At 70.3% G+C, this 56584-nt stretch carries 56 protein-coding genes and 1 pseudogene (1 of these 57 cut by a window edge); 31 read left to right on the top strand and 26 right to left on the bottom strand.

What is annotated here, in order from left to right; translation table 11 throughout:
* The 6 genes from dusB to R4I43_RS22585 form a co-directional block, all read left to right on the top strand.
* Positions 1 to 537: the 3' end of a tRNA dihydrouridine synthase DusB gene (gene dusB, locus R4I43_RS22610; protein WP_324267683.1), read on the top strand. The gene continues 618 nt to the left of window position 1, outside the view; the window shows 537 of its 1155 coding nt (coding positions 619-1155); its start codon lies beyond the left edge, outside the window; the stop codon is at positions 535 to 537.
* Positions 538 to 540: 3 nt separating this feature from the next.
* A complete protein-coding gene (locus R4I43_RS22605) occupies positions 541 to 948 on the top strand; it encodes a hypothetical protein (protein WP_324267682.1) in 408 nt (135 codons plus the stop codon).
* A gap of 285 nt (positions 949 to 1233) precedes the next feature.
* Positions 1234 to 2088 carry a GGDEF domain-containing protein gene (locus R4I43_RS22600; RefSeq protein ID WP_324267681.1) on the top strand — a complete coding sequence of 285 codons (855 nt, stop codon included), beginning with the start codon at positions 1234 to 1236 and terminating at the stop codon, positions 2086 to 2088.
* 223 nt (positions 2089 to 2311) lie between these two features.
* Complete coding sequence (locus tag R4I43_RS22595) at positions 2312 to 4624, top strand: LCP family protein (RefSeq protein ID WP_324267680.1); 2313 nt, start codon at positions 2312 to 2314, stop codon at positions 4622 to 4624.
* A gap of 103 nt (positions 4625 to 4727) precedes the next feature.
* Entirely contained in the window at positions 4728 to 5375 is a 648-nt protein-coding gene (gene phoU / locus R4I43_RS22590; protein ID WP_324267679.1) for a phosphate signaling complex protein PhoU, read from the top strand.
* A gap of 133 nt (positions 5376 to 5508) precedes the next feature.
* The gene (locus R4I43_RS22585; protein ID WP_324267678.1) at positions 5509 to 6366 is read left to right on the top strand and encodes a helix-turn-helix domain-containing protein; all 858 of its coding nucleotides are present in this window, start codon (positions 5509 to 5511) and stop codon (positions 6364 to 6366) included.
* A gap of 284 nt (positions 6367 to 6650) precedes the next feature.
* Here R4I43_RS22585 and pstB read toward each other — a convergent pair whose 3' ends face one another.
* The 6 genes from pstB to R4I43_RS22555 all read right to left on the bottom strand — a co-directional run bounded on the left by pstB (position 6651) and on the right by R4I43_RS22555 (position 12604).
* Complete coding sequence (gene pstB / locus R4I43_RS22580; protein WP_324267677.1) at positions 6651 to 7427, bottom strand: phosphate ABC transporter ATP-binding protein PstB; 777 nt, start codon at positions 7425 to 7427, stop codon at positions 6651 to 6653.
* Positions 7428 to 7438: 11 nt separating this feature from the next.
* Positions 7439 to 8353 carry a phosphate ABC transporter permease PstA gene (pstA, locus tag R4I43_RS22575; RefSeq protein WP_324267676.1) on the bottom strand — a complete coding sequence of 305 codons (915 nt, stop codon included), beginning with the start codon at positions 8351 to 8353 and terminating at the stop codon, positions 7439 to 7441.
* Positions 8350 to 9264 (bottom strand): phosphate ABC transporter permease subunit PstC, encoded by a 915-nt coding sequence (gene pstC / locus R4I43_RS22570; RefSeq protein ID WP_324267675.1) that lies wholly within the window; start codon positions 9262 to 9264, stop codon positions 8350 to 8352. The genes pstA and pstC overlap by 4 nt, the downstream gene beginning before the upstream one ends.
* Before the next feature lie 213 nt (positions 9265 to 9477).
* Positions 9478 to 10593 (bottom strand): phosphate ABC transporter substrate-binding protein PstS, encoded by a 1116-nt coding sequence (gene pstS / locus R4I43_RS22565; RefSeq protein ID WP_324267674.1) that lies wholly within the window; start codon positions 10591 to 10593, stop codon positions 9478 to 9480.
* Between the two features lie 221 nt (positions 10594 to 10814).
* A complete protein-coding gene (gene mshD / locus R4I43_RS22560; RefSeq protein ID WP_407691299.1) occupies positions 10815 to 11771 on the bottom strand; it encodes a mycothiol synthase in 957 nt (318 codons plus the stop codon).
* 83 nt (positions 11772 to 11854) lie between these two features.
* A complete protein-coding gene (locus R4I43_RS22555) occupies positions 11855 to 12604 on the bottom strand; it encodes a winged helix-turn-helix transcriptional regulator (protein WP_324267673.1) in 750 nt (249 codons plus the stop codon).
* A gap of 182 nt (positions 12605 to 12786) precedes the next feature.
* Between R4I43_RS22555 and R4I43_RS22550 the strand changes: the two genes are divergently transcribed.
* The 7 genes from R4I43_RS22550 to R4I43_RS22525 all read left to right on the top strand — a co-directional run bounded on the left by R4I43_RS22550 (position 12787) and on the right by R4I43_RS22525 (position 16732).
* Entirely contained in the window at positions 12787 to 13542 is a 756-nt protein-coding gene (locus R4I43_RS22550) for an alpha/beta hydrolase (RefSeq protein WP_324267672.1), read from the top strand.
* A gap of 35 nt (positions 13543 to 13577) precedes the next feature.
* Complete coding sequence (locus R4I43_RS22545; protein ID WP_324267671.1) at positions 13578 to 14381, top strand: LmeA family phospholipid-binding protein; 804 nt, start codon at positions 13578 to 13580, stop codon at positions 14379 to 14381.
* Positions 14378 to 14818 carry a TlpA family protein disulfide reductase gene (locus tag R4I43_RS22540; protein WP_324267670.1) on the top strand — a complete coding sequence of 147 codons (441 nt, stop codon included), beginning with the start codon at positions 14378 to 14380 and terminating at the stop codon, positions 14816 to 14818. The genes R4I43_RS22545 and R4I43_RS22540 overlap by 4 nt, the downstream gene beginning before the upstream one ends.
* Before the next feature lie 66 nt (positions 14819 to 14884).
* Positions 14885 to 14950, top strand: a complete 66-nt coding sequence (locus R4I43_RS34400; RefSeq protein WP_363786369.1) for a putative leader peptide — start codon at positions 14885 to 14887, stop codon at positions 14948 to 14950.
* Between the two features lie 130 nt (positions 14951 to 15080).
* Positions 15081 to 15524 (top strand): DUF4395 domain-containing protein, encoded by a 444-nt coding sequence (locus R4I43_RS22535; protein WP_324267669.1) that lies wholly within the window; start codon positions 15081 to 15083, stop codon positions 15522 to 15524.
* A 35-nt stretch (positions 15525 to 15559) separates the two neighbouring features.
* Positions 15560 to 16399, top strand: coding sequence for a sulfurtransferase (locus R4I43_RS22530; protein ID WP_324267668.1), 840 nt, complete (start codon positions 15560 to 15562; stop codon positions 16397 to 16399).
* Positions 16400 to 16432: 33 nt separating this feature from the next.
* Positions 16433 to 16732, top strand: coding sequence for a DUF1416 domain-containing protein (locus R4I43_RS22525; RefSeq protein ID WP_324267667.1), 300 nt, complete (start codon positions 16433 to 16435; stop codon positions 16730 to 16732).
* A gap of 51 nt (positions 16733 to 16783) precedes the next feature.
* Here R4I43_RS22525 and R4I43_RS22520 read toward each other — a convergent pair whose 3' ends face one another.
* Positions 16784 to 17527, bottom strand: coding sequence for a class I SAM-dependent methyltransferase (locus R4I43_RS22520; protein ID WP_324267666.1), 744 nt, complete (start codon positions 17525 to 17527; stop codon positions 16784 to 16786).
* Between the two features lie 257 nt (positions 17528 to 17784).
* Between R4I43_RS22520 and R4I43_RS22515 the strand changes: the two genes are divergently transcribed.
* A complete protein-coding gene (locus R4I43_RS22515) occupies positions 17785 to 18426 on the top strand; it encodes an FABP family protein (RefSeq protein WP_324267665.1) in 642 nt (213 codons plus the stop codon).
* Between the two features lie 51 nt (positions 18427 to 18477).
* Here the strand turns inward: R4I43_RS22515 and R4I43_RS22510 are convergent, their stop codons facing one another.
* Positions 18478 to 19332 carry an aminodeoxychorismate lyase gene (locus R4I43_RS22510; RefSeq protein WP_324267664.1) on the bottom strand — a complete coding sequence of 285 codons (855 nt, stop codon included), beginning with the start codon at positions 19330 to 19332 and terminating at the stop codon, positions 18478 to 18480.
* Positions 19333 to 19428: 96 nt separating this feature from the next.
* On the opposite strand from R4I43_RS22510, the gene R4I43_RS22505 reads away from it, so the two are divergent.
* From R4I43_RS22505 to R4I43_RS22485, 5 genes are all read left to right on the top strand, one after another.
* Positions 19429 to 19857, top strand: a complete 429-nt coding sequence (locus R4I43_RS22505; protein WP_456115135.1) for a Fur family transcriptional regulator — start codon at positions 19429 to 19431, stop codon at positions 19855 to 19857.
* 38 nt (positions 19858 to 19895) lie between these two features.
* Positions 19896 to 21038, top strand: coding sequence for a CAF17-like 4Fe-4S cluster assembly/insertion protein YgfZ (ygfZ, locus tag R4I43_RS22500; protein ID WP_324267663.1), 1143 nt, complete (start codon positions 19896 to 19898; stop codon positions 21036 to 21038).
* A 211-nt stretch (positions 21039 to 21249) separates the two neighbouring features.
* Complete coding sequence (locus R4I43_RS22495) at positions 21250 to 21810, top strand: RsiG family protein (RefSeq protein WP_324267662.1); 561 nt, start codon at positions 21250 to 21252, stop codon at positions 21808 to 21810.
* On the top strand, positions 21807 to 22724 hold the full coding sequence (locus R4I43_RS22490; protein WP_324267661.1) for an asparaginase: 918 nt from the start codon (positions 21807 to 21809) through the stop codon (positions 22722 to 22724). The genes R4I43_RS22495 and R4I43_RS22490 overlap by 4 nt, the downstream gene beginning before the upstream one ends.
* A gap of 174 nt (positions 22725 to 22898) precedes the next feature.
* Positions 22899 to 23705: a methyltransferase domain-containing protein gene (locus R4I43_RS22485; protein WP_324267660.1), complete on the top strand. Its 807-nt coding sequence runs from the start codon at positions 22899 to 22901 to the stop codon at positions 23703 to 23705.
* A gap of 183 nt (positions 23706 to 23888) precedes the next feature.
* Here R4I43_RS22485 and R4I43_RS22480 read toward each other — a convergent pair whose 3' ends face one another.
* On the bottom strand, positions 23889 to 24767 hold the full coding sequence (locus R4I43_RS22480) for a hypothetical protein (RefSeq protein ID WP_324267659.1): 879 nt from the start codon (positions 24765 to 24767) through the stop codon (positions 23889 to 23891).
* 246 nt (positions 24768 to 25013) lie between these two features.
* On the opposite strand from R4I43_RS22480, the gene R4I43_RS22475 reads away from it, so the two are divergent.
* Positions 25014 to 25202 carry a DUF3073 domain-containing protein gene (locus R4I43_RS22475; protein ID WP_125093263.1) on the top strand — a complete coding sequence of 63 codons (189 nt, stop codon included), beginning with the start codon at positions 25014 to 25016 and terminating at the stop codon, positions 25200 to 25202.
* Positions 25203 to 25799: 597 nt separating this feature from the next.
* On the opposite strand, the gene purM is transcribed toward R4I43_RS22475, so the two are convergent.
* From purM to R4I43_RS22445, 6 genes are all read right to left on the bottom strand, one after another.
* Positions 25800 to 26912: a phosphoribosylformylglycinamidine cyclo-ligase gene (gene purM / locus R4I43_RS22470; protein ID WP_324267658.1), complete on the bottom strand. Its 1113-nt coding sequence runs from the start codon at positions 26910 to 26912 to the stop codon at positions 25800 to 25802.
* Between the two features lie 82 nt (positions 26913 to 26994).
* The gene (gene purF, locus R4I43_RS22465) at positions 26995 to 28599 is read right to left on the bottom strand and encodes an amidophosphoribosyltransferase (protein ID WP_407691294.1); all 1605 of its coding nucleotides are present in this window, start codon (positions 28597 to 28599) and stop codon (positions 26995 to 26997) included.
* 122 nt (positions 28600 to 28721) lie between these two features.
* Positions 28722 to 29111 carry a sterol carrier family protein gene (locus R4I43_RS22460; RefSeq protein ID WP_324267657.1) on the bottom strand — a complete coding sequence of 130 codons (390 nt, stop codon included), beginning with the start codon at positions 29109 to 29111 and terminating at the stop codon, positions 28722 to 28724.
* Positions 29112 to 29256: 145 nt separating this feature from the next.
* Complete coding sequence (locus R4I43_RS22455; RefSeq protein ID WP_324267656.1) at positions 29257 to 30057, bottom strand: DNA-binding response regulator; 801 nt, start codon at positions 30055 to 30057, stop codon at positions 29257 to 29259.
* A 270-nt stretch (positions 30058 to 30327) separates the two neighbouring features.
* On the bottom strand, positions 30328 to 31500 hold the full coding sequence (locus R4I43_RS22450) for a S8 family peptidase (protein WP_324267655.1): 1173 nt from the start codon (positions 31498 to 31500) through the stop codon (positions 30328 to 30330).
* A gap of 289 nt (positions 31501 to 31789) precedes the next feature.
* Positions 31790 to 32206 (bottom strand): PRC-barrel domain-containing protein, encoded by a 417-nt coding sequence (locus tag R4I43_RS22445; protein ID WP_324267654.1) that lies wholly within the window; start codon positions 32204 to 32206, stop codon positions 31790 to 31792.
* Positions 32207 to 32390: 184 nt separating this feature from the next.
* On the opposite strand from R4I43_RS22445, the gene R4I43_RS22440 reads away from it, so the two are divergent.
* Entirely contained in the window at positions 32391 to 32963 is a 573-nt protein-coding gene (locus R4I43_RS22440; protein WP_324267653.1) for a type VII secretion system-associated protein, read from the top strand.
* Between the two features lie 93 nt (positions 32964 to 33056).
* Positions 33057 to 34994 (top strand): glycoside hydrolase family 15 protein, encoded by a 1938-nt coding sequence (locus tag R4I43_RS22435; protein ID WP_324267652.1) that lies wholly within the window; start codon positions 33057 to 33059, stop codon positions 34992 to 34994.
* On the opposite strand, the gene R4I43_RS22430 is transcribed toward R4I43_RS22435, so the two are convergent.
* Positions 34963 to 37128, bottom strand: a complete 2166-nt coding sequence (locus R4I43_RS22430) for a putative bifunctional diguanylate cyclase/phosphodiesterase (protein WP_324267651.1) — start codon at positions 37126 to 37128, stop codon at positions 34963 to 34965. The genes R4I43_RS22435 and R4I43_RS22430 overlap by 32 nt on opposite strands.
* 415 nt (positions 37129 to 37543) lie before the next feature.
* On the opposite strand from R4I43_RS22430, the pseudogene R4I43_RS22425 reads away from it, so the two are divergent.
* Together R4I43_RS22425 and R4I43_RS22420 are read left to right on the top strand one after the other, a co-directional pair.
* Positions 37544 to 38331, top strand: a pseudogene (locus R4I43_RS22425) (lysozyme).
* A gap of 161 nt (positions 38332 to 38492) precedes the next feature.
* The gene (locus R4I43_RS22420) at positions 38493 to 39482 is read left to right on the top strand and encodes a pentapeptide repeat-containing protein (RefSeq protein WP_324267650.1); all 990 of its coding nucleotides are present in this window, start codon (positions 38493 to 38495) and stop codon (positions 39480 to 39482) included.
* Between the two features lie 10 nt (positions 39483 to 39492).
* On the opposite strand, the gene purL is transcribed toward R4I43_RS22420, so the two are convergent.
* Genes purL through purS form a run of 3 tightly spaced genes read right to left on the bottom strand, consistent with a single transcriptional unit; the run spans position 39493 to position 42682 of the window.
* Positions 39493 to 41772, bottom strand: a complete 2280-nt coding sequence (purL, locus tag R4I43_RS22415) for a phosphoribosylformylglycinamidine synthase subunit PurL (RefSeq protein ID WP_324267649.1) — start codon at positions 41770 to 41772, stop codon at positions 39493 to 39495.
* A complete protein-coding gene (gene purQ / locus R4I43_RS22410) occupies positions 41769 to 42446 on the bottom strand; it encodes a phosphoribosylformylglycinamidine synthase subunit PurQ (RefSeq protein ID WP_324267648.1) in 678 nt (225 codons plus the stop codon). The genes purL and purQ overlap by 4 nt, the downstream gene beginning before the upstream one ends.
* Positions 42443 to 42682 (bottom strand): phosphoribosylformylglycinamidine synthase subunit PurS, encoded by a 240-nt coding sequence (gene purS, locus R4I43_RS22405; RefSeq protein WP_125093276.1) that lies wholly within the window; start codon positions 42680 to 42682, stop codon positions 42443 to 42445. The genes purQ and purS overlap by 4 nt, the downstream gene beginning before the upstream one ends.
* Positions 42683 to 42916: 234 nt before the next feature.
* On the opposite strand from purS, the gene R4I43_RS22400 reads away from it, so the two are divergent.
* Complete coding sequence (locus tag R4I43_RS22400) at positions 42917 to 43327, top strand: hypothetical protein (protein ID WP_324267647.1); 411 nt, start codon at positions 42917 to 42919, stop codon at positions 43325 to 43327.
* A gap of 105 nt (positions 43328 to 43432) precedes the next feature.
* Positions 43433 to 44068, top strand: coding sequence for an MBL fold metallo-hydrolase (locus R4I43_RS22395; protein ID WP_324267646.1), 636 nt, complete (start codon positions 43433 to 43435; stop codon positions 44066 to 44068).
* A gap of 66 nt (positions 44069 to 44134) precedes the next feature.
* Here R4I43_RS22395 and R4I43_RS22390 read toward each other — a convergent pair whose 3' ends face one another.
* Both R4I43_RS22390 and R4I43_RS22385 read right to left on the bottom strand, forming a co-directional pair.
* The gene (locus tag R4I43_RS22390) at positions 44135 to 44878 is read right to left on the bottom strand and encodes a DUF2334 domain-containing protein (RefSeq protein WP_324267645.1); all 744 of its coding nucleotides are present in this window, start codon (positions 44876 to 44878) and stop codon (positions 44135 to 44137) included.
* A gap of 187 nt (positions 44879 to 45065) precedes the next feature.
* Positions 45066 to 45956 carry a phosphoribosylaminoimidazolesuccinocarboxamide synthase gene (locus R4I43_RS22385; protein ID WP_324267644.1) on the bottom strand — a complete coding sequence of 297 codons (891 nt, stop codon included), beginning with the start codon at positions 45954 to 45956 and terminating at the stop codon, positions 45066 to 45068.
* A gap of 71 nt (positions 45957 to 46027) precedes the next feature.
* Between R4I43_RS22385 and R4I43_RS22380 the strand changes: the two genes are divergently transcribed.
* Positions 46028 to 46675, top strand: a complete 648-nt coding sequence (locus R4I43_RS22380; RefSeq protein WP_324267643.1) for a TenA family protein — start codon at positions 46028 to 46030, stop codon at positions 46673 to 46675.
* Between the two features lie 205 nt (positions 46676 to 46880).
* Here R4I43_RS22380 and purB read toward each other — a convergent pair whose 3' ends face one another.
* The gene (gene purB / locus R4I43_RS22375; RefSeq protein WP_324267642.1) at positions 46881 to 48314 is read right to left on the bottom strand and encodes an adenylosuccinate lyase; all 1434 of its coding nucleotides are present in this window, start codon (positions 48312 to 48314) and stop codon (positions 46881 to 46883) included.
* 24 nt (positions 48315 to 48338) lie between these two features.
* Positions 48339 to 49565 (bottom strand): threonine synthase, encoded by a 1227-nt coding sequence (locus tag R4I43_RS22370; RefSeq protein ID WP_324267641.1) that lies wholly within the window; start codon positions 49563 to 49565, stop codon positions 48339 to 48341.
* Between the two features lie 100 nt (positions 49566 to 49665).
* On the opposite strand from R4I43_RS22370, the gene R4I43_RS22365 reads away from it, so the two are divergent.
* The 3 genes from R4I43_RS22365 (at position 49666) to R4I43_RS22355 (ending at position 53349) form a co-directional block, all read left to right on the top strand.
* On the top strand, positions 49666 to 51216 hold the full coding sequence (locus R4I43_RS22365; protein WP_324267640.1) for an ABC transporter ATP-binding protein: 1551 nt from the start codon (positions 49666 to 49668) through the stop codon (positions 51214 to 51216).
* Entirely contained in the window at positions 51213 to 52955 is a 1743-nt protein-coding gene (locus R4I43_RS22360) for an ABC transporter ATP-binding protein (protein ID WP_324267639.1), read from the top strand. Before R4I43_RS22365 ends, R4I43_RS22360 begins: the two co-directional genes overlap by 4 nt.
* 127 nt (positions 52956 to 53082) lie before the next feature.
* The gene (locus R4I43_RS22355; RefSeq protein ID WP_324267638.1) at positions 53083 to 53349 is read left to right on the top strand and encodes a hypothetical protein; all 267 of its coding nucleotides are present in this window, start codon (positions 53083 to 53085) and stop codon (positions 53347 to 53349) included.
* Positions 53350 to 53406: 57 nt separating this feature from the next.
* Here R4I43_RS22355 and R4I43_RS22350 read toward each other — a convergent pair whose 3' ends face one another.
* From R4I43_RS22350 to R4I43_RS22340, 3 genes are all read right to left on the bottom strand, one after another.
* On the bottom strand, positions 53407 to 53991 hold the full coding sequence (locus R4I43_RS22350; RefSeq protein WP_324267637.1) for a TetR/AcrR family transcriptional regulator: 585 nt from the start codon (positions 53989 to 53991) through the stop codon (positions 53407 to 53409).
* Positions 53992 to 54080: 89 nt separating this feature from the next.
* Entirely contained in the window at positions 54081 to 54704 is a 624-nt protein-coding gene (locus R4I43_RS22345) for a hypothetical protein (protein WP_324267636.1), read from the bottom strand.
* Between the two features lie 51 nt (positions 54705 to 54755).
* Positions 54756 to 55271, bottom strand: coding sequence for a SigE family RNA polymerase sigma factor (locus R4I43_RS22340; RefSeq protein ID WP_324267635.1), 516 nt, complete (start codon positions 55269 to 55271; stop codon positions 54756 to 54758).
* 167 nt (positions 55272 to 55438) lie between these two features.
* Here R4I43_RS22340 and R4I43_RS22335 point away from each other — a divergent pair, with 167 nt between their 5' ends.
* Entirely contained in the window at positions 55439 to 56461 is a 1023-nt protein-coding gene (locus R4I43_RS22335; RefSeq protein WP_324267634.1) for a threonine aldolase family protein, read from the top strand.
* The last annotated feature ends 123 nt before the right edge of the window (positions 56462 to 56584 follow it).

Raw genomic sequence — 56584 nt, 5'->3', positions numbered from 1 at the left:
CTCAAGGAGCACGTCACCTCGATCCCGGTGCTGGGCAACGGCGACATCTTCAGCGCCGACGACGCGCTGCGGATGGTGGACGAAACCGGTTGCGACGGCGTGGTCGTCGGCCGCGGCTGCCTCGGGCGCCCGTGGTTGTTCCGCGACCTGCAGGCCGCCTTCACCGGGCAGCCCGTTCCGGAAGGCCCGAACCTGGGCGAGGTCTCGCGAGTGCTGCGGCGGCACGCCGAGCTGCTCGCCGACCACATGGGCGAGGAGAAGGGCCTTCGGGACCTGCGCAAGCACATGTCGCAGTACCTGCGCGGATTCCCGGTGGGATCGGACCTGCGGCAGGGCTTCGGGCTCGTCTCCAGCCTCGCGCAGCTCGACGACCTGCTGGCCCAGCTCGACCCGGACGTGCCGTTCCCCAGCGATGCCGAGGGGCCGCGCGGGCGGCAGGGTTCGGCGGGCAAGGTCGTACTGCCGGAAGGCTGGCTGGACGACCCCGACGACGCGACCGTGCCCAGCGGCGCGGAGATCGACTCCAGCGGCGGCTGACCCGTGCGAGTGGTCTGGCCGCTGCTCGCCGCCGCTTGCCTGGCCGCGTCCGGATGCGCTGAGGCACCGCGGCAACCGGACTTCCGCGGCTACTTCGCCGACAACAACGCCGCAGCGGCGGCGGGACCGCAGGCGCAGCAGGAGTTCTTCCGCCGCACGCAGCACCCCGATTTCGTCGACAGCACGTGCGAGCTCGGCGATCTCACCGTCCGCCTGGACCCCGCCTGGAGCACGCTGCGCCCCGATCCCGGATTCGCCGCCGACGGCGTGGTTCCGCGCGGTGAGATCTGGGCGATCGGCGTCGAGGTCACCACCCGCGCGAACGGCAGCGCCACCGGTCATCAGATCGGGTCACAACACCTCGTGGTCCTCGACGGGCGGACGTTCGGCTTCGCACCCTGTCCCCGATAACCGAAAACCGCCCCCACAACCCGATGCGGCCGCGCGACCGATGCCACTTCGATCCTGTTGCGGGCCGGTGATATGAAACTGACACTGGTTTGCTCGTCCGTGCGGGTGGGTCCGGACCGTTTCACTTCCACACCCGCCCCTCCGACCGGTACACACCTAGGAGCCGAAGGCTCGGTCTCGCTTCGCCAACACATCACCCGATCGCGCGAACCGAGGCACGGGGCGAGTCCAACCGGCATGATCGTTCCGTCAGATCGAGGACAGCGCGGACGGGAGGTGGTCGACATGATCCGCAACGGATTCGCCGGGCAGGACCCGCACTCCGGCCGCGGGGACGTGCCGCAACCGCCCACGCCCCGCAGCCGTGAGGAACTGGCCAACGGCACGGGCATGGCAGAACTGCACGAGTCCATCGCACGCCTGCTGGCCTCCCGGGGCCAGTGGCGGCAGGCCTACCACCACCTGAGGTCCGCGCTGGACATGATGTCGTCGGACAAGCCCGCGGTGCCCGAGCAGCTGCGCAGCGAGGTCGAACTGCTGCGCAGGGAGCACGCCAAGGCCCGCGAGGAGAGCCTCCGGGACAGCCTCACCGCCAGCTACAACCGTCGCTACCTCGACGAACGGCTCGCGGACCTGGTCGCCGAGAACGGCATGACCGGCGAGGGACTGGCCGTGGCGCTGATCGACCTGGACTGGTTCAAGCTGGTCAACGACAGCTACGGGCACCTGTTCGGGGACCGGGTGCTGCAGCGCGTCGTCGACCTGCTGCAGGAAGCGCTGCCGGACGGGGCGTTCTGCGCCCGCTACGGCGGCGAGGAGTTCGTGCTGGTGCTGCCGCACATCCTGCCCAACTCGGCGGTGCAGGTGTGCGAGGCGGCCCGGCAGCGGGTGGAGCACTTCCGGTGGGAGGGCATGGCTCCCGGGCTCGGTGTGACGATCAGCATCGGCGTCGCGCACGAGCAGGGCGTCGGCGGGCACGTTTCCGGCGAGCAGCAGTTGATCTCGTCCGACGCGCTGCTGTACGCGGCCAAGCGCGCCGGCCGGAACGCCGTCGCCTACCGGAGGGGCGCCGAAGTCCGGTTGGCCGGGGCGGCTGCGGGCCGCGTCACCGAAACGGGGCGAAAAGCCGCCGGTTACTGATGGCGATCACGCGAGAGCACAGGGTGCATTCGGCTTTTGAACATACCGGTCATCTGGCTTAGCACGGCTAGTCGCAACAGACGAGCCGGGCGGTAGGATCGTGCACCGATTGTGAAGAAATTGTCGGCGCTATCGTCAGTTCGGGCGATCCGCCGTACTATCTCCGAGGCGCCACGCGATACATGTCGGGGAGTATCGAGCGCGTCAGCACGATTCCAGAACGATGACTGAGGCAGGTTGGGAGGGAACACGCGTGCCGCAAGACCCCCGGCATGGCGACTTCGGGCACCGGCGTACCCGCCCCGACGAGGACGCCGATGCCACCGGTTCGGCAACTGGTTCCGGACGTCGCCGACGTGCGCTGTCCGAGGACGGCACGGGTGGCACCCGCGTGATCGACCTGCTGTCCAAGCACGGCAAGAGCCCGGGCACCTCCGGCCACCGCCGCGCCGCTGAACCGCAGGCACCGTCGACGCCTCAGGCCCCGCAGACCGGCCCCCGCCGGGCCGCTCCGCAGGCACCGCCGGAACCCCCGCAGGGGTGGACGTCCCCCGAACCGTCCGGCCGCCGCCCCCGGCAGGCGCCGCCGAGCCGCCCGATGCCCACGCCGCCGGCTCCGCCGAACAACCCGGCGCCCCCGGCCGGCTGGACGCCGCCGAGCACCGGCCCCCGCCCGGTGCAGCAGCCGCCCGCCGGCCCGGTGTCCCCGCCGTCCGGCCGCAACCCGCGGCCCGCCCCGCCTCCGCCCGCCGCTCCGGGTGCCGCCGCCGCGTTCGCCGGTGGCGCCGCCGCGCGTCCCGCCCGGCGCAACCCCGAGCCGCCCGGCGAGGAGGCCACCCGGATCAGCCAGGCGCTGAGCACCGATGCTCCGCAGCGGGTGTCCCCGCCGTCCGGCCGCACCCCACGCCCGAACCCCACTCGCCCGCCTGCCGACCTCGACGCCACCACGCAGCACCCGCGCGTCCCCGCCGCGGCTGCCCAGGCGCCGGCCGCTCCGCAGGAGCAGGCGCGCCCCGGCAAGCCGAAACCGCCGCCGGTCGAGCGGGCCGAGGAGACGGCGATCGTGGCGCCCGCCGACGGCTACTCCGAGCTCGACGAGTTCGACGATGAAGCCGCGATCGGCGGCGAGGACCTCGACGACGCCGAAGAGCGCAAGAACGACATCGAGCAGATCGACCTCACCCTCGCCCGGTTCTCCGCAGTGCACGACGAGATCGCCGCCGAGGAGGCCAAGCGCCGCAAGCGCTACGCGTGGCTGCCCGGCAACAAGAAGGAACCCGAGCTCGGCAGCGACATGCCGTTCGACTTCCACGAGGACCGCGGCGGCGGGTCCCGCGTCGAGTGGAAGAAGAAGCAGCGCAAGCGCCGCACGCACCTGATCGTGATGGCCGTGGCGGTGGCCGCGTCGCTGACCGTGTTCCTGTCGCTGGGCTTCGCCTGGGGCGCCACCACGCTGTTCGGCCCGCCCGCGGTGCTGGCGCTGGACCCGAACTCCAGCGACATCAAGGACGTCGCCGGTCAGGCCGGCGACCAGAACTTCCTGATGATCGGATCCGACACCCGCGCGGGCGCCAGCGCCGCCGACGGCGTCGGCTCCGAGACCGACGAGCCCGGCGCGCGCTCGGACACCACGATGATCGCCCACATCCCGGCCGACCGGAGCCGCGTGATCCTGGTGTCGTTCCCGCGCGACCTGCAGGTGGACATGCCCGCCTGCCAGCGCTGGGACTCCAAGACCGGCAAGTACGGCAACGAGGTCGTGCCCGCCAAGAAGGGCGCGCGGCTCAACGAGGCCTACGCGGTCGGCGGCCCGCTGTGCACCACCAAGGTCATCCAGCAGGTCTCCGGCCTGCGGATGGACAGCTTCCTGGGCATCGACTTCAACGGCTTCAAGTCGATGGTCGACGCGGTGCACGGCGTCGAGATCTGCACCGAGATGCCGGTGGTGGACTCCACGCTGGGCACGGTCATCCCCGAGGCCGGGCGGCACAACCTCACCGGCGACCAGGCCCTGACCTACGTCCGCGCCCGGCACGTCAAGGGCGACCCGACCTCGGACTACGGCCGGATGCAGCGCCAGCAGATGTTCCTGTCGTCGCTGCTGCGCAAGACCATGTCCAGCCAGGTGCTGCTGGACCCGCGCAAGCTCAGCGACTTCGTCAAGGCCGTCAGCGCCAACACCTTCGGCGACAACATCGGCGCCGACCGGCTGATCGACCTCGGCCAGCAGCTGCAGGGCCTGGACCCGAGCAAGGTCACCTTCGTGACGGTCCCGACCACCGGCTACGCCAACGAGCAGGGCATGGAGGTCCTCCGAGAAGACGCCTCGAAGGCCCTGTTCCAGTCGATGATCGACGGCGCCCCGGTGACCACCGACGCAGCTCCGCAGCAGGCCGCCCAGTCCGCGCCGACCGGCGGAGCGGGCGGTTCCGGCGGGGCCGCTGGGGTGGGCCGGACGCTGCACCAGCAGCCCGCTGACCCGTCGCTGCCGGGTGACCTGTCGACCGTGAACGCCGGAACCAACACCTGCGGCTGACCTGCGGTTCCACTCGGATCCGGGCTCGTCCATCACGTCGAGTTCACCGCCGGTTCATCACAGGTCATTCTGTCCGATTCCGCGGGGAAGTACGCTGGGTGACATGCGCGAGGTCTACCAGGAACAACTAGGCATGCTCACCGACGTTCTCGCCTCCATGTCCGCGATGGTCGGGACGGCGATGGAGCGCGCCACCAAGTCGCTCCTGGAGGCCGATCTGAGCCTGGCCGAGCAGGTCATCGACGAGGACGCGCTGGTCGACGAGGCCCGCTCGCGCGCCGAGGAGTACGCCTTCGGGCTGCTGGCCCTGCAGGCCCCGGTCGCCGGTGACCTGCGCAGCGTCATCGCCACCATCCACGCCGCCGAGGACATGGAGCGGATGGGCGACCTGGCCCTGCACGTCGCCAAGGCCGCACGCCGCCGCCACCCGAACGCGGTGCTGCCGGGCGACGTCTCCGCCTACTTCGCCGAGATGGGCCGCATCGCGGTGAAGCTGGCCAACCAGGTCAGCACCGTGATCCGCACCCAGGACGTCGAGGCCGCGCGGCTGCTGGACGAGGTCGACGACGAGATGGATGACCTGCACCGGCACCTGTTCACCGTGCTGATGAGCCCCGACTGGGAGCACGGCGTGGCCACGGCCGTCGACGTGACGCTGCTGGGCCGCTTCTACGAGCGCTTCGCCGACCACGCGGTCGCGGTCGCCCGCCGGGTCGAGTTCATCGTGACCGGAAAGATGCCGTCCCGTTGATCGGTTTCCGCTGGTCACCTGTGATCTCGTGCGGAAAGTACTAATAGTCGGTCTCAGTACTCGATGTTGTGATCATCGTGTGCCATCCTCTTTCGGGTGAGAAGCGACCGAACTCGTACCGATGAGGTGCTCGGTGGGTAAGAGTCCGACCGTGCACCGACGTCGACTGGGCAGTGAACTGCGGCGCCTCCGCGAGATCGCCGGCCGCACGCACCGGGAGGTCGCCGCCCACCTGGACTGCTCGCAGGGCAAGATCAGCCAGATCGAGCTGGGCCGCGTACCGGTGCGCACCTCCGACGTGCGCCTGATGGCCGAGTTCTACGGCGCCACCGGTGATCAGCTCGAAGCGCTCGTCGACCTGGCCCAGGACTCCAAGCAGCGCGGCTGGTGGCAGCAGTACCCGAGCACCGCGCAGCGACCGGGCCTGCAGACCTACCTCGGCCTGGAGACCTCCGCGAAGGCCGTCAGCTGCTTCGGCAGCGACCCGCTGCCCGAGCTGCTGCAGACCACCGCCTACACGCGCGCGCTGCTGACCTCGGACTCGCAGGTGTTCACCGACGACGAGATCGCCGAACGCCTCAAGGTCGTCTCCACGCGGCAGCAGCGGCTGCTGGGCGAGCAGCCGCTGGAGCTGTGGGCGGTGCTCGACGAGTCCGCGCTGCGGCGCCGCGTCGGCGGACCGGGCGTGATGCGGCAGCAGCTGGAGCACCTGGTGCTGCTGGGCTACCGGCGCAACGTCACCATCCAGGTCCTGCCGTTCCACGTCGGCGGCCACCCGCTGATGGGCGACCGCGCCGCGGTGTTCTCCTTCGCCAACGAGGCCGACCCGCAGGTCGTCCACCTCGGCGACTCCGCCAACTCCCGCTTCCTGGACAAAGCAGCCGACACGGCCGACTACCTCAAGGCCTTCGAGCAGGTCTGCACCAGCGCCCTCACCCCCAAGGACTCCAGCGCCTTCATCTCCTCGGTAGCCGACGAACTACCGACGTGACGGGACCACGAAAAGCGGGGCTTCCCGAGGGAAGCCCCGCTCTTTTTGAAGCCAGCAGACGTCAGGCAAGCGACGAAGTCGCTTTCTCCTTGCCCCACCTGAGCAACTGGCACCGCCGCGGGTTCTCAGACGTCTTCTGGGGAGGACAGCCGTAGCGCCGTGTATTGGCATACATCAGTCTCGGAACTCGGATCCCGGAGCCAGAAGGCGTCTGAGGTTCCGCTTCTGGCACCGCCAAGCACAGAGACCACAGAGTAGTTTTCAGTTGGAGCAGAAGAACAAGATCAGCCGAAGCGGCCGGAGATGTAGTCCTCCGTGGCCTTCTGGGTGGGGTTGGAGAAGATCTTGCCGGTCTCGTCGATCTCCACGAGCTGACCGGGCTCGCCGACCGCGCGCAGGTTGAAGAACGCGGTCTGGTCGCTGACGCGGGCGGCCTGCTGCATGTTGTGGGTGACGATGACGATCGTGTAGTCCTGCTTGAGGTGCGAGATCAGGTCTTCGATCGCCAGGGTCGAGATCGGGTCGAGCGCGGAGCACGGCTCGTCCATCAGCAGCACGTCGGGGCGCACCGCGATGGCGCGGGCGATGCACAGCCGCTGCTGCTGACCGCCGGAGAGGCCGCCGCCCGGCTTGTTCAGCCGGTCCTTGACCTCTTCCCACAGGTTCGCGCCGCGCAGCGCCTTCTCGGCGATCTCGTCGAGTTGCGCCTTGTTCTTCTCGCCCGCCAGCTTCAGCCCGGCCACCACGTTGTCCCGGATGGACATGGTGGGGAACGGGTTGGCCCGCTGGAAGACCATGCCGATGGTCTTGCGGACCTGCACCGGGTCGACATTGTCGGCGTAGATGTCCTCGCCGTCGAGCATCACCTTGCCCTCGACGCGGGCACCGGGGATGACCTCGTGCATCCGGTTCAGCGATCGCAGCACGGTGGACTTGCCGCAACCGGAGGGACCGATGAAAGCGGTGACGCTGCGGGCGGGCACCTGCAGGGTCACGTCCTGCACGGCGTGGAACTTGCCGTAGTGCAGGTTCAGGTCTTTGATGTCGAGACGCTTGGCCATTTCGAAAGTCCCTACTTGGTCTTGATCGCGAAGATCTTGGACAGACCGGTCGCGGCAAGGTTGATCAGCATGATGACGATCACGAGGGTCAGCGCCGCCCCCCACATCCGGTAGTCGCCGGCCATGGTTCCGGTGCTGCGCTCCATGAAGATGGTCAGCGGCAGCGACGCCATCTCCCCGCGGAAGAGGTCGAAGTTGATCGCCGAGGAGTACCCGACCAGGATCAGCAGTGGTGCTGTTTCACCGAGCACGCGCGCCAGGCCGAGCATGACGCCGGTGACGATGCCGGACAGCGCGGTCGGCAGCACGATCCGCACGATCGTCTTCCACTTCGGCAGGCCCAGCGCGTAGGCCGCCTCGCGCAGCTCATTCGGCACGATCAGCAGCATCGTCTCGGTGACCCGGACCACGACCGGCAGCATCAGCAGCAGCAGCGCCAGCGCCACCGCGAAACCGCTGCGGGTCATGCCGAAGGTGGTGATCCACAGCGCGTAGATGAACAGGCCGGCCACGATCGAGGGCAGACCGCTGAGGATGTCCACCATGAAGGTGGCGGCCTTGGCCAGCTTCGACTGCTGGCCGTACTCGACCAGGAACACGGCGACCATCACGCCCAGCGGGACCGCGAAGATCAGGCAGACCAGGCCTTCGAAGACGGTGCCGACCAGGGCGTGGTAGATGCCGCCGCCGAAGTCGGTGGGCAGCAGGCCCTTGAACGAGTGCGACCACCAGTCGGCGCTGAGGATGGGCTGGAGGCCGCGTTCCAGCAGCGTCCACAGGACCCACAGCAGCGGGATGACCGCGATCACGAAGGCCGCCGCGAACAGGACGGTGGCCAGGTTGTCCTTGAACTTCCGGCCGAAGCCGATGCTCTGGAAGGCCGGCGCGGTTGCGAGCTGCTCCACGTCGGCAGCGTCGGTCCTCATGACTTCCCCTTAGCGCCGGCCGCACTCTCGATCCAGCGCGCGATCGCGTTGACTGCGAAGGTGATGATGAACAGCACCAGACCGGCCGAGATGTAGGCCCCGACCTGCAGGTTGTTGTTGAACTCCGCGGACCCGAGGGCGATCTTGGAGGCGAAGGTCGCCCCGCTGTCGAAGATGCTGTACCCGGGGGGCGCGGAGGTGCCGCTCAGGATGATGGTCAGCGCCATCGTCTCGCCCAGCGCGCGGCCGAGACCGAGCATCGAACCGCCCACGAAGCCGTTGCGGCCGAAGGGCCACACCGTGGTCTTGATGACCTCCCAGCGGGTCGCGCCGAGCGCCAGCGCACCCTCGATCTGCGCGTCCGGGGTGCGCGCGAAAACTTCGCGGGTCACACCGGTGATCGTCGGGATGATCATCACCGCGAGCACGATGCCCGCGGTGAACACGTTCGCGCCGGAGTCGACCTGCGCGATGTTGCCCTGGCCGAAGATCGGGATCCAGCCGAGCGTTCCGTTCAGCCAGTTCGACACCGGCTTGAGGAACGGGCCCAGCACCAGGAAGCCCCAGAGGCCGTAGACGACCGAGGGCACCGCTGCCAGCAGGTCGACGATGTAGGCGAACGGGCGGGCCAGGCTCCGCGGCGCGTACCGGGTGAGGAACAGCGCGATGCCACCGGACAGCGGCATCGCGATCGCCAGGGCCACCAGGGAGCTCGCCACGGTGATCCAGGCGAGGTCGATGATCCCGAAGCTCATGTTGCTCGGGTCCTTGGTGTCCCATTCCCGGCTGAGCAGGAAGTTCACCTGGTTCACCTGCAGCGCCGGAACCGCGCGGATCAGCAGGAAGATCGCGATCGCCGCGATCACCGCCACCACGAACGCCCCGGACGCGGTGGCGAGCGAGGAGAACACCTTGTCCCCGAGGCGGGAGGTTTTGCCCGCTGTTTTCTCTGGAGCGGAAATGGGAGCCTCCGGTCCGGAATGCGCCGAAGCGCCCCGCTGGGCACCGGTGGTGTCCGCGGGGCGCGTGTCAGCTCTCGTCGAGTCGGTCACTGCTGTTTGCAGCCTCTCATCTTCTCCGTTTGACCAGGGGCCCGCCCGGGGTTCGAGCGGGCCCGGTCACGCTCACGAGATTGCGTTGACGGCTTCCAGGACCTTGCCCTTGAAGGCCTCGGGCAGCGGGACGTAGCCCGCCTTCTCGAGCTCCTGCGGGTTGGCGTTGGCCGCCACCGTCAGGAACGCCTTGACCGCCTTGGCGGTCTCCGGGTCGTAACCCTTCGAGCAGACGATCTCGTAGGTGTTCAGCACGATCGGGTAGACGCCCGCGGACTTGTTGCCGTAGATCGACTCGAGGTCGACCTTCAGGTCGTGGCCTTCGCCCTCGAGCTTGGCGCCCTCGATGGCCTTGCCGACGTTGGCGGTGTTGAGCTCGACCGGGCCGGCGCCGCTGTCGATCTTGGCGATGCCCAGGCCCAGGTTCTTCGGGAAGGACCACTCGACGTAGGTGAAGCCGCCCTCGGTCGCCTTGACCGACTGCGCGACCTGGTCGGAGCCGTCGCGGCCCTGGCCGACGCCCTGGCCGCCCTGGAAGGTCTTGCCCTCACCGGAGAACGCGCCGCCGGTGGCGGTCTTGAGGTACTTCTGGAAGTTCTCGGTGGTGCCCGACTCGTCCGAGCGGAAGAACGGCACGATGTCGATCGCCGGCAGCTGCGCGTTGGGGTTCAGCGCCTTGATCGCCGGGTCGTCCCACTTCTTGATCTCACCCTTGTAGATCTTGCTGATCACGTCGGGGTTGAGGGTCAGGTCGGAGACGCCCGGGAGGTTGTAGGAGATCGCGATGGGGCCGAACACCATCGGCAGGTTCCAGGCCGGGTTGCCCTGGCAGCGCTCGGCGGCCTTGGCGACCTCGCCCTTCTCCTCCTTCAGCGCGGAGTCCGAACCACCGAAGTCGATCTGGCCGGCGGTGAAGGCGGCGACGCCCTTGCCGGAACCGGACTTGGTGTAGTTCACGGTCTGACCAGCGCACTTGAGGCCGTAGTCGCGGGCGAAGACGTCGACCGCGTTCTTCTGCGCCGAGGAGCCCTCGCCGGAGACGGGCTTGGTGCCGCAGTTGACCTGCAGACTGTCGAGGGCCGGGTTTCCGCCGCCCTGCGGGACGTTCTGGTCCGAACCGCAGCCGGCGAGCACGAGCGCGCCCGCGGCGACGACGGCCAACGCAGCGGAGTGCCGCTTGATTCTCACTTCGTTCCTCCACCCAAGGGACAAGCTTGCGGGGCGCGGCTGAGCGCGCACGCTCGTGCTTTTCGCCGCTTGGGCCCGACGCTAAGGAGCGAGAGTGGACGCCCCTCGCCATCCAAGTGAACGCGAAGTGAACAAGGCACGCTAAGTAAGCGGGGCCACATTCCAACGGGCGAACGGGACGTCCACGTTCCAGTCTCTCCGTGACTCAGCGCATTCTCGGATCAGCGTCCGAATTGCACGTCGCTGTCCAACTTGGCGAAGCCCAGACGCTGGTAGACCTTCACCGCGGGAACGTTGTCAGCCTCGACGTAGAGTACGACCCGACTACGCCCAGTGTCTCGCAGGTGGCGCAATCCGGCCACGGTCAGTGACTTGCCCAGGCCACCGCCCTGCGCCTGCGGATCGACCCCGACGACGTAGACCTCACCGGTCCCGTCGGGGTGCACCTTCGTCCAGTGGAACCCGAGCAGCTCACCGGCCGCGTCGACGGCGAGGAAGAAGCCCGCCGGGTCGAACCAGTCCTCGCGCTCCTTGGTGCGCACGTCCTGCTCGGTCATGTCGCCCTGCTCCGGGTGCCAGACGAACGCGCGGTGGTTGACCCGCACCACGTCGGCCTCGTCCTCGCCCGGCCGGAAGGTGCGAATCGCCACGCCCTCCGGCAGCTGCACCTCGGGCAGCTCGGGCAGCTCGGGCTCGGCGAGCTCACGACCCATCCGCCACAGCTCGCGCGGCCGGTGGAAGCCGTAGCGCTCGGCCAGCCGCACCGCGCCCGGGTGCTCGCCGTGCGACCAGATCCGCAGCCGCCCGGTGTCGGCGTCGGGTTCGGTGCCGAGCTCGGCGCGCTCCAGCAGCGCCTCGACGAGCCGGGCACCCGCGCCCTTCCCCCGGCGCTCCGGGTGGACGGCGAGCTCGGCGACCAGCTGGCCCGCTCCCGCCTCGTGCTCGGTGTCCAGGTGCGCGTACCCGATCAGCGCGCCACCGGAGTCGCGCAGGATGAAGTGCTCGGAGCGCACGTCGGCCTGCACCGGCTCGATCTGGTGGACCACGTCGCGGTGGGCCTTGAGCCGCAGGAGCACGTGCTCGCCGACCGGCGCGACGCCGTCGGCCTTCTCAGTCTCCTCGAGCAGGCCCATCACCTCGGCCGTCTCGCCGTCGTCCAGTCCGTTCCGCCAAGTCAGCTGCACGCCCACGACCCTACCCACCCGAGCACGACGAAGCCCCCGTTCCGAGGACCGGGGGCTTCGAGTAGTTGGTCTCGGCGTTACGCGTTGACGCTCCGCAGGTCCGCCGGCTCGGCAACGGCCTCCTCGGCGACCTCGTTGGCCAGCGGCGAGGACGAGCCGCCGCGGTTCGGGCGGACGAACTTGTAGCCGACGTTGCGCACGGTCCCGATCATCGAGTCGTGCTCCGGGCCGAGCTTGGCGCGCAGCCGCCGGACGTGGACGTCCACGGTGCGGGTGCCGCCGAAGAAGTCGTAGCCCCAGACCTCCTGCAGCAGCTGGGCGCGGGTGAACACCCGGCCGGCGTGGTTGGCCAAGAACTTCAGCAGCTCGAACTCCTTGTAGGTCAGCTCGAGCGCGCGGCCGCGCAGCCGCGCCGTGTAGGTGGCCTCCTCGATCACCAGGTCACCGACGCTCAGCGAGCCGTCGCCGCTGGCGGAGGCGCTGCTGCGGCGGGAGACCAGCAGCCGCAGCCGGGCGTCGATCTCGGCCGGGCCGGTGCTCGGCAGCAGGATGTCGTCGACTCCCCACTCGGCGCTGACCGTCACCAGGCCGCCCTCGTTGATCAGGGCGATCACCGGGACGTCGCCGGCGGCGAGCAGGCGGCACAGGTCGCGGGCCCCGGCCAGATCGGTGCGGGCGTCGACGATGACGACGTCGTGGGCACCGCCCGAGAGGATGGCTCCGGGGTCTGCGGGGAGGATTCGGACCCGATGCGGCAGCAGCGCCAGCGAGGGCAGGACAGCGTCGCAGTCGGATTCACCGGTCAACAGGAGCAGTTCGGAGCTCATCTGGGGCCTCCATCTCCAGGCGGAACAGCCGACGGCCATCGGTGGTCATCACCCGCGGTGGTCGGATGACTCGGCGTCGTTGCCTGTGGATGGCAAGGAGAATAACCGACATGCGGTGGAAAAACCCAGGTCCAACCGAGGGCATCACATTTGTGAACGGCAGCCGACCCCGTGTTTCAGGCGTGTTTCGCGATCGCCCCGTCACGTTGCGCGCGGAAGACGGGACCCGGCTGCGCGGCGTGCTGCACCCCGGTCCCGGACTGCCCGCGCCGCTGGGTTTCGTCGTCGGCCACGGCTTCACCAACCACGTCCGGAAGCCCAGCGTGCGCGCGGTCCTGGAGCGGCTGGCGACGCACGGGCCGGTGCTGGCGACGGACTTCCGCGGCCACGGCCGCTCCGGCGGCCGGACCACCGTGGGGCCGAACGAGGCGATGGACGTCGACGTCGCCGTCGCGCACCTGCGGTCGGTGGGGTGCGAACGCGTCGCCACGATCGGGTTTTCGCTGGGCGGATCCGTCGTCCTCCGCCAGGCCGCGCTGGGCACCCCGCCGGACGCGGTGATCTCGGTGAGCAGCCCGGCCCGCTGGTTCGTCCGCGAGACACCTGCGATGCGCAGGGTGCACTGGCTGCTCGAACAACCCCACGGCCGGTTGAGCGCGCGGCTGCTCGGCGTGCGGCTGGCGGGCCCGTGGCCTCGGGTTCCGGTGTCGCCGATCGAGCTCGCCACCCGCGTGGAGATCCCGCGGCTGATCGTGCACGGTGCGGAGGATCACTACTTCCCACCGGCCGACGCGCGCGCCCTGGCGGACGCGGCGGACGCGGAGTTCTGGCTGGTCGAGGGCATGCGGCACGCGGAGAGCTCGACCACTCCGGAGCTGGTGGACCGGATCGCGGCATGGGCGGTGGATATGGTGGAGCCACCCGATCGTGACCGGTAGGGCCCCCGGCGCCCCGACAGAACGGACAGCGCGGAGTGAAGAAGCTCGCGATCTCCCTCGTCATCGTCATCGGTCTCCTGGTCGCCGCCGACTTCGGCTCGGCCGCGGTCGCCGAGTACCAGGTGTCGAAGAAGGTGGCCCAGCAGCTCAAGCTGCCGGAGCAACCCGAAGTCTCGATCAACGGCTTCCCGTTCCTCACCCAGGTCGTGGCCGGCAACTACCGCGACGTGCAGCTGGTGGCCAACGCGGTGCCGGTCGGCCCGTTCAACGAGGTGGGCATCGAGGCCGACCTGCACGGCGCGAAGGTCGCGACCTCCCAGGTCATCGCCGGTACCGCCGACCAGTTCACGGTCGATCAGCTGGTGGGCCGGGTGAAGCTGAAGGCCTCCGACGTGGCGCGGCTGATCGGCATCCAGGACCTGACCATCGAACCGGCCGCCCCGGACGCGCTGGCCGACGACGACGGCAACGTCAGCGAGGCCGACAAGCGGCTGGCCGAGGGCGGCGAGGACCAGCGGGCGCTGGTGCAGCTCGACGGCACCGTCAACATCGCCGGCTCGGACAACAAGGTCCGGGTGATCGCGGTGCTGTCGCTGGTCAACGGCAAGATGGAGATCGAGCCGCGCAAGCTGGAGCTCAACAACAGCGCGCTGGGCCCGATCGACCTGCCGCCGATCTTCGAGCAGTCGGTGCTCAAGCAGTTCAACACCACCCTCGACCCGGGCATGCTGCCGTTCGAGGTGCAGCCCACGGCGGTGCGCGCGGAACGCGGCGCGCTGGTCATCGAGGGCACCGCGGAGAACGTGACGATCAGCGGAAGCGGGGTGACCACGGGATGAGCCCAGGACTGATCGCGCTGCTGATCGTCGTTCCGCTGGCGCTGGTGATCGGGCTGGTGTGGCAGGCCCGGCAGGGCAAGGTGCGCAGCGGCGGGGGTGGGGAGATCGTGACCGACAACTTCCCGGACGGGCTCAAGCAGCGGCTCGCCGACGCCCCGGAACCGGACGCGGAGGTGACGCTGCTGCAGCTGTCGACCACCTTCTGCCAGCCGTGCCGGCACGCGCGCATCCTGCTCGCGGACTTCGCGGGCAAGAACGACCAGGTCCGGCACGTCGAGGTCGACCTCACCGACCACCCCGAGTGGTCCACGCCGCTGCGCGTCCACAGCACCCCGACGACGCTGGTCCTGGACCGCGCCGGCCGCGAGCTGTTCCGCGTCGGCGGCGTCCCCCGCCCCCAGGCCCTCGCCGAGGCGATCGAACCGCACCTGTCGTGACCGCCACGCATCCCACTGTATGAACGTTCTTCCCGGCGATCGGTCTATCCGGGTAACCTCCGACTCGTGCATGTACTGCTGACCCGAAGGCGCGCGGTTGATCTCTGCCGCGTGGGTAGCAGCCTGTGTTGATGGCACTGACCGGGCGGTAGTACGCGTTCCAAGCACGGCCTCGTCATGCCCTCATGACCCTCGCCGGCGCGCGCCCACCGCCTGACGGACTCGGCAGACCCAGTCCACATCGTCAGGAGGCCTCCGAAAGATGTCAGTCACGACGCTCGACCCACGCGGGGTCAGGTTCACCGCAGCGATGACCAGCGTCATCCTCGCGTTGGGCCTGATCACCACGAGCTGGCGTGTCATGGCGGCCCAGATGGTTCTGTTCGGTCTGTGCGCGTTCATCGGAATGCAGCTCAACCCGTGGGGCGCGCTGTACCGGACCACGGTGCAGCCCAAGCTCGCACCGGTCGCCCCGGAAGAGCGCGAGGACCCCGCACCCGTTCGCTTCTCGCAAGGAGTGGGCTTCGTCTTCACCCTCGTGGCCACCATCGGCTACGCGGCAGACCTGACCACTCTCGGCATCGTGGCCAACGCCTTCGCCCTGGCGGCGGCACTGCTCAACGCGGTGTTCGGCTACTGCCTCGGATGCCAGGTGTACCTGGTGCTCCGCCGGTTCGCGCCGGCCGGGGCGTCCACAACAGACTGAAGTCAAAGTTCGAAGATCAACGAAGGAGTCGCTCGATGAGCCGCGCAGAGGTCCTGGTCTCCACCGAGTGGGCCGAAGAGAACCTGAACACCGACGGGGTCGTGTTCGCTGAGGTGGACGAGGACACCACCGCCTACGACGGCGGCCACATCCCCGGGGCCATCAAGCTGGACTGGAAGAACGACCTGCAGGACCACGTCCGCCGGGACTTCGTCAACCGCGAGGGCTTCGAGAAGCTGCTGTCGGCCAAGGGCATCAGCAACGACGACACCGTGGTGCTCTACGGCGGCAACAACAACTGGTTCGCCGCCTACGCCTACTGGTACTTCAAGCTCTACGGCCACGACGACGTCAAGCTGCTCGACGGCGGCCGCAAGAAGTGGGAGCTCGACGGCCGCGAGCTGACCAAGGACGAGCCGAACAAGGCCACCACCACCTACAAGGCCCAGGAGCCGGACACCTCGATCCGCGCCTTCCGGGACGAGGTCGTGGACGCCATCGGCAACAAGAACCTGGTCGACGTCCGCTCGCCCGACGAGTTCTCCGGCAAGCTGCTGGCCCCGGCGCACCTGCCGCAGGAGGCCGCGCAGCGCGGTGGCCACATCCCCAGCGCGATCAACGTGCCGTGGAGCAAGGCCGCGAACGAGGACGGCACCTTCCGCTCCGACGAGGAGCTCAAGGAGATCTACGGCGAGGCCGGGCTGGACACCAACAAGGACACCATCGCCTACTGCCGCATCGGCGAGCGCTCGTCGCACACCTGGTTCGTGCTGCGCGAGCTGCTGGGCCACCAGAACGTCAAGAACTACGACGGTTCCTGGACCGAGTACGGCTCGCTGGTCGGCGTGCCGATCGAGAACCCGTCCGAGGCCTGATCACCCGGTAACACCGAGCAAGGAGTTTGTGTCATGAGTGGATGCGGAGCGCCGCAGCAGTCGGCAACCGCGGTCGACGAGGCCACTGACCAGGTCGTCGTGGCCGGCAAGGTGCGAGCCGGGGAGTCGCCCGTCGGCGGGGCTTTCGTCCGCCTGCTGGACTCCTCCGGTGAGTTCACCGCCGAGGTCGTCACCTCCGAGGAGGGCGACTTCCGGTTCTACGCCGCCCCGGGCGACTGGACCGTCCGCGCGCTGCACCGCAGCGGCAAGGGCGAGTCGAAGGTCTCCCCGAACGGCGCGGGCGTGCACGCGGTGGACATCGCGGTCGCCTGACCTGATCGACCCGAAGGGCCGGCACCTCCCGAGGTGCCGGCCCTTCGTCGTTCACGCCTTGCGGGAGCGGAGGAGGGCGAAGGCCCGTTCGTCCCGGTCCGGGGTGCGGGGGTCGGAGTCCTGCCGGCAGCCGACGGTGGTGAAGTCGACGACCTCCCACCCGGTCCGGTCGAAGAGGCGGCGGAGGCCGGTCTCGCTGAAGATCCAGAAGTTGGTGGCGTCGTTGTTGGCCTCCGCCGGGTCCAGCAGGTAGGCGACCGGCTGGTCGGCGATGCGGGTGCCGTCCGGGGTGACCTGGGCGATGCGGGTCGAGACGAAGCACAGCTCGGCGCGCTCGGCCAGCCGCTCCAGCACCAGGAACGGGTTCTTCAGGTGGTAGAGCAGGCCGAGGAAGAAAACCGCGCCGTAGTGCTCGGCGGGCAGCCGGAACTGGGCGTCGAGGTCGATCTCGTGCACCTGCGCCCGCGACGGCAGCTCCTGGACCAGGCGCCGGGCGCCGCGCATGCCGTTGAAGTTGGTGGGCGCGTTGTCGATCAGATCGACCTCGCAGCCCAGCTCGTCCTCCAGGAAGAACCCGAAATCGCCGTCGGCGGCGCCGATGTCGGCGATGCGGGTGCCCGCGATGCGGTCGAAGACCTGCCGCTGCGGACCGCTGAGCAGGGCGTCCAGGTGGAAGATGTTGGCCATCGTGTCGTACGGGTACCAACCGAAGTCCGCTGGAGCGATCTTGTCCTTGCGGGCCAGCAGCTCCTCGCGGTAGGCCAGCGCGCGCTCGCGCAGCGTCTCGAAGTCCATGTGATCCTCGTCCCGGCTCTGACGTTCCTGGTGTTCAGCGGCCTGTCGTTGCCGCGCACCACGCCGATCATGCCGCACGCCACACTCCGCCGGGTCGTCGCCGTGGTTATCCTTCTCGCGTGGAACTCCTCGACTTTCTGCACTACGGCCTCGTCACGCTCGTCGGACTCGCTGCGGTCGCGACCGTCTGGTTCGCCTTCTACGTGGTGTACCGCCTGTTCAACGACTGACCAGCGCCTCGTTGTAGCCTCGAAGCGATGACTGCAACGCCGAACGAACCGCAGCCGGGCAGCGGCGACGCCGCAGTTGCCGCGGCGGCGGAACGAGCCAAGATCACCCGGGAACTCAACGTCCCGGAGTTCGACGACCTCCCCGGCGAGGGCGACACCGCGAACCTGCGGATGGGCCCCTCGCTGGATGACGCCTGCCTGTCGCTGCTGCCGCTGGTCGGCGTGTGGCGCGGCGAGGGCGAGGCCTCGCACCCGTCGCTGGAGGAGACCTACCGGTTCATCCAGCAGGTGACGATCTCCCACGACGGGCGCCCGTTCCTGATGTACGAGAGCCGCGCGTGGCGGCTCGACGGCGAGGGCGGCAACGTCGTCGCGCCCGCGTTCCGCGAGTACGGCTTCCTGCGCCCGCAGCCGGACGACACCATCGAGCTGCTGCTGATGCACTCGACCGGCGTCACCGAGCTGTTCATCGGAACCCCGCGCAACACCACGACCTGGGAGTTCGGCACGGACGCCGTGCTGCGAACCCCGAGCGGCGAGGACGTCACCGCGGCCAGCCGCCTCTACGGCGTGGTCGACGGCGCCCTCGCCTACGTCGAGGAGCGCGCAACCTCGCAGCACGAGCTGCAGCCCCGCCTCTCAGCAAAGCTCGACCGAGTCGTCGGCTGACGGACGTCAGGCAAGCACCGGGGGTGCTTTCTCCTCACCCCACCTGGGCAACTAAGAGCGGTAGTTCGACTCGTAGAGGTCGGCGATTTCGGTGTGCAGTGCGTCGTCGGCCTTGACCGAGGTGCCGTCGATGGAGCGGACCTGGGTCAGGCGGCGGATGCTCGAGGCGAGCCAGACGCCGTCGGATTCGAAGAGGGCCGAGGTGGGGAAGTTGACCACCTCGGTTTCCCAGCCGGCCCGCTCGGCCGCGCGGAACAGCGCGCCCTGGGTGGTGCCCCGCAGGACTCCCGAGGTGGGCGGCGTGGTCAGCAGCTTGCGGCCCTGGGCCAGCACCACCGTCGACGTGGGGCCTTCCAGCACGACGCCGTCGCTGGCGGTGAAGATCACCTCGTCGGCGCCGCGCGACTCGGCTTCCCGGATCGCGGCCATGTTCACCGCGTAGGACAGGGTCTTGGCCGACAGCAGCAGCCACGGGGCGCGTTCCATCAGGTCCGAGGGGTAGCCGCGGTCAAGGGTCACGACGTGGACGCCGCTGTCCCGCTTGCGCTTGGTGTCGGGGCCGACGTCCATGCCCATCGCGAAGCCGTGCGGCGTGCCGTCGCCGCCGTCGATGCCTCGGGTGCAGACGAACTTCAGGCCCATCTCCGGCTCGGAGTCCCACGGCCACGTGTCGATGACGGCCTGACCAGCGCGTTCCCAGGCAGTGCGCTCCGGCAGCGGCATCTGCATCAGCCGGGCCGAGCGCTCCATCCGGTCCAGGTGCGGACCGAGCTCGCGCGGCTCGCGGTTGACGACCAGGATCGTCTCGAAGCAGCCGTCTCCCCGCATCACCCCGAGGTCGTCCGCCCGGAACAGCGGGGCTTCGGGGTCGACGAGGGTCCCGTCCAGAAGTGCCAGTACGCGCATGCCGCGAGCGTAGAGCGTCCAGTTCCGGCAGCGCCCCCGGAGGTTACGATCGAGGTGGGATTTTCCATCCGAGCGCGCCGAGCACGGGAGCGGGCATTGAGCGACCAGGGATCGCTGCGCAGCACCTTGCACCAGCGGGGCATGCGCATGACGCCGCAGCGCCAGCTGGTGCTCGACGCCGTGCGCGAGCTGGGGCACGCCACCCCCGAGCAGGCCTGCAAGAAGGTGCAGGAGACCGCGCCGACGATCAACATCACCACCGTCTACCGGGCGCTCGACCTGCTCGAACAGCTCGGTCTGGTGCGGCACACGCACCTCGGCCACGGTGCGCCGACCTACTCCGCCGAGGAGCACGAGCACGTCCACCTCGCGTGCCACCGCTGCGGGCGGATCGACGAGGTGGCCACCGAGACGATGGACGAGCTGGCGGACAAGCTTCGCCGCGAGCACGGATTCGCACTCGACGCCACGCACCTGGCGCTGTCCGGCACCTGCCGGGAATGCCAGGCCGCCGACATCGGCTGAACCCGGTGTCGCACGAGCACGAAGTTCAAGGAGCGCTGATGAGTTCACCCCTGCTGGATCTGCCGGGCGCGGTGCCCGCGCCGGAGGAGTCGGTGGACGTCGGTGTGCCCTGGCACTTCGGGGACCCGTTCGCCGAGCAGCGCTCGGCCGCCCGCTCGGCGGTGCTGGTGGACCGCTCGCACCGCGAGGTCATCGCCGTTCCCGGCGAGGAGCGGCTGAGCTGGCTGCACCTGGTGCTCTCGCAGCACCTCACGGAACTGCCGGACGGGCAGGGCACCGAGGCGCTGGTGCTCGACACCCACGGCCGGGTGGACAGCCACATGATGGTCGCCCACCACGACGGCGTGGTGTACCTGGACACCGATGCGGGCGCGGAGGCCACCAGCGCGCTGCCGACGATCGGCGTCGACGGCAGGCAGACGCTGCTGCAGTACCTGGACGCGATGCGGTTCTGGTCGAAGGTGGAACCGCGCGACGCCGCCTCGGAGCTCGCGGTGCTGACCGCGATGGGCCCGGACGCCGGCGGCATCCTCGCCGGCTTCACCGAGGTCCCCTCCGGGGCCTACGAGGTGCGCGCCCTGCCGGGCGGCGGTTTCGTGCGCAACGTGCCGTTCCGCGCGCTGCAGACCTACGACCTGCTGGTTCCGCGCGAGTCGCTGGTGGAGTGGTGGCTCAAGCTCACCGACGCCGGCATCCGCCCGTCGGGGACGATGGCGTTCGAGGCGCTGCGCGTGGAGGCGCTGCGCCCGCGCGTCGGGCTGGACACCGACGACCGCTCGATCCCGCACGAGCTGGGCTGGATCCACCTCGCCGCGCACGTGGCCAAGGGCTGCTACCGGGGCCAGGAGACGGTCGCGAAGGTCCACAACGTGGGCAAGCCGCCGCGCCGGATGGTGCTGCTGCACCTGGACGGTTCGGTGGAGGTCTCGCCGGAGACCGGCGACCCGGTGTTCCACGGCGACCGCAAGGTCGGCCGGGTGGGCAGCGTCGTGCAGCACCACGAACTCGGACCGGTGGCGTTGGCGCTGGTCAAGCGCTCGGCACCGGTCGACGCCGAGCTGATGGCCGGGGACCCGGCGGAGGAGCGCGCGGTGGCCGCGGCGGTCGATCCGGACTCGGTGCCGCCGGACACCGGTGAGCCACCCGGACGGCTGGCCGCCGACCGGCTGCGTGGTCGCTGACAGGTTAGTTTCGGTAACGGTCCTCAAGTTCTCCGCGTCGAGTGACGTCGGCATTTGACAGGGCGGGTATGCCTTGAGGCGTGCCGATCGCCCGATCAGGGTCGTTTCGAACATCGAGGAACGCTGATTGAACGGTCGGCGTCACACTGTTGTCGTAACGACATCACCCGAAATGTTGGCGAGCTCGACCGAATTGCCGGAGGATGGCCACGTGATCGAAGTCCGCCCGGGTGGACGGCGCCGTATCGACAGGGTCCTGTCCCCGGACTACACGAGTGGCATCGAACAACACGCGCTGGGTGCTGTGCGCGCGTTGCGGGACGAGGCCGCCCAGGAAGAGACCGACCTGTCCTACCTGCGCCGGGTGCTGCACGCCCGCATCGACATCGTGCGCGCGGAGCAGCGCCGCCGGCGCGAGGACGGTTCGCGGTCGGTGGTCGAGCAGCTGGTCAACATCCTGTCCGACAACGCGGTGGGGCCGGCGACCGGATCCGGCCGGTACCAGACCACCGAGCCCTCGCGCGCCGAGGCCCACCGCAGGCACGTCGAAGCGCTGGTGTCGGACGTGGACCTGTCCGACGTCATGTCGCTGTCCGATGAGAAACTGGACCAGGCGCTGAGCGCCTACACCGCCGAGGAGGACTCGGTCTCGCAGCGCCGTCGCGAGGTTCAGCAGGTCGTGGATCGACTCAACGCAGAGATCGCCCGCCGCTACCGGGAGGGCGCTGCGTCGGTGGATGACCTTCTGGCTGAGGAGCGAGACCGGCGTTGATCCAACCTGTTCCACTCGTCGAGATCGTCCGAAGTGGACTTCGGGAAGGCCTGCACCACGGTTCGGTGGTGGTGATCGACCCGGACGGTGCACCCCTGCTCTCGCTGGGTGATGCGACCGCTCCGATGTACCCGCGCTCCTCGCTCAAACCCGCTCAGGCGGCCGGGATGCTGCGCTGCGGGCTCGAACTGCCCTCCGCCGACCTGGCTCTCGCGGCCTCCTCGCACAGCGGCGAGGAGGGTCACCTGCGGCGCGTCGGCGAGCTGCTGGAGCGCTTCTCGCTGACCGAGGACGACCTGGGCTGCCCGCCGGACCTGCCGCTGGGCGAGGCCGCGCGCCTGGGCGCGTCGGTGCCGCGGCGGATCACCATGAACTGCTCCGGCAAGCACGCCGCGATGCTGGCGACCTGCGTGATCAACGGCTGGCCCACGGCCGACTACCTGAACCCGAAGCACCCGTTGCAGGTCGCGATCGCCGAGACCGCGGTGGAGCTGGCCGGTGAGCCGCTGGCGAACACGGCGGTCGACGGCTGCGGCGCTCCGCTGTTCGCGATCTCGCTGAGCGGGCTGGCCCGGGTGTTCCAGGGCCTGGTCAGCACCCCGGTCGGGGACGCGATGCGCGAGCACCCGTGGCTGGTGGCGGGCACCGACCGGGAGGACACCCGGCTGATGGCCGCCGTTCCGGGCCTGATCAGCAAGATCGGCGCCGAGGGCGTCTTCGCGTTCGCGCTGCCGGACGGGCGCGCCGCAGCGATCAAGATCGCCGACGGCGCGAGCCGCGCGCGCCTGCCCATCGCTGCCGGAATCCTGGCGCAGCTCGGCATCACGGGCCTGGAGGACCTGGCCGAGGAACCCGTCCTCGGCGGCGGCCACCCGGTCGGCTCGATCCGCCTCATCCCCGGCGCCCTCGCCTGACTCCTCCCGAACACCCGATTCCGATGGAAATCGGGAACCCGGTTTCAGTGGAACTCGAGTTCCTGATTTCCATTGAAATCGCGTTCCGTCATTCGTGAAGTCTTCTCACCAGGCACTCTTGGTCGTTATGATCATATGTCGGAACAAATTTCCCAACATCTGGGATGGTGAGGGATGAGCGCACAGGACACCTACACGCACGGGCACCACGAGAGCGTGCTGCGGTCGCACCGGTGGCGGACCGCGGAGAACTCCGCCGGCTACCTGCTCGACGACCTCCGCCCCGGTGCCCAGGTGCTGGACGTGGGATGCGGGCCGGGGACGATCACCCTGGACTTCGCCGAGCGGGTCGCGCCAGGTCGGGTGCTGGGCATCGACAACGTCGAGGACCCGCTGGCGCTCGCCCGCTCCGCCACGGCCGAGCGCGGGCTGGACAACGTCGAGTTCGAGACCGCCGACGTCTACCGGCTGCCCTTCGCCGACGACTCATTCGACGTCGTGCACGCCCACCAGGTCCTGCAGCACCTCACCGATCCGGTCGCAGCGCTCCGCGAGATGCGCCGCGTGTGCCGTCCCGGCGGCGTGGTCGCCGCCCGCGACGCCGACTACGGCGGCATGCGCTGGTCACCGGACCACCCGGGCATGGACCGCTGGCTGGAGCTCTACCGCGCCGTCGCCGAGCGCAACGACGGCCACCCCGACGGCGGCAAGCGCCTCAAGAGCTGGGCCCTGCAGGCCGGTTTCACCGACATCGAGTGCACGGCCTCGGCCTGGTGCTTCGCCACGCCGTCGGAACGCGCCTGGTGGGGAGATCTCTGGGCGGACCGCATCCGCCAGTCCACCTTCGCCACCCAAGCCATCGCCCACGGCCTGACCACCGCGGACGAACTCGAAACCCTCGCCGCGGCCTGGCACACCTGGCGCGACGCGGACCAAGGCTGGTTCGCAGTCCTCAACGGCGAAATCCGCTGCCACCCCTGACCCAACCCCGGCCGGGTGCCCGATTACGCCGGTATTCGGTGAACGGATTACGCCGGTAATCCGGGTCCCGAAGGTGACCCCCCGGGCTCCGCACCCCATTACCGGCGTAATCAGGTTCCGGATTACTGCGGTAATCGAGGGTTCGGCACGGGTCGGGTGCGGAACTGGCGGCTTGGGGTCCGGTCAGTTGTGGTGTTCGCGGGCTGCGAATTCCGCCCAGAAGTCGCGGAGCTGCTCGTAGCGGGTGGCGACCTCTTCGGCGTCGTCGGCTTCCATCGCGTCGACGACGGCGTGGACGTCCTCGGCCGAGGTGTCGGCGTCGAGGTCGGCCTGGGTCATGAGCTGGACGAGCCCGCCGTAGTCGAGCTCGACGGCGCTGTGCGGGTGGAAGCGCTCCAGCCAGCGCCCGGTCTCCTTGAGGATCCGGGTCGGGCCGTCCTCGCCGATCGACTGCTTGGCCACCGAGTGCGCGCGGGCCACCCGGCGCCGGGCGTCGGCCATCGCGACCCGCCAGCAGACGCGGCGGCGCTCGGGCTCGGTGAACACGCAGCGCTCGGTGGGATCCACCACGACGAACCAGGGCAGCGGCACCGTCCACGTCGACGACAGGACGTGCACCGCACCACCGGAGAGCTCGCTGACCACCGCGCCCGCGCGCGTGCGGGCCTTCTCCACCGACTCCGGCAGGGCCGCCGTGCGCAGCGGGATCTCCGCGTCGCCCAGGAAGCCCACCAGCGCCGCAGCGGCGCGTCCGCGCACGTCCAGCGGGCACACCAGCGGCCCGGGACCCACGGTCGCGGCAGGAGCGGTGGGCACGTCCTTCGGATCCAGCACGAGAACACCGCCCACGCCCTGGACCTCGCCGTCGGCGTTCTCGCCGGGCAGCAGCCTGGGCGGTGCGGACAGCTGACTGCGCAGCCACAGGTGCTGCTCCCACAGCCCCGCGTCGAACGGGTCCACGGACCCCCGGTGCACCGCGTCCTCGACTTCCTCGCGCAGCGGTGACTCGAACGACGACAGGGGCTCGTAAACCCTCAGGTAGGCGACGAACGGCTCTGGCACAGCGAGCATCGTGTCATGTCGCGGACGAGCCGCTTCGCGCGACTCACGGCGTCCTCGGAGCCGCACCGGAGGCGTGATCGAATCGGGCGAGGGACACATCACCCAAGACACGGCCGCCAACTCACGGCACCACGTCGCGTTCAACCGCCTCGACACGGTACGGTAGTTACAGGAAAAGTTGTCGAGATCATGCGGGGCCGGCTTTCCCCTGTCCGCCCCGCACACCCTGTGCGAGGGGGTCGAGCCATGGGGCGCGGCCGGGCTAAGGCCAAGCAGACGAAGGTGGCCCGCGAGCTTAAGTACAGTTCCCCGTCCATGGACATAGAGGCGCTGCAGCGCGAGCTGTCGACCTCTGAGTCCGGCGAGTGGTCCAGCGAAGACCGCGATGACTCGTACGACGACGGGTACGACGACTACGACTACGGTCGACGTTGACGCATTCCTCCAGCGAGAACAGCGGTTGAACGCTGTTCGCTCGAAGGCGGAGTGCGTCGCTTAGCTCGAAGGACCCAAGAGGAGCACGACGTGAGTGGCGGGGGGGCGGGGGGGCGGCCCGCGGCGCGCCGGGGGGGGGGCCCCCGGCGCCCCCCCCCCCCCCCGCCACTCACGTCTGCAGAACACCCGGAAAACGGGGCTGAACACGGAAAAAGCGTCAGGGGCGGCGCGGGATCAACTCCCGCACCGCCCCTGGTGCTGCGCGCTTGACGGCCCTCCAACGGGTGATCGTCGCGACGCTCGGGAATCCTCAGCGGCACCGGTTCGTTGTTACGGGTGCCGGCGTCGTGCGCGTGCCCCCGGGCTCCAACTATCGCCTGCTGGGAATACCGTTCGGCTGGAGCCTTGCAGTGCCACCCGCCGAGAGGCGGCCCGCACGACCCGGCTTCTCTTTTTCCGGTCCCGTGGTCGCTTTGCGCAGCAGTGCGGGTGGCGGAATCCGAGCGGCGGTGCTTGCTCGGGGCAAGGAGAAAAGCGACTTCGTCTCTTGCCTGACGTGAAGAAGGGCACGGCACCACGGGTGCCGTGCCCTTCTCGTCAGAAGCGGGGGTGGTTGCCGCGCAGGACGACCCGGTCGTCCTCTTCGGCACCTTCGACGGTCGGTTGCTTGGCTACCTCGCCGAGGACCCAGGCGGGGACGTGGCGGGCGGTGAGCACGGCCAGGGCGCGGTCGACGTCCTCCGCGGTGACCACGGCGACCATGCCGATGCCCATGTTGAAGGTCCGCTCCATCTCCTCGGCCTCGACCCGGCCGCGCTGGGCGATCATCCGGAACACCGGAGCCGGCGTCCAGGTGCCGCGGTCCAGCGTCGCGGTCAGGCCGGACGGGATGACCCGCGCCAGGTTCTGTGCGAGACCACCACCGGTGACGTGCGCGAACGTCCGCACCTCCGCCTCGGCGGCCAGCGCCAGGCAGTCCTTGGTGTAGATCCGGGTCGGTTCCAGCATCTCCTCGCCGAGGGTGCGGCCGAACTCCTCCACGTGGCCGTCCAGCGGCATCCGCGCCAGGTCCAGCAGCACGTGCCGGGCCAGCGAGTAGCCGTTGGAGTGCAGACCGGACGAGCCCATCGCGATGACCACGTCGCCGGGGCGGACTTTGTCCGGCCCCAGCATCCCGTCGGCCTCCACGACGCCCACGCCGGTGGCGGAGATGTCGTACTCGCCGGGCGCCATCATGCCCGGGTGCTCGGCGGTCTCCCCGCCCAGCAGCGCGCAGCCCGCCTGCACGCAGCCCTCGGAGATGCCCTTGACCAGCTCCGCGATCCGGTCCGGGACGACCTGGCCGACCGCGATGTAGTCCTGCAGGAACAGCGGCTCGGCGCCGGCCACCACCAGGTCGTCGACGACCATGCCGACCAGGTCGATGCCGACCGTGTCGTGCTTGTCCATCGCCTGCGCGACGGCCAGCTTGGTGCCCACCCCGTCGGTGGAGGAGGCCAGCACGGGCTCCTTCCAGCGGTCGAGCTTGAGCTGGAACAGGCCCGCGAACCCACCGAGGGAACCGAGCACCTCCGGCCGGGTCGCGCGCTCCGCCCAGGGGCGGATCTTCTCCACCGCCTCGTCACCGGCCTCGATGCTCACTCCCGCCGCGGCGTAGGTGGCCTTCGGGGTTTCGGGTTGGGCAGACCCTGCGATCAGGTCTTCGGACACGACTGGCTCCACATCTAGTGCGATTTGCGATTCGCCGGACGCGCAATCCTGGCACGGCCAACGCTACGCGGCTACGGCGAGGTCAGGGCCGTTGCAGGGCGTCTTCCGCCCCGTAACCACTGGGCAGCACGGGCTCGGCCGGACCGGCCACCCCGCGCTCGTTGCCGAGGCCTTCGAGCAGGTACTTGCCGATCCGCGCGTCGTCCGGCAGCGGGATCGGGTACTCGCCGTCGAAGCACGCCGCGCACAACCGGTTGCGCGGCTGCTCGGTGGCGGCGATCAGGCCGTCGAGCGAGACGTAGCCGAGGCTGTCGGCACCGATCGAGCGGCGCACGCCGTCGTCGTCGAGGCCGTTGGCGACCAGCTCGGCGCGGGAGGCGAAGTCGATGCCGTAGAAGCACGGCCACTTCACCGGCGGCGAGGCGATCCGCACGTGCACCTCGACGGCTCCGGCCTCGCGCAGCATCCGCACCAGCGCGCGCTGGGTGTTGCCGCGCACGATGGAGTCGTCGACCACGACCAGCCGCTTGCCGCGGATGACCTCGCGCAGCGGGTTGAGCTTGAGCCGGATGCCGAGCTGGCGGATCGTCTGCGAGGGCTGGATGAAGGTCCGGCCCACGTAGGAGTTCTTCACCAGGCCGTTGCCGTACGGGATGCCGGAGGCCTGGGCGTAGCCGACCGCGGCCGGGGTGCCCGACTCCGGGACCGGGATGACCAGGTCGGCGTCGACCGGGTGCTCCTTGGCCAGCCGGCGGCCGATCTCCACGCGGGTGCCGTGCACCGTGCGGCCGGAGATCGTGGTGTCCGGGCGCGCCAGGTAGACGTACTCGAAGACGCAGCCCTTGGGCTTGGGGCTGGCGAAGGACTGCGAGCGCAGGCCGTCGGCGTCGATGGCCAGCAGCTCACCGGGCTCGACCTCGCGGACGAACGACGCGCCCACGATGTCCAGCGCTGCGGTCTCGCTGGCCACGACCCAGCCGCGTTCCAGCCTGCCGAGCACCAGCGGGCGCACGCCCTGCGGGTCGCGCACCGCGTAGAGGGTGTCCTCGTCGCAGAACACCATCGAGAACGCGCCGGAGACGGTGGGGAAGAGCTCCATCGCGGCCTGTTCCAGGCCGATGTCCGCGGCCTTGGCCGCGAGCATGCCGGTGACCAGGTCGGAGTCGCTGGTGGCGCGCTCGCAGCCGTTGGCCGGGGACGACAGGTTGCCGCCGTCGACCGTGCCGAACTCGCCCGCGCGGTCCATCAGCTCGGCGGTGTTGACCAGGTTGCCGTTGTGGCCGAGCGCGAGGCCGCTGCCGGCACCGGTGGTGCGGAAGGTCGGCTGCGCGTTCTCCCAAGAGCCCCCACCGGTGGTGGAGTAGCGGCAGTGACCGACCGCGACGTGGCCGTGCAGCGAAGCGAGCGTCTGCTCGGTGAACACCTGGCTGACCAGGCCCAAGTCCTTGTAGACGACCACCTGGGAGCCGTCGCCGACGGCGATGCCGGCGGCTTCCTGGCCTCGGTGCTGGAGGGCGTAGAGCCCGTAGAAGGAGAGCTTGGCGACTTCTTCGCCAGGGGCCCACACGCCGAAAACGCCGCACTCCTCGCGCGGGATGTCCCGTTCGATGGCGTCGGCGGAGGTGTCGAAGGTCGGAAAGGGCAGGTCCGTTGTCGTGCTGGCACTAGCCGGACGGTCGGTGACCACCGAGAACTCCCTGGAGGACGGAGCCGGAGTTACACCTCAGTGTAAGACGCCCGAAACCTGGGCGAACCCCACCCGAAGCGTGTCAGCCATCTCATCACCGCTAGTAGCAGGTGCTCACGCCTTCAGCGCTGGTCCACTCGGACGAGTGGGAGCCACGCGGAGACGTCGGAGCGGGAGCCGGAGGCGGTGAGCAGGCCGTCCGCGACGGCTTCGTCCCAGGTCAGGTGACCCGTGGCGAGCCGCAGCCAGGTGCGCGGGTCGGTTTCGACGACGTTCGGCGGGGTTCCCCGGGTGTGTCGCGGGCCTTCGACGCACTGGACGGCCGCGAACGGCGGGACGCGGACCTCGACGCTGTTTCCGGGCGCGATCTGCTCCAGCGTCCGCAGGCTCAGGCGCACGGCCTGGGCGAGTTCGGGTCTGGCGGGCCGGCGTTCCGGGTCGTCGAGCCAGTCGCGGACGGCGGTGACCGCCTCGCGCATCTCCCCGGGATCCACAGCACCGCGCTTCGGCATGGCCAGGAGTTTAGTGGGGGCGGTTCCGGTGAGGACCGATCGGACGACGCGAAACCGCCCACCGCCGCCGAAGCGGAGCGGGCGATCGTGCGCCTCGGTTCCGGTGCTCAGATGTGCAGAACCGGGGCCGAGGCGCCTGATCGATTCACAGCCAGCCGAGCTTGACCGCCTGCATGCCGGCCTGGAACCGCGTCTCGACGCCGAGCCGCGAGATCAGCTCCCGCACCCTGCGGTGCGCGGTGCGAGCGCTGAAGCCCATCAGCCTGCCGATGGTGTCATCGGTGGCGCCCGAGGCCAGCAGCGACAGGATCCACCGCTCCTCCTCGGTGGGCCGCAGCTCGTTGCCGTCGAGGTCCTGGTTGGCCGTGAACGGCGCCGCGTAGCGCCACAGGTCCTCGAAGATGCGGGCGATCGCCGCCAGCATCGCCGAGCTGCGCACCACGACCGCGCTCTCCACCGACGTCTCGGTCACGGTCAGCGGCAGCAGCGCGATCTCGTTGTCCACCATGATCAGCTTGGTGGGCGCCACGTGGATCACCCGCGCCTGCTCGCCCATCGCGACCAGCTTGGTGGTGATGTCCAGCTGCGGCGGCCTGGCCAGCGCGGAACGGTCGTAGAGCACCTGGTAGCGCACGCCCTCGGCGAGCTTGCGCGACTCCAGCGAGTCCAGCGTTCCGGTCTGCGCGTAGGGCGGCTTGGCGACGCCCTGGACCAGGTGCGTGGCGCTGGCCTGCAGCTCGTAGGCGGCCCAGCCGACCCGCTTGGCCCCGTGCACGACCTGCAGCACTCCGCCGCTGCCCGCCTGCGCCCGGGCCGCGCGGGTGACCGATGCGACCTGCGCCTGCACGGCGCGCTGGCTGAGCTGTTCCGGCGCGGCCGGCTCTCCGCCCGGCTCCGCGACCTCGGTCGAGGTCTTGGTCAGTTCCTCGGTGTATCCGGGTAACACGGCACATCCCTCCTCGATGTGCCCCGGCGACACCCGCCCCGAACCAGGCGCGGGCACCGCAATGGACACTGAGCTCCCCCTGTTGTTGGCAACGTATCCACCGGGAACGACCGCCGGAACCGACTTTCGCCGGACAAGTTGGGCGAGAACGCGATGAAGCCCGATCAGCGGAGTCCCCGATACCCCCGAATGCAGCAGCCTGCAAGCACCGCGGGCCCTCCCTGAAGCGCTCAGGAAGGGCCCGCGACGGCGCTCTACCGCTTCAGGCGATCACAGGTCGCCGATCTGCAGCAGGTCGGCGAGGGTGCCCTGCGGGGCTCCCTGGACGACGCCCGCCGAGGCCTGGCCCTGCAGGCCCTTGATGACGTCGGCCGGAGCGGTGCCCGGGTTGGCGGCCAGGAACAGCGCGCCGACGCCAGCCACGTGCGGGCTGGCCATCGAGGTGCCGCTCATCGCCTCGGTGCCGCCACCGGGGATGGTGGAGACGATGTCCACGCCGGGGGCGTAGCCCTCGACGGTGGCGCCGAAGTTGGTGAACTCGGCGGAGGTGTCGGTGTTGTCCGACGCGGCCGTGGTGAACACGCCCTCGGCGCTGGCCGGGGACACCTGCTCGGCGTCCTGGGACTCGTTGCCGGCGGCGACGGCGAGGAACACGCCGCTGTTGACCAGGTTGGTCGCGGCCTCGTCGAGCGCCGGGTCCTTCGGGCCGCCCAGCGACATGTTGGCGACGGAGTTCGGGTCGTGGTTCTGCGCGACCCAGTCGATGCCGCCGACGACGGACTCGGTGGTGCCCTGGCCCTGGTCGTCCAGGACGCGGACGCCGACGAGCTTGGCGGCCGGGGCGACACCGTAGGTGGTGGAGCCGATGGTGCCGGCGACGTGCGTGCCGTGGCCCTGCTTGTCGATGCCGTCACCGCCGGTGGCGTCGAAGCCGACCGACGCGCGTCCACCGAAGTCCGGGTGGTCGGGCGCGATGCCGGTGTCGATGATGTAGGCGGTCACGCCCTCACCGTTGCCGTTGGGGGTGTAGCTGTCGTCCAGCGGCAGGGCCGGCTGGTCGATGCGGTCCAGGCCCCACGAGCCGGCGGCGGCCGGCTTCGTGTTCGGCTCGACCGCCATGCGGTAGCTCTGCGAGATGTTCTGGACCTTGTCGTTCGCGCGGACCTTGGCCAGCTGGTCCGGCGTCAGCTTCGCGGAGAAGCCGTTGATCGACTTGGTGTAGGTGTGCCGGGCCTGAACACCCAGCTCCTCGGCGACGCCCTGCGGGGCGATGCCGTCCTTGAGGTTGATGATGTAGACGTCCGCGGTGTCCCTGGACTGAGCCTGCGGGTGCAGGGTCAGCGGGGCGAGTTCGACCTGCGGCTGTGCGCCGGCGGGAGCTCCGGCCAACACGAGCGCCGCCGCGGCAACCCCTGCCCCGGTGCCGAAGAGCAGCTTCCTCATGCGTTCCCCTCCTTCAAACGGTTCCGCTCGGGTGGGGCCGAGCGGAGGTGTTTCAGAGCGGAACGTAACCAGCGAGCCCACTCGTATGGGCGACGTTGGCGATTTTGCGCCAAACAATCGGACGTTGGGGTTAACGCATTCCCAATGAAGTCCGCCTTACCGGGAATGAGCAGCTGAAACCGTGGTGCGCGCAAGGGGCCGATCGGCCCGGCGATCGCCGGATTTCCCAGTTGCTACCCGCAAGTAGAGGTAACAGTGCGTACTCAATATAACTGAGGGTGTGGACGCTCTAGCGGGTGGCTGCTACCCAGCGCCGCAAGCGCAGCCGGACCGACTCCACGTACTCGTCGGACTGCTCGCCCTCGCCCTCGGCGGCCTCGGGGTCAACGCCGTAGGTCATGCCGTAGTAGCGGTACAGCGCCCGCTCGGTGGCCAGCGGCAGGTCGCCCTGGTCGAGATCCACGCGCGGAGCCAGGCGCACGGCCTCCTTGCCGACCGAGACGGTCAGCGTGTCGCCGTCGAACGCCGCGCCGTCGAGCGGGACGAAGCTCTCGTTGGTGCCGAAGAGACCGGTTTGGACCGTGATCCACGCGGGTTGCTCGGTGTCGTCGTCGATGAACAGCTGGCCCACGATGCCGATCCGCTGCCCCGACGGATCGAAGACCTCGCATCCGAACATCCGCAGCGCTTCCCGCTGACCGATCATCGAACACCCCTCCCCCGCAAGCCCGGGATTCAAGTCTCCCCCTTCGGCAGGCGGGATGGCACCTCAAAACGGCGGACTGACCTCTTCGGACCACTCCGGGCGAAGAATGGGACCCTTCAACGGGAACGCTCGGCAGTCGCGGGGCGTGTTCTTGTCCAGCCGAGCTAACGGAGTCTCGATCCCCATGACCGAACCCACGCCGCCGATCACCGACGAGATGCGCGCGCACGCCAAGGAGAACCCGAACACCTGGCTGTACATCGCCGATCCCGGTTACGCGCAGGACGAGGAGGGCGACATGCCGCCCGAGGGCGTCGTGGGTGCGTACCGCATCGATGAGAACGGCGAGATCGACGAGGAGTTCCAGTTCAACGAGCAGTACGTCCCCTCGGACCTGATGCTGCACCGGCCCGAGCCGAGCAACGACCTGGAACGCGTGCTCGACGAGATCGCCGACGGCGAGCGCCCCGAGGACGACCTGCCGAAGGCCGTGCTGGCCGGCGAGGTCATGCTCTACGCGCCCTCCGCCGAGGACCGCAACGTCTACACCGCGGAGATGTCCGACGGCACCACGCTGGTCCCCGCCTGCACCTCGGCCTCGCGGGTGCCCGAGGACTGGCCCGGCTACCGCACGGTCCCGGGCTCCTGGCTGCCCGACGTCCTCGGCGGCTACGACCTCGGCCTCAACCTCCACGAAGCGGTCCAGGCGGTCATCCCCAACGCAGTCCTCATCCAATTCGCCGAGGAGCAAGGGTGAACGCCCTTCTCAACTTGCTTGGCGGTGCGGGTGGGGGAACATGACCAGCGGTGCCAGCTGCTGAGGTGGTGAAGGAGAAAGCACCTTCGGTGCTTGCCGCGTAACTCGATCGACGGTTGGCCGGTCGCCCTCGTCGAACCTAGTGTCGGCGGGGTGACCGGGCCCAGGTTGATCGAGGAGTACGCGCTGCTGTCCGACCTGCGGACGGCGGCGCTGGTCGGCGCGGACGGCTCGCTCGACTGGTTGTGCCTGCCCCGGTTCGACTCGGCGGCCTGCTTCTCGCGGCTGCTGGGCGGATCGGGCGACGGGCACTGGTCGATCGCCCCGACCGGGCAGGTGCGCGACGTCCGCCGCCGTTACCGGGACGACTCGCTGGTGCTGGAAACCGAGTTCCACACCGACCACGGCGTGCTGCGGCTGATCGACTTCATGCCGCCGCACGAGACGAACCAGCACGGCGAACCGTGCGTGGTGCGGATCGTCGAGGGAGTCACCGGCGAGGTCGGGTTCCAGCTCGACTGGGTGCTGCGCTTCGACTACGGCGACTCGGTGCCGTGGGTGCGACGGGTCCAGGAGACCGAACCCGTGCTCGACGAGTACGTCCTCGCCCTCGCCGGTCCGCACACCGCGGTGCTGCGCGGCGAGGAACTGCCCCACCGGGTCGACGGCGAGCGCGCCCACCGCTACACCGGGACGGTTTCGGCCGGTGAGCGCATGGCCTGGGTGATGCAGTGGGCGTCGAATCCCGACGTGCTGCCGCCACCGATGGACCCCGAGCAGGAACTGCTGGAGTGCGAGCAGTTCTGGGCCGACTGGTCCGGCAAGATCGTCTACGACGGTCCGCACTCCGAGGCCGTGCGCCGCTCGCTGGCCACCCTCAAGGCGCTGACCTACGCGCCGACCGGCGGCATCATCGCCGCCCCCACGACCTCCCTGCCAGAAGCCGTGCCGGGAAACCGCAACTGGGACTACCGCTACTGCTGGCTGCGCGACGCGACGCTGGTGCTGCTGGCCCTCGACGAGTTCGGCTGCACCGCCGAGGCCGAGGCGTGGCGGCGCTGGCTGGTCCGGGCGGTGGCCGGCGACCCCGCTGACCTGCAGATCATGTACGGCGTCGGCGGCGAACGGCACCTGATCGAGTGGGAGGTGGACTGGCTGCCGGGCTACCGGGGCGTGGGCCCGGTGCGGGTCGGCAACGCCGCCTACCGGCAGACGCAGCTGGACGTCTACGGCGAGGTGATGGACGCGCTGCACCTGGCCCGCGAGCGCGGCCTGGTGGAGAGCGAGGAGTCGTGGGCGGTGCAGCGCGGCATGCTCACCCACCTGGAGCGGATCTGGCGGCAGCCCGACCGCGGCCTGTGGGAGGTGCGCGGACCGGACCGGCACTTCACGCACTCGCAGGTGATGGTGTGGGTCGCCTTCGACCGCGCGGTGCGCGGCGCCGAGGAGGACGGGCTGCCGGGGCCAGTCGAGCACTGGCGGGAGCTGCGCGAGCAGGTTCGCGAGGACGTGCTGCGCCGGGCGTGGAACCCGGATCTCGGCGCGTTCACCCAGTTCTACGGCGGTACGGCGCTGGACGCCTCGGTCCTGCTGCTGCCCGCCGTGGGTTTCCTGTCCGGGGCGGACGAGCGGATGCGCAGCACCGTCGACGTCGTCCAGCGCGAGCTGCAGCACGGCGTGCTGGTCGACCGCTACACCACCACGGAGCGGCCGAACGAGGTCGACGGCCTGACCGGGCGGGAGGGCGCGTTCCTGGCCTGCTCGTTCTGGATGGTCGACGCGCTGGCCTACTGCGGCCGCCGCGAGGAGGCGGAGGGGATGTTCTCCGAGCTCATCGGCATGGCCAACGACGTCGGCCTCTACTCGGAGGAGTTCGACGGCGAGTCCGGCTGCTTCGCCGGCAACTTCCCGCAGGCCTTCAGCCACCTGGCGCTGGTCAACTCGGCAGCGGTCCTGCGCGGGGGTCGCACCCGGGAGCAGAAGTCCCGCCGGAACGGGGTCACTCCAGGTGGGAAGCGATGTAGTCGGTGACGGCGGCGGGGTTGCCGGGCTTGGCCCAGAGGTAGCCCTGCCCGGTCTCGCAACCGATCTCGGCCATCCGGCGCGCCTGGGCCTGGGTTTCGACGCCTTCGGCGGTGACCGTGAGCCCCAGCGTGTGGGCCAGGTCGACCAGGGTGCCGACGATGCGGGCGTCGACCGGGTCGGCGCGCTCGGCGTCGCGGAGGCCCTCCATGAACGAGCCGGCGATCTTGAGCTCGTGGACCGGCAGGTGCCGCAGGTAGGCGAGGTTGGAGTAGCCGGTGCCGAAGTCGTCGATGGCGATCCGCACGCCCATCCGCGAGAGCGCGCGCAGCTTGTCCAGCGGCTCGTCGGCGGTGGACATGATCGCGCTCTCGGTCAGCTCCAGCTGCAACCGGTGCGCGGCGAGCCCGGTCTGCTCCAGGATCTCGGCGACGTCCTCGACCAGGCCGGGGTCGCGCGACTGCCGGACCGCGAGGTTGACGCTGACGAACGGCGCCTCGTCGCCGAACCGGTCCTGCCACCGCTTGGCCTGCTCGCAGGCCTTGCGCAGCACCCACCGGCCGAGCGGGACGATCAGCCCGGTCTCCTCGGCGAGCCCGATGAACTTGTCCGGCCCGAGCCTGCCCAGATCGGGGTGGCCCCAGCGCACCAGCGCTTCGACGCCGACCACCGAGGTGTCCCGCAGGCCGATCAGCGGCTGGTAGTCCACGTAGAACTCGTCGCGCTCCAGCGCGGCCGGCATCGAGGCGGCTAGCCGCAGCCGGGCGACCTCGTTCGCGTTGCGCTCCGGGTCGAACTGCGCCCAGCGGGCCTTGCCGTCGGACTTCGCCCAGTACAGCGTCACGTCGGCGTCGCGCATCAGCTCGGCCGCGGTCTGCCCGTCGACCTCCCGCTCGACGATGCCGATGCTGGCCGACACGGTGAGCTCGTGGCCGTCGATGCGGATCGGCTCGTCGATGGCCGACAGCACCCGGTCAGCGACCTCCACGGCCTGCTCGGTGCCGGAGGAGTTCTGCAGCAGGATGACGAACTCGTCGCCGCCCATCCGCGCGACCAGCCGGTCGTCGCCCTGCACGACCGCGGCCAGCCGCTCGGCGACGGTGACCAGCAGGTCGTCGCCGACGTGGTGGCCGAGGCTGTCGTTGATGACCTTGAACCCGTCGAGGTCCATGTAGCACAGGGCGATCCGGTCCTCGGGGCCGTGGCGGCGGAGCACCGCTTCGAGCCGGTCGAGGAACAGCGCCCGGTTCGGCAACGCCGTCAACGGATCGTGCATCGCCTGGTAGCGGAGCCGTTCCTGCAGCTCACGGCGGTCGGTGACGTCCTCGATCAGGGCCACCTGGTAGAGCGGCTTGCCGTCGTCGTCGCGGATCAGCGACACGAACAGCTCGGTCCACACGGTCTTGCCGCTGGGCCGCGAGAACTGCTTCTCGACCCGGAACTGCTCGCGCTCGCCGCGCAGCAGCTCCTCGTAGAGCCGCCAGGTCCGCTCCGGGTCGGCCGGGTGCACCATGTCGGCGACCTGCATCCGGCGGATGTCGTCGGCGGAGCGGCCGAGGATGCGCGCCAGGGAGCTGTTGACCTCGAGGATCCGGCCGTCGATGTCGGCGATGCCGATGCCGATGGCGGCCTCGGAGAAGATCGCGCGGAAGCGGGCCTCGCTGGTGCGCAGCGCCAGCTCGACGGCGTCGCGCGCGTCCAGCACCGCCTGCCGGATGGCCTCCTGCTCGTCGAGGGTGCGCTTGCGCGCGGCCTGCACGAACCCGGAGCACAGCGCGGCCTGCAGCGCGGCGACCCGGCCGCGCCACACGGGGTCGTCGCCGAGCCGCAGCACGTCGAGGATCTCGCCGCCGATGAGCTCGACCGTGCGCGCCAGCGACTCGGCGCTGGTGAAGTGCACGCCGACCAGGTCGACGCCCACCGACCGCGCGGGCGAGGCGTCGAAGGGTTCGCCGACCAGCGCGTCGACCAGCCGGTCGGTGTAGCCGTGCAGACGGCTCTCGACCTCGGCGCTGGTCATCGGCACGTAGCTGGTCCCCATCAAGGCCTGCGCCCAGACCGCGGCGAAGCGTCGTCGGTCGGTTCGGTTCACCTTCGCGGCCACCTCGTGAGCGCTGGGCACCGGCGCGGTCCAGCCAGTCATGCCTGGGCGCCCTCCACTCGTCGTCCTAGCTGGCCGTATCTCGTCGGAGCATACGACCTGATCAGCTCGGCGGTCGAACATCATGTGCGGCACCCGGAGCAGTCATCGCACCGGAGTCGGGCGGCCATCTGCGTGGCCACCACCCAAATTACCGCTACCGTCCGCGATCGGTTCGTCGATGAACGGCGACGGTGCTCGATCCCCCACCATTAGACGCTCAACCCACCCGTCGAGGTTGCGCTGGCAATTGTTCGCCAAAACCCCTGTTCGGGTGCCCCGCATCTGTACGGATTGAGCCGATCCGGTCAAAACCTAACACGGCACCTTCATCTTTCGGAAAGCGTTCGCCACACTTTCGGGGCACGATGCGTAGTCGCACGACACCGTCCACGACTATCCGTAATGCGAGGCCTAGATGACGGCACGCGGTCGATCAGCCCTGGTGATGATGGTCGCACTGGCATTCACGACGCTGTCGGCGCCCGCTCAGGCGGGTCAGGTCATCACCGACGAGGACAACGCGACGCTCGGCTCGCAAATCCGCAAGTTCGAGCCCGTCGACCCGCTGCCGCTGCCGGACCTGAACCCGCAGGCCACCGTGCCCGGCATGGACGTGGCCAGCTACCAGGGCAACGTGGACTGAGCGTCCTGGTACGGGCAGGGCAAGCGGTTCGCCTACATCAAGGCCACCGAGTCCACCAGCTACACCAACCCGCACTTCGCGCAGCAGTACAACGGCTCCTACGAAGTCGGGATGATCCGCAGCGCGTACCACTTCGCGATCCCCAACGCCTCCAGCGGCGCCGACCAGGCGAACTACTTCGTCGACCACGGCGGCGGCTGGTCCGCCGACGGCCGCACCCTGCCCGGCGCGCTCGACGTGGAGTACAACCCGTACGGCGAGACCTGCTACGAGATGAGCAGGGAGGCCCTCACCGCGTGGGTCGAGGACTTCAGCGACACCTACCACGCCCGCACCGGCCGCTACCCCGTCATCCACACGAGCACCAACTGGTGGAACCAGTGCGTCGCCGGCTCCTTCGGCATCACCAACCCCCTCCAGGTCGCCCGCTACGCGGATTCCCCGGGAGAACTCCCGACCGGCTGGCTCATCTGGACCTTCTGGCAACACACCCCCGACCCCTCGACCAGAACCACTTCAACGGCCCCCTCTCAGGTCTCCAAGCCCTCGCCAACGGCTGACCTCCGAAGAAGCCCGGATTACCGCCGTTTTCGGGGGACGGATCACTCCGGTAATCGGGGACCTGAATACCGGAGCAATCCGGTCACCCGCGGAGCGCGAGAGACGGCGACGTCCTCGGGAGGAGTGCATGTGGTGATCGTTCTTGGGGAGAATCACCGGTGTGGGTGAGCGGAAGGTCGGATTGGTGCTGACGATCGCGGTGGCGGTCGTGGTGTTGTTCGGGGTCAGCGTCGGATTGCTGGTGTTCGACCCGCGGGTCACGGGAGCCGACGCGCTGCGAACCGGGGGACTCGCGGCCGGGTCCGTGGTGGCGTTGTACGCGCTGTGGCTCAACGACCGGCGGCGCCGGGTCGAGGAGCAGCGGCAGTCGCTGGAGAGCCGGCGCACCGAGCTGGACCGGGACCGCGTCGCCGATGAGCGCTTCGCCCGCGCCGTCGAGCTGCTGGGACACGAAACGGACCAGGTCAGGGTGGGTGCGCTGCACGCGATGGCCGGTCTGGCGCGCAGCAACCCCGACTACGCCCAGACCGTCCTCGACGTGCTCTGCTCCTACCTGCGCCGCCCGTTCCAGCACCCGCGCTACTCGTCGTCGCAGCGTTGGACACCGGTGGAATCCGACGACGCCGAGCGCCAGCTGCAGGTCCGGCTGACCGCGCAGCGCCTGATCAGCGAGCTGCTGCCCGGCGCGGACGACGCCGACGCCCCGGTCTACGACCTCGACCTCACCGGGGCGACGCTGGAGTACTTCGAGCTGTCCGACCGCAAGGTCGGCACCGTCCTGCTGCGCTACGCGCACCTGTTCAGCAGCAACAACCTCAGCCGCAGCGTCTTCCACGGCGACGTCTACTTCACCGGGAGCACCTTCGGCACCGGCCGGCTCAGCGGCAGGTTCCGCTGCGACGACGCGGTGTTCCACCGCCGGGCGTGGTTCAGCGGTGTGCACTTCGGCGGCCCGGTGCGCTGCCAGCGCAGCACCTTCCACGGGCCCGTGAAGTTCTCCGACAGCACCTTCGTCGACGAGGTGACGCTGGCCGGTTCGACGTTCGAAGGGCAGTCGGACTTCGACGGCGTCGTCTTCGAGCAGGCCCCGGACCTGACCGGAACGACAGGAGCCCCGACCATCGCGGTCGGGGCTCCTGAGGTGAGCTGACCGTCCGGGCTCAGCCGAACAGCTCGGGCAAGGTGCCTTCCCAGGCTTCGCGGAGCTCCGGCAGCGGGATCTCGGTGACGTCCTGGATGTCCAGGGAGTTCGAACCCGCGTCGGCAACGCCGACCTTGACCCACGGCAGGCCCCGGGCGGTGCACATGTCGGTGAAGCGCAGCTCCTCCGAGCGCGGGACCGCGACCAGGACACGACCGGCGGACTCGGAGAACAGCTGCACGAACGGGTCCGCGCCCTCCGGCAGCACCACGCGGGCACCGCACTCGCCGACCAGCGCCGTCTCGACCAGCGCCTGCGCCAGACCGCCCTCGGACAGGTCGTGCGCGGCGGAGATCATGCCGTCGCGGGAACCCGCGAGCAGGATCTCGGCCAGCAGCTTCTCGCGGGCCAGGTCGACCTTCGGCGGGGTGCCGCCGAGGTGGTCGTGGGCGACGCGCGCCCACTCCGAACCGCCGAACTCCTCGCGCGTCTCGCCGAGCAGGATCAGCGTCTCGCCCTCCTCGCCACCGATGCCGGTGGGGATGCGGCGGGTCACGTCGTCGATCGTGCCGAGCACGCCGACCACCGGGGTCGGCAGGATCGCATGCTGACCGGTCTGGTTGTAGAAGCTGACGTTGCCGCCGGTCACCGGGATGCCCAGCTCGGCGCAGGCGTCGGCGAGGCCGCGCACCGCCTGCTGGAACTGCCACATCACGCCCGGGTCCTCCGGCGAACCGAAGTTCAGGCAGTTGGTGACGGCCATCGGCGTGGCACCCGTGGTGGCCACGTTCCGGTAGGCCTCGGCCAGCGCCAGCTGCGCACCCGCGTACGGGTCGAGCCGGGTGTAGCGGGCGTTGCAGTCGGTGGCGATCGCGATGCCGCGACCGGTCTCCTCATCGATGCGCAGCACGCCGCCGTCGGACGGCTGGGCCAGCACCGTGTTGCCGCGGACGTAGCGGTCGTACTGGTCGGTGACCCAGGCGCGCGAGCACAGGTTCGGCGACGCGGCCATCGTCAGGATGGTCTCCCGCAACTCGTCCGGAGTGGACGGACGCGCCAGCGTGTTGGCGTTGTCGGCGGCGATCAGGTCCTGCTCGCCCGGCCGCTCGACGGGCCGCTGGTAGACCGGGCCGTGGTGGGCCACGGTGCGCGGCGGCACGTCCACGACGAGCTCGTCCTGCCAGTAGATCTCCAGGTTCTCGCCGTCGGTGACCTCACCGATCACGTTCGCGGTGACGTCCCACTTGGCGCAGACCTTCATGAACTCGTCCACCTTGGACGGGTCCACGACGGCGCACATGCGCTCCTGGGACTCGCTGGAGAGGATCTCCGCGGCGTTCATGCCCGTGGCGCGCAGCGGGACCTGGTCGAGGTCGACGCGCATGCCGCCGTCACCGGCCGCGGCCAGCTCGGAGGTCGCGCAGGACAGCCCGGCGCCGCCGAGGTCCTGGATGCCCACGACCAGGCCCGAGTGGTACAGGTCCAGGCAGCACTCGATGAGCACCTTCTCGGCGAACGGGTCGCCGACCTGCACGCTCGGCAGCTTCTTGCGGCCGCCCGCGCTCTCGTCGCCGTCGAAAGTCTCCGAGGCCAGCACGGACACGCCGCCGATGCCGTCGAGACCGGTGCGAGCGCCGAACAGGATGATCTTGTTGCCCTTGCCGGAGGCGTGCGCGAGGTGCAGGTCCTCGGTCTTCATCACACCCACGCACATGGCGTTGACCAACGGGTTGCCCGCGTAGGTGTCGTCGAAGACGACCTCGCCGCCGATGTTGGGCAGGCCCAGGCAGTTGCCGTAGCCGCCGACACCGGCGACCACGCCGGGCAGCACGCGCTTGGTGTCGGGCGCGTCGGCCGGGCCGAACCGCAGCGGGTCGGCGACCGCGACCGGGCGGGCGCCCATCGCCATGATGTCGCGGACGATGCCGCCCACGCCCGTGGCCGCGCCCTGGTAGGGCTCGACGTAGGACGGGTGGTTGTGGCTCTCCAGCTTGAAGGTCACGGCCCAGCCGTCACCGATGTCGACCACGCCCGCGTTCTCGCCGATGCCGGCGAGCATCTTGGCGCGCATCTCGTCGGTGGTGGTCTCGCCGAAGTACTTCAGGTGGACCTTCGAGGACTTGTAGGAGCAGTGCTCGCTCCACATCACCGAGTACATCGCCAGCTCGGCCTCGGTCGGCCGGCGGCCGAGGATCTCGCGGATCCGCTGGTACTCGTCGTCCTTCAGGCCGAGCTCGCGGAACGGCTGGTCGACGTCGGGGGTGCTCTTCGCCGCGTCGACGGTGTCGATGCTGGTCACGCTGCCACCAAAGAATCCAGAACGGACAGGAACATGCCGAGGCCGTCGTCGGTGGGCCCGGTCAGCGGGTCGATCGCGTGCTCGGGGTGCGGCATCATGCCGGCGATCCGCCCGCGCGCGTCGGTGATGCCCGCGATGTCGCGCTGCGAACCGTTCGGGTTCTCCCCGGAGTAGCGGAACAGCACGCGGCCTTCGCCTTCGAGCTGGTCGAGGACGGCCTCGTCGGCCATGTAGTTGCCCTCGCCGTGCTTGATCGGGATGAGCAGCTCGGCGCCCGCGTCGTAGCGCGTGGTCCAGGCGCTGGAGTTGTTCTCCACCTTCAGCCACTGGTCGCGGCACACGTAGTGCAGGCCCGCGTTGCGGGTCAGCACGCCGGGCAACAGCCCGGACTCGCACAAGATCTGGAAGCCGTTGCACACGCCCAGCACCGGCATCCCCTTGCCCGCGGCGATGATGACCTCGGTCATCACCGGTGCGAACTTGGCGATCGCGCCGCAGCGCAGGTAGTCGCCGTAGGAGAAGCCGCCGGGCACGACCACGGCGTCGACGCCCTTGAGGTCGTGGTCGGCGTGCCAGAGGGCGACGGCCTCGCCACCGGCGCGGCGGACCGCGCGAGCGGCGTCGACGTCGTCCAGGGTGCCGGGGAAGGTGATGATGCCGATCTTCGCGCTCATGCTTCCACCCGGCGCACGACGAAGTCCTCGATCACGGGGTTGGCCAGCAGGGTTTCGGCGATGTTGGCGAGCGTGTCGTCGTCGACGTCGTCGGCGACCTCCAGCTCGAACCGCTTCCCCTGGCGGACTTCGGTGATCCCGTCGAACCCGAGACGGGGCAGCGCGTTGGCCACCGCCTGTCCCTGCGGGTCGAGGATCTCCTGCTTCGGCATGACGTCGACAACGACTCGGGCCACGGGTGCTGCTCCCGGTTTCCGTGCAGATCCGCCGGTCCCGGCGGATGGCCAGCAGTACCTGCGCAGCGTAACTGAGCTGCGGGTTCGCCTCTCCGCGCAGGGGCCCGACGTGCGTCACAGCTCACCTGCAGTTCGTGGCGTGAGTCACAAAAGCGGCCGGTTGTCTGAACCTGTTCGGGGCTGGCGCGTCTTCAGGGCATCAAGAACATCGCTTGGCACTGAGGGGATTTCACGATGCGCAACTTCAAGACCGCACTCGCCGGGGCCGCGCTCGCCGGCCTCGCGCTGACCGCCGTCGCGCCCATCGCCACCGCCGTCCCGGCCACCGCGCCGGCTCCCGCCGCCGCCACCGCGGCGCAGGGCGGCGGGCTGACCGTGGACCGGACCGTGGTGCACCCGGGCGAGCAGCTGGCGATCCACCTCGACCACGGGCCGGAGGCGCTGAGCTGGATCTCGTCGGGTTCGTTCGTCCGCGACTCCGAGCACCCGATGGGGGCCGACGAGGGCGTCGCCCACGTGGTCCGCGACTCCGGCGGCAACGCCGACGCGGTCGCCACCATCGGCGACGTCCCGCCCGGCCAGTACGTGGTGCACGCCCGCGTCGGCGGCGGCTCGGTTCCGGGAGTGACGATCACCGTCCGGTGAGAACCGGAGGACCGGCGAGGGCTCGGGGGCCTCGCCGGTCCTCCGCTCCCGGGCGGGTGGTGGCAGAGTGGGAGCGGATTTCGCCTGCCGCTGAGGAGGACTCGCGTGCACATCACCCACTTCGGACACGCGTGCGTGCTGCTGGAGACCGGATCCGGCCGGTTGCTGCTGGACCCGGGCACGTTCTCGTCCGACTTCGAGGACCTGCGCGACCTGGACGCCGTGCTGATCACCCACCAGCACCCCGACCACCTCGACTTCGAACGGCTCCCCGCGCTGCTGGAGGCCAGTCCCGCTGCCCGGCTGATCGTCGACCCGGGCAGCGCTCCCGCCGTCGCCGAGAAGGGCCTGTCCGCGACCACCGCGAAGCCCGGCGACGCGCTCGAGCTGGGCGGGTCCTCGATCAACGTCGTCGGCGGGCAGCACGCGGTGATCCACCCGGACATCCCGAACATCGACAACGTCGGCTACCTCGTCGACCACGGCGCCTTCTACCACCCGGGCGACTCGTTCCACGTGCCCGAGCAGCGGGTCGACGTGCTGGGCCTGCCGACCGGCGCGCCCTGGCTCAAGCTCTCCGAAGCCGTCGACTTCCTCCGCGCGGTCGCGCCGCGCGCGGCGGTGCCGATCCACGAAGCGGTCCTGGCGATGCCCGCGATGCACTACCGCCGCTTCGAGGAGCTCAGCCCGGCCGGGACCGCGGTCGACGTCCTGCCCCGGGGCTCCGCCACGGAGGTCTAGGACCGAGGGCGGTTCCAACCGAGATCACGTCCGCCCTGCCGGGTCGATCTCGGCCAGAACCGCCCGTCACCAGGCTTCGTGCGGGATCCGGGGCGTCGGGATCCGGTCCAGCTCCGAGCGGACCGTGGCGAACGACGCGTAGGTGACCGGCTCGGCGCCGTGGTGCAACGCCAGGTCGACCGCGTCCAGGACCGCCTGCCGCACGGCGGGCTTCGCCAACGTCCCGGCGTCCACCGCCAAGCGGACCGCGCGTCCCCGGCGGGCGGCGCGACCGGCGCCCATCACCAGCGCCCGGCACCACCACGGCTCGGCGGCCTCGCCCGGGCCGAGGATCCGGATGCGGGACCGCAGCACCTGACCGGAGCCGAGGTCGCGCACCCCCATCGCGTCCGCGCACACCGCGAAACCACGCCGCTGAGCTGCCAGGACCGTTCCCGGCGAGGCCAGCCAGCGAGGTGGGATGAACGTGTGCGTGCGCAGCCCGGCCTGCTCGAGCACCGCCGAGGCCGCCACCAGCCGCAGACCCGCCTCGTGCGCGGGCAACCGCGCGGCGGGGGCGAGCCGGGAGCGCAGCCCGGGCGAGGTGCGGGCGAAGCCGTGCAGGCTGATCGTGTCCTTGCCGTTGAGCCGGTCGGCGACCCAGCCGAGCAGCGGCGACCTGCGGTCCCGGGCGTCGAGGTCGGTCGGGCGCGGCGAGATCAGCAGGGACAGCGGGACGTCCCGGCGGTCGAGCTCCGCGGCGAAATTCGCGCAGCTGTCCAGGGACCGGTGCTCCAGCCCCGACAACGACACCACGAGCGGCGTGCTCACAGGCACCCATTCGGCCTGACGCGGGTGACCGTTACCTGAAAGCCAGGTGTCACCCCGGCGCAAATCCGGCGAACCTCCACCCCGCAACCATCAAACCCGCAGGCCAGGCCCACCTCCCGACACGCCGCCGGTTCCCGCTATGGGGTGAAGGGACTCGAACTTCGCGCGAAATTCGAAAGGGCCGGGGTCAGGCCGGGCGGAGCCAGTCGGCGAAGGAGCGGCCGGTGATGCGCTCGTAGGCCTCGACGTAGCGGGCGCGGGTGGCCTCGACGATGTGGTCCGGGAGGGCTGGCGGCGGGGTGTCGGAGTGCCGGTCCCAGCCGGACTCCTCCGAGGTCAGCCAGTTGCGGACGAACTGCTTGTCGAACGACGGCTGGACCTTGCCCGCCTCGTGGCCGTCGGCCGGCCAGTAGCGCGAGGAGTCCGGGGTGAGCACCTCGTCGCCCAGCACCAGCTCACCGGCGGCGTTGCGGCCGAACTCGAACTTCGTGTCGGCCAGGATCACCCCGCGCTCGCGCGCGTGCTCGGCCGCGCGGGCGTAGACCCGCAGCGTCAGGTCGCGCAGCTCGGCGGCCAGCTCGGCGCCCTCCTGCGCGGCGACGGCCTCGAAGCTCACGTTCTCGTCGTGCTCACCGATCTCTGCCTTGGTGGCCGGGGTGAAGATCGGCTCCGGCAGCCGGGACGCCTCGACCAGCCCGTCCGGCAGCGAGACGCCGCAGACCGCGCCGGTGCGCTGGTAGTCGATCAGCCCGGAACCGGTCAGGTAGCCGCGGGCGACGCACTCGACCGGCACCATCGTCAGCCGCTTCACCAGCAGCGCGCGGCCGCGCACCTCGGCGGGGATGCGCGGGTCGTCGTGGGCGACCAGGTGGTTCGGCAGCTCGTCGGCCAGCAGCTCGAACCAGAACACGCTCATCGCGGTGAGCACAGCGCCCTTGTCCGGGATCGGCGTGTCCAGCACGTGGTCGTAGGCCGAGATGCGGTCCGAGGCGACAAGCAGCAGGTGTTCGTCATCGACGGCGTGCAGCTGGCGAACCTTGCCTGCCGCGATCTGGGGGTAATCGGCGAGTGCAACCACGCCGCGATTCTCTCCCACCGCAGGTTGGCCACCCGCACGTGGTGGGATTGGGACGGGAGAAGGAGGAGACCTTGACCGAGAACTTCACCGACTGGCTGCGCTCGCGCAGCGAACCCGACTGGACCGCCGTCGTCGAGCACCCGTTCACCGACGCGCTGTTCGACGGGTCGGTGCCCGACGAGTACATGAGCTCGTACCTGGTGCAGGACTACCAGTTCGTGGACGACTTCCTGGCGCTGCTGGGCGCGGCCGTCGCCAAGGCCGACCGGTACTCCTCGCGGCTCGCGCTGGCCGGCAGCATCGCGGTGGTCACCAGCGAGGAGAACACCTACTTCCAGCGGTCCTTCGACGCGCTCGGCATCGGCGAGACCGACCGGGTCAACCCGGAGCTGGACCCGGCGACCGCAGCGTTCCGCGACCTGATGCGCGACACCAGGGACAACGGCGGGTACGCCGAGATCCTCACGGTGCTCACCGTCGCCGAGTGGACCTACCAGGAGTGGGCGGTACGGGCCCCGGCGAAGCCGGACAACTTCGTCCACGCCGAGTGGATCGAGCTGCACAGCAACCCGGACTTCCAGGAGTGGGTGAGCTGGCTGCGCTCAGAGCTCGACCGCATCGGAGCCGGCCTCGACGAACGCGAACGAGCCCGCTGCCTGCGCCTCTTCCAGCAGGCCACCAAGTGCGAAGTCGACTTCTTCAACGCCCACTGGGACTGACAGTACTGTTTCCAGTGGTTGCTTTGCTCAGCGGTGCCGGTAGCGGAACCTGAGGCGGCCCTCCTGCTCCGGGCGCGCCGACTCATGCATGTCCAACACACCATGTCGGCACGTCCTCACAGGAGGACCACCTCAGAACCCGCGGCAGTGCCGGCTGAGTCCCACACCTGAAACAGCGGCTGCCGCCGCACATCTCAGGCCACGGTCAGAGGATGTCGCTCGGGGAGTAGGCCGCTGCTTGCGGGTACTGGGTGGCGAGCTTCTCGATGGCCGCGACGACGTCGGTGACCTGGGACGACGCCGCGCCGGTGAAGGCGAGCCGGTCGGCCAGCAGGGACTCCAGCTGCTCGCGGTCGAGCGGCAGCCGCTCGTCGGCGGCGAGGCGGTCGAGGAGGTCGTTGCGCTCAGCGCCCTGCTCGCGCATGTCGAGCGCGACGGCGACGGCGTTCTCCTTGATCGCCTCGTGCGCGACCTCCCGGCCCACGCCCGCGCGGACCGCGCCCATCAGCACCTTGGTGGTGGCCAGGAACGGCAGGTAGCGGTCCAGCTCGCGGGAGATGACGGCGGGGAACGCGCCGAACTCGTCGAGCACCGTCAGGAACGTCTCCAGCAGGCCGTCGAAGGCGAAGAACGCGTCCGGCAGCGCGACCCGGCGTACCACCGAGCAGGACACGTCGCCCTCGTTCCACTGGTCACCGGCCAGCTCCCCGCTCATCGACAGGTAGCCGCGCAGCACCACCGCGAGGCCGTTGACGCGCTCGCAGGAGCGGGTGTTCATCTTGTGCGGCATGGCGCTGGAACCGACCTGGCCGGGCTTGAAGCCCTCGGTGACCAGCTCGTGCCCTGCCATCAGCCGGATCGTCTTGGCGACGCTGGAGGGAGCGGCGGCCAGCTGCGTCAGCAGGCTCAGCACCTCGAAGTCCAGCGACCGCGGGTAGACCTGGCCGACGCTGGTCAGCGTGCTGGCGAAGCCCAGGTGCCCGGCGACGCGGCGCTCCAGCTCGGCGAGCTTGTCGGTGTCGCCGCCGAGCAGGTCCAGCATGTCCTGCGCGGTGCCGACCGGGCCCTTGATGCCGCGCAGCGGGTAGCGGTCGAGGAGCTCTTCGAGGCGGCGGAAGGCGACGAGCAGTTCGTCGGCGGCGGTGGCGAAGCGCTTGCCCAGCGTCGTGGCCTGCGCGGCGACGTTGTGCGAACGACCGGCCATGACCAGCTCGGCGTTCTCCCCGGCGAGCTTGCCGAGCCGCGCGAGCACGGCGACGGTGCGGTCGCGGACGTGCTCCAGGCTGCGGCGGACCTGCAGCTGCTCGACGTTCTCGGTCAGGTCCCGCGAGGTCATGCCCTTGTGGATCTGCTCGTGGCCGGCGAGGGCGTTGAACTCCTCGATGCGGGCCTTCACGTCGTGCCTGGTCACGCGCTCGCGCGCGGCGATGGAGTCGAGGTCGACCTGCTCCAGCACCCGCTCGTAGTCGGCCACGGCCTGCTCCGGGACCTCGATGCCGAGGTCGGCCTGGGCGCGCAGCACGGCCAGCCAGAGGCGCCGTTCCAAGACGATCTTGTGCTGCGGCGACCACAGCTCGACCAGCTCCGGCGAGGCGTAGCGACCGGCGAGAACATTCGGGATGCTGGGCTTGTCCGTCACGGGCCCAGGATACTTCCGGCCTCGTCAGAGCCCGGAGGCCCAGGCCGGGGAGTCGGCCGGGACCACCTCCGGAGCCGCCGGGACGAAGTCCGGGTACTTCTGGCCGGCACCGGTGTTGAACAGCACGACGCGGTCGGTTCCGGTGACCGCGCCGGTGTCGCGGAGCCTGCGCAGCGCGGCGAGCGTCGCGGCCCCCTCGGGCGCCGGGTAGATGCCCTCGGAGGCGGCGAGCTCCCGGGTGGCCTCGCGCATCTCGTCCTCGCTGACCGACACGGCCGTGCCGCCGGACTCGCGGACGGCGTCGAGGATCAGGTAGTCGCCGACGGCGACCGGGACCCGCAGGCCGCTGGCGTCGGTGGTGGCGTCCTCCCAGCGCGGCGCGTGCCGTTCGCCCTGGTCGTGGGCGCGGACGAGAGGGGCGCAGCCCTCGGCCTGGACGACGACCATGCGCGGGCGCCGCTCGCCGATCCAGCCGAGCTCGGTCATCTCGGCGAACGCCTTCCACATGCCGACCAGCCCGGTGCCGCCGCCGGTCGGGTAGATCACCACGTCCGGCAGCTCCCAGCCGAGCTGCTCGGCCAGCTCGTAGCCCAGCGTCTTCTTGCCCTCCACGCGGTAGGGCTCCTTGAGGGTGGAGACGTCGAACCAGCCGCGCGCCTCGGAAGTGGTGCGCACCAGGCGTCCGGCGTCGTCGATCAGACCGTCGACCAGCCACGTCCCGGCACCGGAGACGACGGCTTCGACCTGGTTGATGCGCGGGCAGTCCTCGGGCATGACGACCCCGGCGGCCAGTCCCGCTCGGGCCGCGTAGGCCGCGAGCGCCCCGCCCGCGTTCCCGGCAGAAGGCGCGGCGACGGTCTTCGCGCCCAGCTCGCGGGCCCGGGACACGGCGGCCGACATGCCGCGCGCCTTGAAGCTGCCGGTCGGGTTCTGGCCCTCGTCCTTGACCCGCACGTCGGCGATCCCCAGCTGCGCCGCGAGCCGCGGCGCGGCCAGCAGCGGCGTGAACCCCTCGCCGAGGCTGACGACGTGCTCGGCGTCGCGGACCGGCAGCACCTCCCGGTACCGCCACATCGAAGGTTCCCGGAACACCAGGTCAGATGGCCGCAGCGCCACCTTCGCCAGGTCGTAGCGCGGGTAGAGGACCTTGCCGCAGCCCTGGCACAGGCGGTGCAGCGCGTCGGCGTCGAAGGTCCGCCCGCAGGCGGTGCACTCCAGGTGCGAGAGGGTGCTGCCGGTGGGGTTCGCCATGATCGCATCCTGACCCGTCGCACCAGCCCGGTCCAGCCCGGATCACACCTGCTGGAAATTCGCTCGCCCGCCGCATCGGCCGTGGATAACGTCGGTGTTCGTGGCCCGCAACGGATCGCTGCGCTTCCTCCTCGACCTGCTCGCCCGGCGACCCGGGCTGGTGTCGCTGGCCGCGGTGTCCGGTGCGGTGTGGATGCTGCCGACCGCGGTGCTGCCGCTGGTGATCGGCCGCACCGTCGACGAAGGCGTCCGGGCCGGTGACTCCGGAGCCCTGCTGCGCTGGGTGCTGGTCGTGGTGGTCCTCGGCGTGCTGCAGATGGTGGCCGCGGCGACGGTGAACTGGGCGGCGCACACGCTGTGGATCCACGGCACCGCGAGCGCGCAGCGGATCGTGCTGGCGCAGGTGGTGCGCCTCGGCGGCACGCTCACCCGCAAGGTCAAGGCGGGCGAGGTGGTCACGATGGGCGCCTCCGACGTGTTCAAGATCGGCGACCTCTTCGAGACGCTCGGCCGCGCCTTCGGTTCGCTGCTGGCCTTCGCCGCCGCGGCCGCGCTGGTGCTGTGGATCTCGCCGCCGCTGGGCCTGGTGGTGCTGATCGGCGTGCCGCTGGCGGTGCTCGGCATCGGACCGCTGCTGCGGCCCCTGCACCGGCGGGAACAGCTGCAGCGCGACGAGCTGGGCAGGCTCGGCGCGCAGGCCGCCGACATCGTCTCCGGCCTGCGGATCCTGCGCGGCATCGGCGGCGAGCGGCGGTTCTTCGCGCGGTTCGCCGAGACCGGGCAGCGGGTGCGGGAGGCCGGTGTCGCGACCGGGCGGATCGACGCCTGGCTGGGCGGCGCCGAAGTGCTGCTGCCCGGCCTGGTCACGGTCCTGGTGACCTGGCTGGGCGCGCGGATGGCGCTGGCCGGATCGATCACCGTCGGGGAGCTCGTGACGTTCTACGGGGTTTCGGCGTTCCTGGTGATCCCGGTGCGCACCGCCACCGAGACCGCCTACGCGTACGCCTCGGCGCGCGTGGCCGCAAGCAGGGCCACGGCGTTGCGCCGCGTCGAGGTCGAGCCCGCGCCACCGGCGACCCCGGTCGCGCTGCCGGAGGGGCCGTTGGGGCTGGTCGACGAGGAGGTCGAGGTGGCCGCCGGACAGCTGGTGGTGATCGACGCGGGCCACCGCGGCGAAGCCGTCGCCGAGCGGCTCGCGGGTTCCGCGACGGCCGGAGGGGTGCCGCTGACCGAGGTCGATCCGGACGAGCGGCGCCGCCGCGTCGTGCTCGCGCACAACCAGGACCTGCTGTTCGCCGGGGACGCGCGGGAGGCCATCGACCTGGGCACCGAGGTCGGCTTCGACACCGCGGTGCGCACGGCCGACGCCGAGGACGTGCTCGCGGCCCTGCCGCCGGACGGCCTGCTCGACGAGCGCGCCCGGCTGCTCTCCGGCGGCCAGCGGCAGCGGTTGCTGCTGGCGCGGGCGCTGAGCACCGACGCCGACGTGCTGGTGCTCGAGGACCCGACCTCCGCCGTCGACGCGCACACCGAAGCGCGGATCACCGAACGCGTCCGCCGGCTGCGGTCCGGGCGGACCACGGTCGTGCTCAGCCAGAGCCCGCTGTGGGCGGCCGTGGCCGACCGGCACGTCCGGCTGGAGGAACGGTGAAGCTCCCGCTCGCCGACGCCGCGGCGCTGCGCCGCTGGCTGCGCGGCACCGTCCGCTCGCACCGCTCCCGGTTCGCCGCGACCACCCTGCTCTACGTGCTGACCACCGCCGTCGGGCTGGCCGGGCCGCAGCTGCTGGGCGTGCTGGTCGAATCCGTGCAGGCAGCAGCGCCGGTGCTGCGGATCGACCTGCTGGCGGGCGCGTTCCTGCTGGTCCTGATCGCCCAAGCGCTGCTGGCCCGGGCCGCGCGGCTGCGCGCGATGCTGCTCGGCGAGGAGCTGCTCGCCGAGGCCCGCGAGGAGATGGTCGAGCACGCCCTGGCGCTGCCGCTGGGCGTGGTGGAGTCGGCGGGCACCGGCGACCTGCTCAGCAGGGCCACCACCGACATCGACCGGCTCGACCACACGGTCCGCAACGCGCTGCCGGAGATCTCCGCGGCGATGATCGCGATCGGGCTCACCGCGACCGCGATGCTGCTGACCTCGCCGCTGCTGGCCTGCGGGATGCTCGTCGCGGTGCCGCTGCTGGTGCTCAGCACCCGCTGGTACTACCCGCGTTCGCTGCCGGTGGTGCAGCAGGTGATGGAGCGCTGGTCGGACGTGCAGGCCGGCGCGCACGAGTCGGTGGAGGGCGCGCGCACCATCTCCGCCCTGCGGCTCGGCGACCGGCGAACCGCGCGCAACGAGCACCTGCTCGACCGGGCGGTGGACGCCGAGAAGCGGCACCGCTCCCTGCTGACCGCGTGGTTGCCGTGCCTGGAGCTGTCCTACGTGCTGCCGGTCGGCGCGATCCTGCTCATCGGCGGCTGGGCGCACTCCGCCGGCGCGGCGCAGCTGGGCACGGTCGTCGCGGTCGTGCTCTACGCCCAGTCGCTGTCGGCGCCGCTGGACGAGCTGTTCATGTGGCTCGAAGAACTGCAGGTCGGCGGCACCGCGCTGCAGCGGGTCCTGGGCGTCTCGCAGGTGCCGCTGGACGGACCGCGCGAGCCCGCCCAGCCCGTCGGCGAACGCGATCTGGTCATGCGGGACCTGCGGTTCTCCTACCGGCCGGGCCGGGAAGTGCTGCACGGCATCGACCTGGTCGTGCCCGCCGGGCAGCGACTGGCGATCGTCGGCCCCTCCGGTGCGGGCAAGTCCACGCTGGGACGGCTGATCGCCGGGACCGGCCGTCCGGACTCGGGCTCGGTCGCCTTCGGCCGCACCGAGGTCACCGCGATGCCCACCGAGTCGCTGCGCCGCGAGGTGGTGCTGCTGACGCAGGAGCAGCACGTCTTCGCGTGCTCGCTGCGCGACAACCTCGCGCTGCTCGACCGGGAGACCGGCGACGAGGAACTGCTCGCCGCGCTCAAGTCAGTCGGCTTGCAGGAGTGGGTGCGGGGACTCGACCACGGGCTGGACACGCGGCTGGGCGCCGGTGGGCTGGCGGTACCCGCGGCCCGCGCGCAGCAGCTGGCGCTGGCCCGGGTGCTGCTCGCCGACCCGCACACCGTGGTGCTCGACGAAGCGACATCGCTGCTGGACAGCACGACCTCGCGGGACCTGGAGCAGGCGCTGGCCACGCTGCTGGCGGATCGGACCGTCATCGCCATCGCGCACCGGCTGCACACCGCGCGGACCGCGGAGCGGATCGCGGTGATGTCGCGGGGTCGGATCGTGGAGCTGGGTGAGCACGCCGAGCTGATGGCGGCGGGCGGTTCCTACGCCGAGCTCTACCGGGCGGCAAAAGTCGATCTCGGCTGACAGGTCAATCGCTCGTTCGGCGAATTCGGTTATTGCGCCCGATCAGGTGTGGGAATCTGGACTGATGCGTCGGCGCGAACATATCGTTGTCCGAAGCATTCGCGGCTGTGCACAGGAACGGGATCGGATGGACATCAACAGGTTCGCCGAAGACCGGCAGGACGTGTTCTGGGTGGTCGGGATCGGACAGACAGAGCGGCACGCGACGACCATGAGACCAGGGGCGGTATATGCCGGTCAGCGCGTTCCGGCGCTCTGCGAAGGAGAGGTCAAAATCCCGCAGCCCACCCCGCTGGGACGCGAGCCGAGCACGAAGAACATCACCGGCAAATGCCTCGAGTGCGAGGGAATTGTCAACGCCGCGAATTACGCGGAAACCACCTGGGACTTTTGAACGTGAAAAAACGTTCTCGGTGCGCTCGGCGAATCGTTCAGCGTTCTTGCACGCGAATCAGGACAGCTGCGCCCGCAACATCCTGCGGGCCGCTGCGCGGGGATCCGGATCCGATTCGATGAGCGCGTTGACCACCGCGCCGTCGACCAGCGCGACCAGTTCGGTCAACCGCTCCGCGCCCACCTCCATGTCGCTGCGCCGGAAGATCTCCGCGAGGAGCTGCTGCAACTCGGCGGCCATCTCCCGCATCAGCGGGGTCAGGTAGGGGCGGCGCGGCGAGCCGACCAGGCGCTCGTAGCGCAGCAGCACCGGCTCCACGCCGCCGTGCCGGGACTCGACGCCGAGCAGCAGGTCCAGCAGCAGCTCGATCACGGCGTCGGTGCTGCGCGGCTGCGCGGACAGGTCGGCCAGGCGGGCGTGCCCGGCCGCGAGCTCCTCCCGGCCGTTGTGCTCCACCGCCGCGCTGATCAGGTCTTCGAGCGAGGAGAAGTAGTAGGTGGTCGAGGCCAGCGGCAGCCCGGCGCGTTCGGCCACGGCGCGATGCCGCACCGCGTCGAACCCGCCCTCGACGAGCAGCTGCGCCGCAGCCGCCACCAACGCCTGCCGCCGCCGCTCTCCCTTGGGTGTGCTGGCCGCCGTCATGACACGCGATCCTAAGCCGGGTCCGAATAGTCCGGATGATCGCGGCCGAGGAGCGCCACGACGACGTCGCCGACCAGCGGTTCCACCGATCAGAACCGGGTGGCGAGATCGCCGGCGAGGTTGGCCACCCTGGTGCCGAACGGCGCGGCAGGCGAACCCGCCTCGGGTTCGCTGAGCACCACCACGAGCTTGCCGCTGCGCGCCTTGCGGACCGACTGCTGGGCGCCGTCGGGCCGCTGCACGTCACCGGGCGTCGACTGGTCGGCCTGGGCCACCCCCGCCGGGCTGACCACCACGGTCACCCGTCCCGCCGCGGCGCCGTCGCGCAGCGCGAACGCCGCCGCCTTCGCTCCGGTCGGGCACGAGCGCACCGGGGTCGGCGCGGCGCTGCCGGCTTCCGGCAGCGTCGCGGCCACGGCTTCGACCAACTTCGGGTCGGGCTGGCAGCCCGCCGAGCGCGGGGTGATCCCGCTGGACTCGAGCTGCGGTCCCGGGCCCGGCGCCGCGGTCAGCGGAACCGCTGGTGGCGGGCTCGCCACGGTGCCCGTCGACGACGAGAACCAGCCGGAACCCGCACCGATCCCGCCGACCAGCACCGCAGCGGCCACCGCCGTGCCCCCGACCGTGGCCGTCACCCGGCGCCGGGCCGTGATCCGCCGCGACGCGGTCGCGACGTCAGCTTCGTCGAACGACGCCGGCGGAACGGCTCGCACCGAGTCACGGAAAAGCTCCTCGAGCTTGCGCTCGTCCAACCCGCACCCCCTTCACGCGGACCTCAGATCCCCGAGCTCGTCTCCCAGCGCCTCCCGCAACGTCGCCAACCCCCGGGCGCACTGACTCTTCACGGTTCCTTCGCTGCAGCGCATGACCGCCGCGACCCCTGCCACGTCCAGCCCCTCGAGGAAGCGCAGGACCAGCACGGCGCGCTGCTTCGGCGGCACCTTGCGCAGACCCGCCATGAGGGTCTGCCTGGTGGACACCGAGTCGTCCACGTCCGGGTCGTCGACCGGACTGTCGGGCAGAGTCTCGGCGGCCCTCTCCCGTCGCCAGGGCCGCCTCGACTCGTCGATCACCGCTCGGGTCAGGGTTCGGCGCACGTAGGCGTCCAGCGCGCCCTTGTCCCGTACCTTCCGCCAGTGACGGTGCAGGGCGATGAACGCGGTCTGGGCGAGATCGTCCGCGCGGTGCCAATCACCGCACATCATGTACGCCATGCGACGCACCGCCTCCCGCCGAGCCACGAAGTACTCCGCGAACTCCTGCTCCTCGCGCTGGTCCACGCGGAACTCTCCGCTCGTTCGTTGCCTGCACTGCTATGACGGGATCGCCCGCCCCAACCGTTGCACGCGCGTTGGAGCCGATCCACCTGTGATTGATACCGCAGCGGTGAATTCACGTCCCACAGGGCCATTGCCTAGACCCCGTGCGCATGTGATGTGATCTGTTCGTGACCACTCCGGCGCCCATCGACCTCCGCTCCGACACGGTGACTCGTCCCGACGAGCAGATGCTGGCCGCGATGGCCGCCGCCGAAGTCGGCGATGACGTGCTCGACCACGATCCCACCATGCGCTCGCTCGAGGAACGGGTGGCCCAGCTGCTGGGCACCGCCTCCGCGCTGTGGGTGCCCAGCGGCACGATGGGCAACCTGATCGCGCTGATGCTGCACCTCAAGCGCGGGGACCGCTTCCTCGCGCCGCGCGGCGCGCACGTGCTCAACCACGAGCTCGGCTCGGCGGCGTGGCTGGCGGGCGGCATGCCGGACCCGCTGGAGTGGGACGCCGGCCCGGGCCGCCCCACCGCCGAGGCGGTCCGCTCGCAGACCGGCCTGACCACGGCCTACGACGCCCTGCACACCACGCTGCTGTGCCTGGAGAACACGCACAACGGCGCGGGCGGCACCGTCGTCCCGCCGCACGAGCACGCGCGGCTGGCCGCCGCCGCGAAGGAGCTCGGCCTCAAGGTGCACCTCGACGGCGCTCGGCTGTGGAACGCCTCGGTGGCGCTCGGCGTGCCGCCCGCAGCGCTGACGGTCGGCGTGGACAGCGTGCAGGTGTGCCTCAGCAAGGGCCTCGGCGCGCCGGTCGGATCGGTGCTGGCCGGGGAGGCGGAGTTCATCAAGGCCGGGCGGCGGATCCGCAAGATGCTCGGCGGCGGGGTCCGGCAGGGCGGCGTGCTGGCGGCGGCCGGGCTGGTCGCGCTGGACCGCGTCGACGCGCTGGGCGATGATCACGACAACGCCCGGATCCTCGCCGAGGGCCTGGTGGAGCAGGGCTGGCAGGTCACCGCACCGCAGACGAACATGCTGCTGGCGGCCGTCCCGGACGTGCAGCTGACGTTGACCCGGCTGCGCGCGGTGGGTGTGCTGGCCGTGCCGATGAACGGGCAGGTCCGGTTCGTCACGCACCGGGACGTGTCCAAGTCGGATGTGGAAGAGGCGCTGCGCCGGATCGGCCGAGCCGGGATCTAGCTGTGATGTCCGGGGAGGTTGTCCCGGTCGTGGTGTGTGAGTTGGTTTGTTTTGCAGACAGGTGAAGGCCTCTGGTTGTGAAGTGGAGCTGTCTAGGAACCGCTTCATCAACCGGAGGCCTTC

Source organism: Saccharopolyspora mangrovi (genome assembly GCF_035320975.1).
GTDB lineage: Bacteria > Actinomycetota > Actinomycetes > Mycobacteriales > Pseudonocardiaceae > Saccharopolyspora > Saccharopolyspora mangrovi.
This window is presented reverse-complemented; position numbering and strand designations above follow the sequence as displayed.

Coding starts and splice junctions, on each gene's coding strand:
- R4I43_RS22600 (WP_324267681.1), top strand. CDS start 1,234: ATGATCCGCAACGGATTCGCCGGGCAGGACCCGCACTCCGGCCGCGGG.
- R4I43_RS22595 (WP_324267680.1), top strand. CDS start 2,312: ATGACTGAGGCAGGTTGGGAGGGAACACGCGTGCCGCAAGACCCCCGG.
- phoU (WP_324267679.1), top strand. CDS start 4,728: ATGCGCGAGGTCTACCAGGAACAACTAGGCATGCTCACCGACGTTCTC.
- pstB (WP_324267677.1), bottom strand. CDS start 7,427: ATGGCCAAGCGTCTCGACATCAAAGACCTGAACCTGCACTACGGCAAG.
- pstA (WP_324267676.1), bottom strand. CDS start 8,353: ATGAGGACCGACGCTGCCGACGTGGAGCAGCTCGCAACCGCGCCGGCC.
- R4I43_RS22555 (WP_324267673.1), bottom strand. CDS start 12,604: ATGAGCTCCGAACTGCTCCTGTTGACCGGTGAATCCGACTGCGACGCT.
- R4I43_RS22540 (WP_324267670.1), top strand. CDS start 14,378: ATGAGCCCAGGACTGATCGCGCTGCTGATCGTCGTTCCGCTGGCGCTG.
- R4I43_RS22535 (WP_324267669.1), top strand. CDS start 15,081: ATGTCAGTCACGACGCTCGACCCACGCGGGGTCAGGTTCACCGCAGCG.
- R4I43_RS22530 (WP_324267668.1), top strand. CDS start 15,560: ATGAGCCGCGCAGAGGTCCTGGTCTCCACCGAGTGGGCCGAAGAGAAC.
- R4I43_RS22525 (WP_324267667.1), top strand. CDS start 16,433: ATGAGTGGATGCGGAGCGCCGCAGCAGTCGGCAACCGCGGTCGACGAG.
- R4I43_RS22520 (WP_324267666.1), bottom strand. CDS start 17,527: ATGGACTTCGAGACGCTGCGCGAGCGCGCGCTGGCCTACCGCGAGGAG.
- R4I43_RS22515 (WP_324267665.1), top strand. CDS start 17,785: ATGACTGCAACGCCGAACGAACCGCAGCCGGGCAGCGGCGACGCCGCA.
- R4I43_RS22510 (WP_324267664.1), bottom strand. CDS start 19,332: ATGCGCGTACTGGCACTTCTGGACGGGACCCTCGTCGACCCCGAAGCC.
- ygfZ (WP_324267663.1), top strand. CDS start 19,896: ATGAGTTCACCCCTGCTGGATCTGCCGGGCGCGGTGCCCGCGCCGGAG.
- R4I43_RS22485 (WP_324267660.1), top strand. CDS start 22,899: ATGAGCGCACAGGACACCTACACGCACGGGCACCACGAGAGCGTGCTG.
- R4I43_RS22475 (WP_125093263.1), top strand. CDS start 25,014: ATGGGGCGCGGCCGGGCTAAGGCCAAGCAGACGAAGGTGGCCCGCGAG.
- R4I43_RS22460 (WP_324267657.1), bottom strand. CDS start 29,111: ATGCCGAAGCGCGGTGCTGTGGATCCCGGGGAGATGCGCGAGGCGGTC.
- R4I43_RS22450 (WP_324267655.1), bottom strand. CDS start 31,500: ATGAGGAAGCTGCTCTTCGGCACCGGGGCAGGGGTTGCCGCGGCGGCG.
- R4I43_RS22445 (WP_324267654.1), bottom strand. CDS start 32,206: ATGATCGGTCAGCGGGAAGCGCTGCGGATGTTCGGATGCGAGGTCTTC.
- R4I43_RS22440 (WP_324267653.1), top strand. CDS start 32,391: ATGACCGAACCCACGCCGCCGATCACCGACGAGATGCGCGCGCACGCC.
- R4I43_RS22430 (WP_324267651.1), bottom strand. CDS start 37,128: ATGACTGGCTGGACCGCGCCGGTGCCCAGCGCTCACGAGGTGGCCGCG.
- purQ (WP_324267648.1), bottom strand. CDS start 42,446: ATGAGCGCGAAGATCGGCATCATCACCTTCCCCGGCACCCTGGACGAC.
- R4I43_RS22400 (WP_324267647.1), top strand. CDS start 42,917: ATGCGCAACTTCAAGACCGCACTCGCCGGGGCCGCGCTCGCCGGCCTC.
- R4I43_RS22370 (WP_324267641.1), bottom strand. CDS start 49,565: ATGGCGAACCCCACCGGCAGCACCCTCTCGCACCTGGAGTGCACCGCC.
- R4I43_RS22355 (WP_324267638.1), top strand. CDS start 53,083: ATGGACATCAACAGGTTCGCCGAAGACCGGCAGGACGTGTTCTGGGTG.
- R4I43_RS22350 (WP_324267637.1), bottom strand. CDS start 53,991: ATGACGGCGGCCAGCACACCCAAGGGAGAGCGGCGGCGGCAGGCGTTG.